The sequence below is a fragment of the Methylophilus luteus genome, assembly GCF_042676265.1.
In the GTDB taxonomy this organism is placed as follows: Bacteria; Pseudomonadota; Gammaproteobacteria; order Burkholderiales; family Methylophilaceae; genus Methylophilus; species Methylophilus luteus.
On the sequence record NZ_JBHTKB010000001.1, the window covers coordinates 1,417,132 to 1,472,841 of the forward strand.

The 55,710-nt window shown below is 54.4% G+C and carries 58 protein-coding genes (1 of these 58 only partly in view); 31 read left to right on the forward strand and 27 right to left on the reverse strand.

Translation table 11 applies throughout. The features are described from left to right. The 3 genes in view from alaS to recA are tightly spaced (at most 5 nt apart) and all read right to left on the reverse strand, a layout consistent with a single transcriptional unit that may run on beyond the window. Positions 1-645, reverse strand: partial view of an alanine--tRNA ligase gene (gene alaS, locus ACFQ1Z_RS06555; RefSeq protein ID WP_379056475.1) — the beginning only. Its footprint begins 2,007 nt before the window's first position; 645 of the gene's 2,652 nt are visible here — the first part of the coding sequence; it begins with the start codon at positions 643-645; the stop codon falls past the left edge of the window. After that, positions 620-1,093: a recombination regulator RecX gene (gene recX, locus ACFQ1Z_RS06560; protein WP_379056476.1), complete on the reverse strand. Its 474-nt coding sequence runs from the start codon at positions 1,091-1,093 to the stop codon at positions 620-622. Before recX ends, alaS begins: the two co-directional genes overlap by 26 nt. A 5-nt stretch (positions 1,094-1,098) precedes the next feature. Beyond that, positions 1,099-2,127 (reverse strand): recombinase RecA, encoded by a 1,029-nt coding sequence (recA, locus tag ACFQ1Z_RS06565; RefSeq protein ID WP_379056478.1) that lies wholly within the window; start codon positions 2,125-2,127, stop codon positions 1,099-1,101. Between the two features lie 200 nt (positions 2,128-2,327). On the opposite strand from recA, the gene ACFQ1Z_RS06570 reads away from it, so the two are divergent. Then, entirely contained in the window at positions 2,328-2,669 is a 342-nt protein-coding gene (locus ACFQ1Z_RS06570; protein WP_379056479.1) for a hypothetical protein, read from the forward strand. Between the two features lie 41 nt (positions 2,670-2,710). Here the strand turns inward: ACFQ1Z_RS06570 and ACFQ1Z_RS06575 are convergent, their stop codons facing one another. The 5 genes from ACFQ1Z_RS06575 to mog are packed head-to-tail and all read right to left on the reverse strand — an operon-like array spanning position 2,711 to position 5,646. After that, entirely contained in the window at positions 2,711-3,208 is a 498-nt protein-coding gene (locus ACFQ1Z_RS06575; RefSeq protein WP_379056480.1) for a CinA family protein, read from the reverse strand. Beyond that, positions 3,208-3,711: a phosphatidylglycerophosphatase A family protein gene (locus ACFQ1Z_RS06580; protein WP_379056481.1), complete on the reverse strand. Its 504-nt coding sequence runs from the start codon at positions 3,709-3,711 to the stop codon at positions 3,208-3,210. The genes ACFQ1Z_RS06575 and ACFQ1Z_RS06580 overlap by 1 nt, the downstream gene beginning before the upstream one ends. Then, a complete protein-coding gene (gene thiL / locus ACFQ1Z_RS06585) occupies positions 3,695-4,657 on the reverse strand; it encodes a thiamine-phosphate kinase (protein ID WP_379056483.1) in 963 nt (320 codons plus the stop codon). The genes ACFQ1Z_RS06580 and thiL overlap by 17 nt, the downstream gene beginning before the upstream one ends. Next, positions 4,650-5,006: a VanZ family protein gene (locus ACFQ1Z_RS06590; RefSeq protein ID WP_379056484.1), complete on the reverse strand. Its 357-nt coding sequence runs from the start codon at positions 5,004-5,006 to the stop codon at positions 4,650-4,652. The genes thiL and ACFQ1Z_RS06590 overlap by 8 nt, the downstream gene beginning before the upstream one ends. A 22-nt stretch (positions 5,007-5,028) precedes the next feature. Beyond that, positions 5,029-5,646, reverse strand: coding sequence for a molybdopterin adenylyltransferase (gene mog, locus ACFQ1Z_RS06595; RefSeq protein ID WP_379056486.1), 618 nt, complete (start codon positions 5,644-5,646; stop codon positions 5,029-5,031). 174 nt (positions 5,647-5,820) lie between these two features. Between mog and ACFQ1Z_RS06600 the strand changes: the two genes are divergently transcribed. Both ACFQ1Z_RS06600 and ACFQ1Z_RS06605 read left to right on the forward strand, forming a co-directional pair. After that, on the forward strand, positions 5,821-6,624 hold the full coding sequence (locus ACFQ1Z_RS06600) for a PDZ domain-containing protein (protein WP_379056487.1): 804 nt from the start codon (positions 5,821-5,823) through the stop codon (positions 6,622-6,624). Between the two features lie 53 nt (positions 6,625-6,677). Continuing rightward, a complete protein-coding gene (locus ACFQ1Z_RS06605; protein WP_379056488.1) occupies positions 6,678-8,645 on the forward strand; it encodes a site-specific recombinase in 1,968 nt (655 codons plus the stop codon). Here ACFQ1Z_RS06605 and ACFQ1Z_RS06610 read toward each other — a convergent pair. Both ACFQ1Z_RS06610 and yjgA read right to left on the reverse strand, forming a co-directional pair. After that, positions 8,642-8,929, reverse strand: coding sequence for a sulfurtransferase TusA family protein (locus tag ACFQ1Z_RS06610; RefSeq protein WP_379056489.1), 288 nt, complete (start codon positions 8,927-8,929; stop codon positions 8,642-8,644). The two genes, ACFQ1Z_RS06605 and ACFQ1Z_RS06610, sit on opposite strands and share 4 nt — an antisense overlap. A gap of 114 nt (positions 8,930-9,043) precedes the next feature. Then, positions 9,044-9,571 (reverse strand): ribosome biogenesis factor YjgA, encoded by a 528-nt coding sequence (yjgA, locus tag ACFQ1Z_RS06615; protein WP_379056490.1) that lies wholly within the window; start codon positions 9,569-9,571, stop codon positions 9,044-9,046. A gap of 74 nt (positions 9,572-9,645) precedes the next feature. On the opposite strand from yjgA, the gene pmbA reads away from it, so the two are divergent. Continuing rightward, the gene (pmbA, locus tag ACFQ1Z_RS06620; RefSeq protein WP_379056491.1) at positions 9,646-10,968 is read left to right on the forward strand and encodes a metalloprotease PmbA; all 1,323 of its coding nucleotides are present in this window, start codon (positions 9,646-9,648) and stop codon (positions 10,966-10,968) included. Positions 10,969-11,084: 116 nt separating this feature from the next. Here the strand turns inward: pmbA and ACFQ1Z_RS06625 are convergent, their stop codons facing one another. From ACFQ1Z_RS06625 to panC, 6 genes are all read right to left on the reverse strand, one after another. Further along, on the reverse strand, positions 11,085-12,137 hold the full coding sequence (locus ACFQ1Z_RS06625; RefSeq protein WP_379056493.1) for an MlaA family lipoprotein: 1,053 nt from the start codon (positions 12,135-12,137) through the stop codon (positions 11,085-11,087). Between the two features lie 219 nt (positions 12,138-12,356). Next, positions 12,357-13,793, reverse strand: coding sequence for a cryptochrome/photolyase family protein (locus ACFQ1Z_RS06630; protein ID WP_379056494.1), 1,437 nt, complete (start codon positions 13,791-13,793; stop codon positions 12,357-12,359). Between the two features lie 2 nt (positions 13,794-13,795). After that, complete coding sequence (gene rlmH / locus ACFQ1Z_RS06635) at positions 13,796-14,263, reverse strand: 23S rRNA (pseudouridine(1915)-N(3))-methyltransferase RlmH (protein ID WP_379056495.1); 468 nt, start codon at positions 14,261-14,263, stop codon at positions 13,796-13,798. Positions 14,264-14,408: 145 nt separating this feature from the next. After that, positions 14,409-14,780: a ribosome silencing factor gene (gene rsfS, locus ACFQ1Z_RS06640; RefSeq protein WP_379056498.1), complete on the reverse strand. Its 372-nt coding sequence runs from the start codon at positions 14,778-14,780 to the stop codon at positions 14,409-14,411. A gap of 17 nt (positions 14,781-14,797) precedes the next feature. Continuing rightward, positions 14,798-15,178: an aspartate 1-decarboxylase gene (gene panD, locus ACFQ1Z_RS06645; protein WP_379056499.1), complete on the reverse strand. Its 381-nt coding sequence runs from the start codon at positions 15,176-15,178 to the stop codon at positions 14,798-14,800. Between the two features lie 101 nt (positions 15,179-15,279). Then, complete coding sequence (panC, locus tag ACFQ1Z_RS06650) at positions 15,280-16,137, reverse strand: pantoate--beta-alanine ligase (protein WP_379056500.1); 858 nt, start codon at positions 16,135-16,137, stop codon at positions 15,280-15,282. A gap of 157 nt (positions 16,138-16,294) precedes the next feature. Between panC and mscL the strand changes: the two genes are divergently transcribed. Further along, on the forward strand, positions 16,295-16,708 hold the full coding sequence (mscL, locus tag ACFQ1Z_RS06655; RefSeq protein ID WP_379056502.1) for a large conductance mechanosensitive channel protein MscL: 414 nt from the start codon (positions 16,295-16,297) through the stop codon (positions 16,706-16,708). A 165-nt stretch (positions 16,709-16,873) separates the two neighbouring features. On the opposite strand, the gene ACFQ1Z_RS06660 is transcribed toward mscL, so the two are convergent. Both ACFQ1Z_RS06660 and ACFQ1Z_RS06665 read right to left on the reverse strand, forming a co-directional pair. Next, positions 16,874-17,284, reverse strand: a complete 411-nt coding sequence (locus ACFQ1Z_RS06660; RefSeq protein WP_379056504.1) for a hypothetical protein — start codon at positions 17,282-17,284, stop codon at positions 16,874-16,876. 71 nt (positions 17,285-17,355) lie between these two features. Next, on the reverse strand, positions 17,356-18,216 hold the full coding sequence (locus ACFQ1Z_RS06665) for an HlyC/CorC family transporter (protein ID WP_379056505.1): 861 nt from the start codon (positions 18,214-18,216) through the stop codon (positions 17,356-17,358). Positions 18,217-18,385: 169 nt separating this feature from the next. Here ACFQ1Z_RS06665 and ACFQ1Z_RS06670 point away from each other — a divergent pair, with 169 nt between their 5' ends. Next, positions 18,386-22,111 carry a DUF748 domain-containing protein gene (locus ACFQ1Z_RS06670; RefSeq protein WP_379056507.1) on the forward strand — a complete coding sequence of 1,242 codons (3,726 nt, stop codon included), beginning with the start codon at positions 18,386-18,388 and terminating at the stop codon, positions 22,109-22,111. A gap of 63 nt (positions 22,112-22,174) precedes the next feature. On the opposite strand, the gene ACFQ1Z_RS06675 is transcribed toward ACFQ1Z_RS06670, so the two are convergent. The 3 genes from ACFQ1Z_RS06675 to ACFQ1Z_RS06685 all read right to left on the reverse strand — a co-directional run bounded on the left by ACFQ1Z_RS06675 (position 22,175) and on the right by ACFQ1Z_RS06685 (position 24,359). Beyond that, entirely contained in the window at positions 22,175-22,813 is a 639-nt protein-coding gene (locus tag ACFQ1Z_RS06675; protein WP_379056508.1) for a site-2 protease family protein, read from the reverse strand. A gap of 73 nt (positions 22,814-22,886) precedes the next feature. Beyond that, complete coding sequence (locus ACFQ1Z_RS06680) at positions 22,887-23,501, reverse strand: L-threonylcarbamoyladenylate synthase (protein WP_379056510.1); 615 nt, start codon at positions 23,499-23,501, stop codon at positions 22,887-22,889. Positions 23,502-23,507: 6 nt separating this feature from the next. Then, on the reverse strand, positions 23,508-24,359 hold the full coding sequence (locus ACFQ1Z_RS06685) for a PHP domain-containing protein (protein WP_379056512.1): 852 nt from the start codon (positions 24,357-24,359) through the stop codon (positions 23,508-23,510). Positions 24,360-24,499: 140 nt separating this feature from the next. Between ACFQ1Z_RS06685 and ACFQ1Z_RS06690 the strand changes: the two genes are divergently transcribed. The 13 genes from ACFQ1Z_RS06690 (at position 24,500) to ACFQ1Z_RS06750 (ending at position 38,069) form a co-directional block, all read left to right on the forward strand. Then, entirely contained in the window at positions 24,500-25,042 is a 543-nt protein-coding gene (locus ACFQ1Z_RS06690) for a septation protein A (protein ID WP_379056514.1), read from the forward strand. A 54-nt stretch (positions 25,043-25,096) separates the two neighbouring features. Next, entirely contained in the window at positions 25,097-25,396 is a 300-nt protein-coding gene (locus ACFQ1Z_RS06695) for a YciI family protein (protein WP_379056515.1), read from the forward strand. Position 25,397: 1 nt separating this feature from the next. Continuing rightward, the gene (locus ACFQ1Z_RS06700; RefSeq protein WP_379056516.1) at positions 25,398-25,661 is read left to right on the forward strand and encodes a BolA family protein; all 264 of its coding nucleotides are present in this window, start codon (positions 25,398-25,400) and stop codon (positions 25,659-25,661) included. Positions 25,662-25,711: 50 nt separating this feature from the next. Further along, positions 25,712-26,545 carry a peptidylprolyl isomerase gene (locus ACFQ1Z_RS06705; RefSeq protein WP_379056518.1) on the forward strand — a complete coding sequence of 278 codons (834 nt, stop codon included), beginning with the start codon at positions 25,712-25,714 and terminating at the stop codon, positions 26,543-26,545. A 201-nt stretch (positions 26,546-26,746) separates the two neighbouring features. Then, positions 26,747-26,998, forward strand: coding sequence for a FeoA family protein (locus ACFQ1Z_RS06710; RefSeq protein ID WP_379056519.1), 252 nt, complete (start codon positions 26,747-26,749; stop codon positions 26,996-26,998). Continuing rightward, a complete protein-coding gene (gene feoB / locus ACFQ1Z_RS06715; RefSeq protein ID WP_379056520.1) occupies positions 26,995-28,785 on the forward strand; it encodes a ferrous iron transport protein B in 1,791 nt (596 codons plus the stop codon). The genes ACFQ1Z_RS06710 and feoB overlap by 4 nt, the downstream gene beginning before the upstream one ends. Before the next feature lie 191 nt (positions 28,786-28,976). Further along, positions 28,977-32,885 (forward strand): phosphoribosylformylglycinamidine synthase, encoded by a 3,909-nt coding sequence (gene purL, locus ACFQ1Z_RS06720; RefSeq protein WP_379056521.1) that lies wholly within the window; start codon positions 28,977-28,979, stop codon positions 32,883-32,885. An 85-nt stretch (positions 32,886-32,970) separates the two neighbouring features. Continuing rightward, positions 32,971-33,456: an ankyrin repeat domain-containing protein gene (locus tag ACFQ1Z_RS06725; RefSeq protein ID WP_379056523.1), complete on the forward strand. Its 486-nt coding sequence runs from the start codon at positions 32,971-32,973 to the stop codon at positions 33,454-33,456. Between the two features lie 221 nt (positions 33,457-33,677). Further along, positions 33,678-34,049: a c-type cytochrome gene (locus ACFQ1Z_RS06730; RefSeq protein ID WP_379056524.1), complete on the forward strand. Its 372-nt coding sequence runs from the start codon at positions 33,678-33,680 to the stop codon at positions 34,047-34,049. Beyond that, complete coding sequence (locus ACFQ1Z_RS06735; RefSeq protein WP_379056526.1) at positions 34,049-35,338, forward strand: FCSD flavin-binding domain-containing protein; 1,290 nt, start codon at positions 34,049-34,051, stop codon at positions 35,336-35,338. The genes ACFQ1Z_RS06730 and ACFQ1Z_RS06735 overlap by 1 nt, the downstream gene beginning before the upstream one ends. Positions 35,339-35,379: 41 nt before the next feature. Then, complete coding sequence (locus ACFQ1Z_RS06740) at positions 35,380-36,510, forward strand: PQQ-dependent sugar dehydrogenase (RefSeq protein ID WP_379056528.1); 1,131 nt, start codon at positions 35,380-35,382, stop codon at positions 36,508-36,510. A 90-nt stretch (positions 36,511-36,600) separates the two neighbouring features. Next, positions 36,601-37,185, forward strand: a complete 585-nt coding sequence (locus ACFQ1Z_RS06745; RefSeq protein ID WP_379056530.1) for a hypothetical protein — start codon at positions 36,601-36,603, stop codon at positions 37,183-37,185. Between the two features lie 8 nt (positions 37,186-37,193). Then, positions 37,194-38,069, forward strand: a complete 876-nt coding sequence (locus ACFQ1Z_RS06750) for an SMP-30/gluconolactonase/LRE family protein (protein ID WP_379056532.1) — start codon at positions 37,194-37,196, stop codon at positions 38,067-38,069. Positions 38,070-38,196: 127 nt separating this feature from the next. Here ACFQ1Z_RS06750 and ACFQ1Z_RS06755 read toward each other — a convergent pair whose 3' ends face one another. Next, a complete protein-coding gene (locus ACFQ1Z_RS06755; RefSeq protein WP_379056533.1) occupies positions 38,197-38,382 on the reverse strand; it encodes a hypothetical protein in 186 nt (61 codons plus the stop codon). A 176-nt stretch (positions 38,383-38,558) separates the two neighbouring features. On the opposite strand from ACFQ1Z_RS06755, the gene ACFQ1Z_RS06760 reads away from it, so the two are divergent. Genes ACFQ1Z_RS06760 through ACFQ1Z_RS06770 form a run of 3 tightly spaced genes read left to right on the forward strand, consistent with a single transcriptional unit; the run spans position 38,559 to position 41,435 of the window. Further along, positions 38,559-39,236 carry a response regulator gene (locus tag ACFQ1Z_RS06760; RefSeq protein WP_379056534.1) on the forward strand — a complete coding sequence of 226 codons (678 nt, stop codon included), beginning with the start codon at positions 38,559-38,561 and terminating at the stop codon, positions 39,234-39,236. Next, positions 39,233-40,678 carry a sensor histidine kinase gene (locus ACFQ1Z_RS06765; protein ID WP_379056535.1) on the forward strand — a complete coding sequence of 482 codons (1,446 nt, stop codon included), beginning with the start codon at positions 39,233-39,235 and terminating at the stop codon, positions 40,676-40,678. Before ACFQ1Z_RS06760 ends, ACFQ1Z_RS06765 begins: the two co-directional genes overlap by 4 nt. Further along, the gene (locus ACFQ1Z_RS06770; RefSeq protein WP_379056536.1) at positions 40,629-41,435 is read left to right on the forward strand and encodes a ferritin-like domain-containing protein; all 807 of its coding nucleotides are present in this window, start codon (positions 40,629-40,631) and stop codon (positions 41,433-41,435) included. Before ACFQ1Z_RS06765 ends, ACFQ1Z_RS06770 begins: the two co-directional genes overlap by 50 nt. A 24-nt stretch (positions 41,436-41,459) precedes the next feature. Here ACFQ1Z_RS06770 and infA read toward each other — a convergent pair whose 3' ends face one another. From infA to serB, 4 genes are all read right to left on the reverse strand, one after another. Next, complete coding sequence (infA, locus tag ACFQ1Z_RS06775) at positions 41,460-41,696, reverse strand: translation initiation factor IF-1 (protein WP_091469625.1); 237 nt, start codon at positions 41,694-41,696, stop codon at positions 41,460-41,462. Between the two features lie 81 nt (positions 41,697-41,777). Then, entirely contained in the window at positions 41,778-41,984 is a 207-nt protein-coding gene (locus tag ACFQ1Z_RS06780) for a cold-shock protein (protein WP_379056537.1), read from the reverse strand. 248 nt (positions 41,985-42,232) lie between these two features. Further along, positions 42,233-43,582, reverse strand: a complete 1,350-nt coding sequence (gene chrA / locus ACFQ1Z_RS06785) for a chromate efflux transporter (protein WP_379056539.1) — start codon at positions 43,580-43,582, stop codon at positions 42,233-42,235. A gap of 53 nt (positions 43,583-43,635) precedes the next feature. Next, on the reverse strand, positions 43,636-44,475 hold the full coding sequence (serB, locus tag ACFQ1Z_RS06790) for a phosphoserine phosphatase SerB (RefSeq protein WP_379056541.1): 840 nt from the start codon (positions 44,473-44,475) through the stop codon (positions 43,636-43,638). A gap of 203 nt (positions 44,476-44,678) precedes the next feature. Between serB and ACFQ1Z_RS06795 the strand changes: the two genes are divergently transcribed. From ACFQ1Z_RS06795 to ACFQ1Z_RS06830, 8 genes are all read left to right on the forward strand, one after another. Continuing rightward, the gene (locus ACFQ1Z_RS06795) at positions 44,679-45,449 is read left to right on the forward strand and encodes an elongation factor-1 alpha (RefSeq protein WP_379056542.1); all 771 of its coding nucleotides are present in this window, start codon (positions 44,679-44,681) and stop codon (positions 45,447-45,449) included. 122 nt (positions 45,450-45,571) lie between these two features. Continuing rightward, on the forward strand, positions 45,572-46,741 hold the full coding sequence (gene sucC / locus ACFQ1Z_RS06800) for an ADP-forming succinate--CoA ligase subunit beta (RefSeq protein WP_379056543.1): 1,170 nt from the start codon (positions 45,572-45,574) through the stop codon (positions 46,739-46,741). A 2-nt stretch (positions 46,742-46,743) separates the two neighbouring features. Then, positions 46,744-47,625: a succinate--CoA ligase subunit alpha gene (gene sucD / locus ACFQ1Z_RS06805; protein ID WP_379056544.1), complete on the forward strand. Its 882-nt coding sequence runs from the start codon at positions 46,744-46,746 to the stop codon at positions 47,623-47,625. A 16-nt stretch (positions 47,626-47,641) separates the two neighbouring features. Further along, on the forward strand, positions 47,642-48,676 hold the full coding sequence (locus ACFQ1Z_RS06810) for an ankyrin repeat domain-containing protein (RefSeq protein ID WP_379056545.1): 1,035 nt from the start codon (positions 47,642-47,644) through the stop codon (positions 48,674-48,676). A gap of 11 nt (positions 48,677-48,687) precedes the next feature. Continuing rightward, positions 48,688-50,289, forward strand: a complete 1,602-nt coding sequence (locus tag ACFQ1Z_RS06815; protein WP_379056546.1) for an NAD+ synthase — start codon at positions 48,688-48,690, stop codon at positions 50,287-50,289. A gap of 86 nt (positions 50,290-50,375) precedes the next feature. Beyond that, a complete protein-coding gene (locus ACFQ1Z_RS06820; protein WP_325242023.1) occupies positions 50,376-50,714 on the forward strand; it encodes a P-II family nitrogen regulator in 339 nt (112 codons plus the stop codon). Between the two features lie 74 nt (positions 50,715-50,788). Then, complete coding sequence (locus ACFQ1Z_RS06825; protein ID WP_379056548.1) at positions 50,789-51,133, forward strand: DMT family protein; 345 nt, start codon at positions 50,789-50,791, stop codon at positions 51,131-51,133. A 124-nt stretch (positions 51,134-51,257) separates the two neighbouring features. Further along, a complete protein-coding gene (locus tag ACFQ1Z_RS06830) occupies positions 51,258-51,758 on the forward strand; it encodes an FxDxF family PEP-CTERM protein (RefSeq protein WP_379056549.1) in 501 nt (166 codons plus the stop codon). Between the two features lie 1,757 nt (positions 51,759-53,515). On the opposite strand, the gene ACFQ1Z_RS06835 is transcribed toward ACFQ1Z_RS06830, so the two are convergent. Further along, positions 53,516-55,363: an autotransporter family protein gene (locus ACFQ1Z_RS06835; RefSeq protein WP_379056550.1), complete on the reverse strand. Its 1,848-nt coding sequence runs from the start codon at positions 55,361-55,363 to the stop codon at positions 53,516-53,518. Positions 55,364-55,481: 118 nt separating this feature from the next. On the opposite strand from ACFQ1Z_RS06835, the gene ACFQ1Z_RS06840 reads away from it, so the two are divergent. Continuing rightward, the gene (locus ACFQ1Z_RS06840; RefSeq protein WP_379056551.1) at positions 55,482-55,700 is read left to right on the forward strand and encodes a hypothetical protein; all 219 of its coding nucleotides are present in this window, start codon (positions 55,482-55,484) and stop codon (positions 55,698-55,700) included. Positions 55,701-55,710 lie beyond the last annotated feature (10 nt).

Here is a 55,710-nt window from a genome sequence, read left to right on the forward strand (position 1 = left end):
ATCGCCATCTTCATCCGGGCTGCCAGGCGGGCCGCCAGGAATATGTGCACCGTGGTCGTAGAAGATCTCGGTACAGGGGCCGCAAGGGCCGGTGTCGCCCATCATCCAGAAGTTATCCGAGGCGTATCGTGCGCCTTTGTTATCGCCTATGCGTACTATCTTGTCCGCAGGCACGCCTATCTCCTGGTGCCAGATGTCATACGCTTCGTCATCCTCGGCGTAAACAGTGACCATCAGGCGCTCTTTGGGCAGGGCATACACTTGGGTCAGCAGCTCCCAGGCAAACGTGATCGCGTCACGCTTGAAGTAATCGCCAAAACTGAAATTACCCAGCATCTCGAAAAAGGTATGGTGGCGCGCGGTATAACCTACATTTTCCAGGTCATTGTGCTTGCCGCCGGCGCGCACACATTTTTGCGAAGAAGCCGCACGCGTGTAGGCGCGTTTATCAAAGCCGAGAAACACGTCTTTGAACTGGTTCATGCCGGCATTGGTGAACAGCAGGGTCGGGTCGCCATGCGGCACCAGCGAGCTGGAAGCCACCACCTGATGGCCTTTAGAAGCAAAAAAATCCAGGAATGCCTGGCGGATCTGTTTGCTGCTGGGGTTGCTGCCGTAACTAACTGTAGTCTTCTGCGCTGTCATCTTCTGCGTGTCTATTCAAAATTTTTTTAATTACATCAAACGTAAAGCCCCGGCTCTGCAAAAACCTGGCCTGTTTTGCCCAGTCTTCACGTGTGGTCGGGGACGCTTTAAACTTTTTGCGCCAGACTTCACTGGCGCGCTCTACTTCATTCACCTGCAATACTGCCACTGCCTCGGCCACCAGCGCATCATCAACGCCCTTCTCGCGCAACTCATTGGCTACCCGGGCTGCGCCGAACTTGGCCTGGCGGGCATGCACTATTTGCTCGGTATAACGGGCATCGCTTAACCAGCCACGCGTTTTGAAGTCTGCGATCAGTGCTGGAATATCATCCTCTTCACTGGCATAGGCTTTGAGTTTTTGCGCCAGTTCAGTCGCGGAATATTCTCTTTTACTTAAATACTCCAGGGCGCGCTGGCGCAGTGACTTTTCAGGCTGCTGGCGCAAATGGTTTAATCATCCTCAGTTCTGGCGGCGGTCATGCCATCTGCCAGGATATTGGAGTTGGCACGGATCTGCGCTTCGATCTCGGCGGCAATGGCCGGGTTCTCACGCAGGAATTCCTTGGCGTTCTCTTTACCCTGGCCTATCTTCTCGCCTTTGTAGCTATACCAGGCACCGGCTTTTTCTACCAGTTTGGCGTTAGAACCTAACTCGATCACTTCGCCCAGACGTGAGATACCTTCGCCGTACATGATGTCGAATTCAGCCTGTTTGAACGGTGGCGCAACTTTGTTCTTGATGACTTTGACGCGTGTCTCTGAACCTGTGACTTCATCACCTTTTTTGATGGCGCCGGTACGGCGTATATCCAGGCGCACTGATGCGTAGAATTTAAGCGCATTACCACCGGTAGTAGTTTCCGGGTTGCCGAACATCACGCCTATCTTCATACGGATCTGGTTAATAAAGATCACCAGTGTATTGGTACGCTTGATGTTACCGGTCAGCTTGCGCAAGGCTTGTGACATCAGGCGCGCCTGCAGGCCCATATGGCTGTCGCCCATTTCGCCTTCGATCTCGGCACGCGGTGTCAGTGCGGCAACCGAGTCGACCACCACGATATCCACAGAACCAGAACGCACCAGCATATCGGCGATCTCCAGTGCCTGCTCGCCAGTGTCCGGCTGCGAGATCAGCAGGTCAGGTACATTTACGCCCAGTTTGGCCGCGTATTGCGGGTCCAGCGCATGTTCTGCATCGATAAATGCGGCGACACCGCCCAGTTTCTGCATTTCGGCGATCACAGACAGGGTGAGCGTGGTTTTACCTGAAGACTCAGGGCCATAGATCTCGACGATACGCCCGCGTGGCAAACCACCTACGCCCAGGGCGATATCCAGGCCTAATGAGCCGGTCGATACCACCTGTAAATCTTCGCCGATATCAGCATCGCCCATACGCATGATAGAGCCTTTGCCAAACTGCTTTTCAATCTGGGAAAGTGCGGCGGCGAGTGCTTTGCTTTTGTTGTCATCCATGGTGTTGCCTTTTGTGTGTGAGGGAAAAGCGCTTTTCGTTTAAACGCTATATAATCAGATAAATAACTGCTAATTATTTCATAAATCGACCATCAGTGATATGGCATTCGAACGATTAATGCAGCGAATTGTCAACCGTAATAAGGCATACACGTTTAAGAGCAAGAAAGCATGATTCGTTTTCCGTGAGAGGAGCCTTTATGAACATCGTTAAATACATTTTAGGGATCGCGTTAAGTGGCATGGCGGCCTTATCCGCGCAAGCCGACCCTAACTGGTCGGTCGGCGTCGTGGTCGGCAATCCTTACGCGCCACCGCCGGTGTATTATGCACCGCCACCAGTGTATTACGCGCCACCGCCAGTGGTGATCTACCGTCATCCGCAAAGTACCTATTACAGCGCACCAGGCTATGCTTATGCGCCACCAGCGCCAGGCTTTATCCAGTTTGGTTATGGTAACGGTTATCGCGGTTATGACCGCGGCCCACGCGGCGGCTGGGGTCGTGGCGGCCATCATCACGGCCACCACCATCATCATTAATACTGCCCGGCTGCGCTAATCTGCGCCAGTTCTAAGCCAGTTCAGCCAGCCAAACTCAGCAAGCCGGTCAGCACATGGCTGGCAGCTTGCTGGCGTATGGCAGCTCTATCCCCTGCAAAATAACGCGTTTCCACCACTAACCGCTCCGCTTGATCTGAATCGCCACGTATCGCCCAGGCAAAACACACAGTGCCCACCGGCTTTTGTAAAGAACCACCGGTCGGGCCGGCAATGCCGGTGACTGCAGCGCTGATATGCGCCAGGCTGTGTTGTATCGCACCAGCCGCCATTGCCTGCGCCACCGGCTCACTCACCGCACCATGCGCCTGGATCAGCGCCTGCGGCACACTGAGCATATCAACTTTCGCCTCATTGCTATACGTGACAAAACCGCGGTCGAACCAGGCAGAACTGCCGGCGATTGCAGTGACCGCCTGTGCCACCATACCGCCAGTGCACGACTCAGCCAGCGCCAGCTGCCAGCCTTTGGCCAACAAAGCCTGGCCTAGATCGGCACTCAGATTTTCCAGGGAGAGCATCACAGCCACCTTTGCATGAGTTGCAATACGATGATAGCCATCACCGCCGCCAGGCCATCATCGAGCATGACTCCGAAACCACCGCCTACATGCCGGTCTGCCCAGCGGATGGGGAAAGGTTTCAAGATATCAAACAGGCGGAATAATACAAACGCAGCGACGGCCCAGGCCCAGGTCGCGGGTACGGTGACCAGTATCGCCGCCATGGCGACGATCTCATCCCAGACGATGGCACCATGATCGCTGACGCCCAGCGCACGGCCGGTAAAGGCACAACACCAGATGCCAAACACAAACAGCAGCAGCAATGCTAGCCACTGTTGCCAGATGGGTAACTGCATGATGCTCCAGAACAGCGGAAAGCCGAGCAAAGTACCGGCCGTACCGGGCGCTTTGGGAAACAGACCACTGCCCAGGCCCAGGCTGACAAAATGCAGGGGATGCGAGAGCAGCAGCGCAACATCCGGCTCTCGATGTGAGAGCTGCCTAGTCAAAATGCACATAGCCTTTCTGCGACAGCTCTATGGCAGTTTCGCCATGGCGCACGGTGAGCCCTGGTGCCTGGGTGACGCTACCGATGCGGCTTAAAGGGAGTGCCAGCGTGTGTGCCAGCGCCAACAACTGCTCACGTTGCTCAGGCGCAGCGGTAAAACACAGCTCATAATCATCGCCGCCGGTCAGCACTGCTTGCTGTATGACTGAGTCAGCCAGCTGGGAGTGTCGCAATTGCGGCTTGGGCAGCAAGGCCCAATCAAGGCTGGCGCCTTTGGCAGAAGCTTGCAGTATATGGCTGAGATCAGCCAGCAGGCCATCTGAAATATCCAGCGCCGCATGCGCGATCTCGCGCAATGCCAGGCCGAGTGCCACGCGCGGTTGTGGCAGGTGCATGGCAGGGGCAAGCTCAGCCACATCTTCGGCATGCAGGTCCAGCTTGCCCAGCCGCTGTTGCAGCCATAAAGCAGCTTTGCCCAGTGTGCCACTGACCCAGATATCATCGCCAGCCTGCGCCCGGTCACGCCTGATGGCTTTACCCAGCGGCACTTCGCCAAAAATATTAATCGCGATATTCAACGGCCCGCGCGTGGTATCGCCACCAATGAGAGAGACAGCATAACTATCGGCACAAGCAAACAAACCCTGGCTGAATGCGCTCAGCCAGCCTGCATCTATCTCAGGCAAGGCGATAGCCAAGGTGGCCCATTTAGGGTTTGCGCCCATCGCCGCCATATCACTGACATTGACTGCCATGGCTTTCCAGCCTATGGCGTAAGGATCAGCGTCGGCAAAAAAATGTGTGCCAGACACTGACATATCGGCAGAAATGGCCAGCTGATGGCCGGCAGTCACACTGATCAATGCGGCATCATCCCCTACGCCCAGGTCTGCTGCGCTAGCACCGGCCAGCGCGGGGCGCGTGAAATATTGCGCGATAAGATCGAATTCAGCCACGGCGTTGCTTCCACCAGCGTTGTAATAGTATGACCATTACCCATGCCAATGCGATGCCGACCAGGTCGGCGTACCAGTCATAAATACTAGGTTGGCGCGTGGTAGTCATCACACCTTGCAATATCTCCATCAGGGCACCAAAGGCAGTCAGGCCGACAGCGATCGCCAGCCGGTGTGCGGGGAATGCCATCAGGCCCCAGAATGTCACCCCGCCAAAAGCAATGATATGCTCTATTTTGTCTTTGTACAGCGAGCCGTCATTGCTGGGCGGCATCTCCATCAATAACAGATAGGTGAGCAGACTGAAACACGCGATAAAGATCAGCGTAGCGATGCTTTTGTAATTCATGATTCAATGATTCTTTAAACAATTATTCTTTAATTGAGGCAGTCGGGCGCTGGGCAGATTTGGGCCTGAAGGATTTAACGATAGCGTCTGCGGTTTCCAGGTAGGGCATGGGCTGGCTGGCAGTCGCCAGCAGATCCAGGCAGTAAGGCACGGCGGCAAAAATACCCGGTACCAGCAGTTTGCCATCAGCATCCTTCAGTCCTTCCAGGGTTTCCTGTATAGACTTGGGTTGGCCTGGCAGGTTGATGATCAGGCATTGTTTGCGGATCACCGCTACCTGGCGCGACAAAATGGCGGTAGGCACAAAGCGCAGGCTGATCTGGCGCATCTGCTCGCCAAAGCCTGGCATCTCGCGGTCGGCGATAGCCAGCGTCGCCTCGGGCGTGACATCCCTGAGCGCAGGCCCGGTGCCGCCGGTGGTGAGTATCAGGTGGCAATGCGATTCATCGACCAGCTGCCTGAGTGTTTCTGAGATCGTGGCCTGCTCGTCGGCGATCAGGCGGCTGACCGTTTCATAGGGTGATAGCAGGGTTTTTTCCAGCCAGGAAGACAGCGCGGGTATACCCTGGTCTTCATATACGCCTTTAGATGCGCGATCGCTGATGGATACCAGCCCTATGCGCGTGGATTGTGCTTGCATAACTTTTGGTCTGTCAGTTTATATTGCATGGATCTGGCTCGCACAGCCCTGGATCGCATGCCCGGGATGGAATTGCTGGCAATCCAGTTGGTCTGTGTTAATGTACCAGCACATCATAACATTAGCCGGCACATCAGTCAGACTAAAAGGTGTCATTGATTATGGAGAAAACAGATGAAAGTTTTATGCAACCCAGCGCATCTCACCTCTGCGGCCCGCGCATCAGGCAGTGGCTATTACCGCTTATGGCTACTGCTGGCCGCGATGACCCTGTGCATGACTGCGCCAGCCGCATTTGCCGATGACAATCTGTATGCCAAAAACTACCAGGCCCAAAACCAGGGCAATCTGCATTCGCTGCAAGCCAGCCCGCAACCCGAGTTATTGAGTGGTACCCGCCGTGATGATGACAATATCACCATGCTGGAAGATGGCTATGACCTGATGGGTTTCAGCGCTTTTGAAGCGGGAGAAGTGCCACCGAGTCTAGCCCTGGAACATGGCCGCGCTATCCAGGCGGACAAGATCCTGGTATACGTCAAAAAAGCCGGCAATGCCTCACCTTCCGCAAAAATGGAAGTGATCAAGGAAGCCATTAAAAAAGGCCAGTCGCTGACTGAAAAAGATGTGGCTGCCCAGCCTGGCAAATATCGCTATTACGCGACTTTCTGGGCCAAGTTACCACCGCCGGTGCTGGGTGTGCATGTGATCAAACTGGTGCCCCGCTCCTCCGCGCAGGCCGGTGATGAGCAGGAGACCGCCCCCTCTGCCGATGGTGTGCGGGTGATCGCCGTGATCCATGGCTCTGCTGCAGAACAAGCCGGATTGTTACGTGGTGACCAGTTGCTGACTATCAACCAGGAGAAAGTAAATGATGCCGCGACCTTGTCCAGCCTGGTCAGGCGCTACAAGGGCAGTAGCGTGACCTTGAACATACAGCGAAAAACCGAACCGCTGGCCTTGAAAGTGACTTTGTAAGCGCAGGCTTGCGCTGCACCCAGGCACCCAATTAAAAACAGAAAGTGTTATACATGTTTCAAACCACCTTCGACCACCAGGCGGCCCGCGTCGCCTCCGGTCAACTTGACGACATTGCGTTTTTGCGCGCATTGGTTGAGGATATCCGCCCGCACCAGGTCACCGATACTGAAAGTGCCAGCAAGTCCATACAGGCACTGTGTTTTTTGCTACAGCAGCAGCCGCAATTCGCGCTGGCCTTACGTAACAGCATCTTGCGCCTGCTGGATGAAAAAAGTGTCATCTCCCTTTATTCAGAGCACGGCATACAGTCTGACCTGGGCTTTTTTACCGAGATCTACCGCCGCTTCTCGCACAAACTGTTGCCAGAAGTGCCCGACCCCAGATACCTGAAAGATGTGTTCGGGCAGATCTTTTACCGCAATAGCGATGCCTACTGGGTCACCGGCGTGCCAAATACCGTCTGGCGCGACTTTATGCACACCCTGGCGCTGGGTGAAGGCAACCATGCGCAGCAGTTAAGTTGCATCCAGGAATTAAAAGATGCATTGCAAGTGCTTTCCTACCGCCTGTCCGCCTCTGGCCTGGACCCGGAGCTGATCCTGCAGCATGAAGACCTGGAGAATAATGACTCGCCATTTATCACGCAGAATATAGAGATACAGAAATTCCTCACCCTGCCGCAGGTCAGCGCCGACGATATCCAGCATCTGTATGAAGTGCTGAAGCGCTGCGAGCAACTGACCAATGATATCCGCAAAGCCAATGCCAAGACCGGCACCAGCATCTCGCTGACTGCACTGATGCAGCGTATGCTGCAGCAGATACACCGCATGCAATTACTGGTGGATATTTTGCATGGCCTGCTGCTCAGGCACGACGTCAGCGATGCCATCACCCGCCTGTTCAAACAGCTGGTGTATGCAGAATGCAAAAAAAACAATCTTTCGGAATACTGGCGCCAGAACACCGAGTTGCTGGCCTTGCGCGTGACTGAAAATGCCAGCCACACCGGCGAACACTATATCGCCCAGCATCGGCAGGAGTATTACAAACTGATGGGCTCGGCCATGGGTGCCGGGGTGATCATTGCCTTTATGGCCATGTTCAAGATCATCATTGCCAGTTATCACTTCGCGCCACTGGCAGAAGCTATTTTCTTCAGCCTGAATTATGGGCTGGGCTTTGTATTGATACACCTGCTGCATTTTACCGTCGCCACCAAACAGCCGGCGATGACTGCCGCCACCATTGCCGCCACCATAGACGATGACGGCCAGGACAGCAAGAACATACACAGCCTGGTCAACATCGTGGCGCAAACCACCAGCAGCCAGACCATAGCCATCCTGGGCAATGTCATCGTCGTGATCCCGATGGCGATGTTGATAGACTGGCTGGTGCTGCAATACAGCGGCCACCACTTTATCGGTGAGGCCAAAGCGCATATCCTGCTGGATTCCAATAACCCGCTGATCAGCCTGAGCGCACTCTATGCTGCGGTGGCGGGCGTTTGCCTGTTCCTCTCCGGCCTGATCGCCGGCTACCATGACAACCTGGCCGCCTATAACAACATACCTGAACGCATCGCCAACCTGCCCCGCTTGCAGCGTTTGCTAGGCAAAGAGCGTCTGTCGCGTATCGCCGACTATATACGCCATAACCTGGGCGCACTGGCCGGGAATTTCTATTTTGGTTGCCTGCTGGGTTTCGCTTCCGGCCTGGGAGTCATGCTAGGCCTGCCGCTGGATATCCGCCATGTCACGTTTGTGGCGGCTTTTTCCGGCTATGCGTTTTCGGCGCTGAATTTCCAGCTGACTTATTATCTGCTGGGCACAGCCTTGCTAGGCATAGTCGTGGTGGGTACGGTCAATCTGCTCACCAGTTTCGGGCTGGCTATTTTTGTGGCCATGAAATCACGGCAGGTGCGCTACCGTCACTGGAAAGCATTTGCGCTGGAATTGATAACCTTGCTCTATCGGCAGCCGTGGAAATTCCTGCTGCCGCCGAAAAGGGACTAAGCCTGGCTGGTGGGACCAGCTGAGGATGGAGCTGGCGTTTTTTCGATCAGAAAATGAAAGATGCCGTTCTCTTTTTTAAAAGACAGCAAAGTCACCGGGTGATTGCTGATCAGGTTGCGGATATTCTGCTCACTACCCAATGCCGTCGTTTTAACCAGGATCACCTGTCCGGATGCCAGGGCATCCAGGGCAGTCTTGGTTCTTAACATAGGTTCCGGGCTTTCCAGGCCGGTTAAATCCAGTTCTTGCTCATGCTGCTGCACTATCTTCCCCTGCTCATCCACGGCTGGCTGACCTTGCTTGCAAGTGCCGCAGCCGTTTATAAATAAATGGTTTTCTATGTATGACTTAAGCGTAGTCAGCCGTCAACCTACTGACAGCTGGTCTGGCGACGGATACTACTCAGCCAGCTCATCCGGTGCGCTGTGTGCACCTTCAGCCAGCTCGCGTATCATTTTGAATAATTCACGGCTGCTTTTGGGTGGCTTGTTGGCCGCCAGTTCTTTTTGCGCATTGCGTATCAATGTACGCATCCGCTGCACATCGGTACGCGGGTATTCCAGCAGAAATAACTCAAATGCTTTCGCATCTTCTATCAGGCGGGTGCGCCAGCGCTCCATCTGGTGAAAGCGCGCATTCTCTTCTATATGCTTGCCTTCCCATTTTTGCAACTGTTCTACGATAGGTGCCAGGTCTATGTCGCGCATCAGGCGGCCTATATACTGCAACTGGCGGCGGATAGCGCCGTTGGCTGTGAGCCGTTTCGCCTCAACGATCGCGTCACTTAAGGCTTCATCCAGCTGCAATTTCTTTAATCTGTCTTTAGGCAGTTCCAGCAATTGTCTACCGATTTCCTGCGCGGCGTCAGCCTCTGCTTTCAATTTGGTTTTACTGGGAGGGGAATCATCAAGCGGTTCTGCGGTCATGGTAAAAGCAATCTCTGCCAAATCACGGTATGATACCAGCTTTAACTGCCAAGCAAGAAACAAGCGCTCATAGCATGCAACTGGAACAACTCAAACAAATCTCGCAAGACATCATTCAATTGGCCAGGCAGTCAGGCGCCAGCAGTGCAGAAGCAGAAGTGAGTTTTGGCACCGGCCAGAATGTCTCGGTGCGTCAGGGCGAGACCGAAAATATCGAATACAACCGTGATAAAGGTTGCTCGGTCACGGTTTACTTCGGCCAGCGTAAAGGCTATGCCAGCACCTCTGACCTGAGTTCGCAGGCGCTTAAAGACACCGTGGAAGCAGCCTGCAATATTGCCAAATACACCGCTGAAGACCCTTTCTGCGGCCTGGCCGATGCCGAGCGCATGGCAACCGAATTCCCTGACCTGTCACTGCATCACCCGTGGGCCATCGATGTAGAGCAGGCGCTGGCATTAGCCAGCCGTTGCGAAGCAGCCGCGCTGGCGGTTGATGCCCGTATCAGCAATAGTGAAGGTGCCAGCATTTACAGCCAGAGTGGCGCGTTCGCCTATGCCAACAGTCATGGCTTTGTCGGGGGTTACCCTAGCTCGCGCCACAGCATCAGCTGTTCGGTGATCGCCGAATCCAACAATCAGATGCAGCGCGACTACTGGTATAGCAGTGCCCGCGATGCGCAGGACCTGGAGTCGCCGGAACAAGTCGGGCAGATCGCCGGCGAGCGCACGGTCAAAAGGTTAGATGCGCGCACGATCAAAACCGGCCAGTACCCGGTGCTGTTTGAAGCACCACTGGCCAGCGGCCTGATAGGCACACTGCTCAGCGCTATTTCCGGCGGCAATCTGTACCGCAAATCTTCATTCCTGCTGGATAGCCTGGGGCAGACCATAGCCAGCCCCTTGCTGCATATAGATGAAGACCCTTTTATCCGCAAAGGCGCAGGCAGCAGCCCGTTTGATAATGAAGGGGTGGCCTGCCAGCAGCGCACCCTGGTCGAGAATGGCGTGTTACAGGGCTATTTGCTGGGCAGTTATTCGGCACGCAAGCTGGGCATGCAATCGACCGGCAATGCCGGCGGTGCGCATAACATCCTGGTGCGCTCAACCGGGCACTCGCTACAGCAGTTGTTGCAGACACTGGATACCGGCTTGCTGGTGACCGAATTACTGGGTCATGGCATGAATATGATCACGGGTGATTACTCGCGCGGTGCCGCCGGTTACTGGGTAGAAAAAGGCGTGATCGTACACCCGGTAGAAGAGATCACCATTGCCAGCAATATGCAGGAGATGCTGAAAGGCATTATTGCCATAGGCAACGACATCATCCCCAACAGCTCAAAATCGACTGGCTCTATACTGATAGAGAGAATGACGGTCGCCTCTGGCGAATAAGCGGGCCGTGTGAATAACACGGTGGCATCAATAAAAAAGGCTTTGCAATCACTGCAAAGCCATTTTTATTACGCTGCCTGTTTATTGCGCAGCAAAACCTTTTTTTGTTTTAGGTTTTATTTTTCCTGCGCTTCCAGTGTCAGCAAGGTCTCATCGACGCCGGCCACCACATTGGCGACATGTTCTTCTTCCACTGCAGGCTGCTCACTGACCTGGTCTAGCAGTGGTGGCAATGCCTCTTGAGATTCAGTCGCTGCTGGCGTTTCAGTGATATCTGCGGCCACATCAGGTGTGTTTGGCTCAGGTGTCACAGCGTTGTCTTCCACTGCCACTGGCTGGGCCTGGCTGGTCAGCGCGACTGCATTGTCTTCTATAGGCGCATCTGACTGCAACACCACCGTATCAGCAACGACGGCCTGTTCTGCTGAAGTTGCCTTCGCTGGCTCGTCATCTTCCGGCTCAAACTCATCCTGCAGCAACTCGCTTGGCACCAGGCCATCCTGAACCTGGCTAGCACGGCGTTGCAGGTAGGCATCACGCATAAATGCATATGGATCGATAGACGCATCATCCACCAGGTCTTTGGCATCCAGCAGCTGGGTACGTTTGTCCAAAAATTGTACAAAACGCACCTGGTTATGGGCACGGATCTGGCCAGTGTTGTGCAGGTAAGTGATAGGGTCAGAAGTCACAGTATCAAACGCCAGGCCACCGGCGTCACGCACGGTGCTCGGGCCCAGGATAGGCAGCACTAGGTACGGGCCTGAACCTACGCCCCAGTAGCCCAGCGTCTGGCCGAAATCTTCCTGATGTTTAGGGATATTGTCCTTGCTGGCAACATCGATAAAACCGGCGATACCGAAAGTGGTATTGATGACAAAGCGGCCGGCATCGGTAAATGCCTGCGCGAATTTCAGTTGCAGCAGGTCATTCACTACCGTGGTCAAAGTACCCAGGTTACTGAAGAAGTTGCTGATGCCTGTACGCACTGGTGAGGGCGTCACTGCTTTGTAAGCCTTGGCAACCGGCTTCATCGCATATTGATCGACCACATCATTGAATTTGTATATTCCCCGGTTGACGCCTTCGAGCGGGTCTTTATTGGTGGTTGCACACCCGGAAAGACCGACCAGTACGGCAATCAATAATACGGATTTTAGTTTTTTCATATTTTTCATTATATTTAGATGAAGCAAATTGGTATAAATGCCTTTATAAAATTAATCATGGCATATTAAGAAGCTTATCTATCCTCCAAATACCCTGCAAGCACATTAACGGCGATCGCCATCCATTTTGAAGGGCGATCACGCTTTGCGACCTACAACGAAAACCTTACTGCCACCTTACCAACCGCAGCGTAAAACGAGTTTATTCTACATCAAATGTCATTTTTGCTTCACATTATTTTTGTATAGTGCCAGCGCCTGCTCTCGCTGCAAAGCATGGTTCACCAGCGGCAGCGGATAGTCCACTTCGGGCATGCTGGGCAGCTGATGTTTCTTGCCTGGCGTGCCTGCCCAGGGCGCGTGTATCAGCTGATTATCCAGCGCTGCCAACTCAGGCACATATTTACGAATAAACTTGCCCTGTGCATCAAATTTTTCCGACTGCGACTGCGGATTAAATATCCTGAAATAGGGTTGCGCGTCACAGCCGGTTGAAGCCGCCCACTGCCAGCCACCATTGTTGGCAGCGAAATCAAAATCAATCAACTTGTCGGCAAAATACTGCTCGCCCCAGCGCCAGTCTATCAACAGGTCCTTGACCAAGAAACTGGCCACCACCATGCGCAAGCGGTTATGCATATAGCCGGTCTGGTTCAGTTGGCGCATGGCGGCATCCACGATAGGGAAACCGGTACGCCCCTCGCACCAGGCAGCAAACCAGTCTCTGTCGTTCGCAAACGGCAGTTGCTCATATTCAGGCCGGTAAGCACGCCGCTCGAGTTGCAGATCGGGCCGGTGGTAACAGACCTGAAAATAAAAATCGCGCCAGATCAACTCGCTTAACCAGGTGGCAGCACCCGCATTGCCGGCCAGCGACAATTGCCACGCTGCCTGCGCCAACTGGCGGATGGAGATAGTGCCAAAGCGCAGATGCACAGACAAGTAAGAGACACCTTTGATGGCGGGATAGTTGCGCGCCTGCTCGTAATCTTCTATGCGTTGCAAAAAGTCGTGAAACAGCTGCTGCGCGCCGGCCATGCCGGTAGGCAAACGCAGGCTTTTCAAGTTAGTGCGCGAGAAACCCAGGCTTTCCAGTGATGGCATGGCTGCTGCGGGCATGGCGGCCAGATTGGAAAGATAGCGCTGCACCGGATAGGCTTTAAGATAAAACGCATTCAATTTGGCCAGGTGGGCTCTTTTATAAGGAGTGAATACGCCATAAGGCTTGCCGGTCTGGGTCAGGATCTCGTCCTGCTCAAACAGCACCTGGTCCTTGAACAGATGCAGGGTTCGTTCTTCACCTAATAAAGCCTGCGCCACCTGTTCGTCACGCGCTATCGCCAGCGGCTCGTAATCTCTATTGGCATACACGGCAGCGACTTGCAGCTGCTGCGCCAGCCTGGGGATCTCTGTCTGCGCCCTGCCGTGACGGACCAGCAGATCACCGCCTGCTGCCTGCAGCGCCAGTTTGAGTTCAGTGACACTTTCCCAGATAAATTCCAGCCGTCTATCGTGCTTGTCTGACAAGGCATCCAGGATATCGCTGTCGAACACGAAGGCCACATAGACCTGCTGGTGCCGCTTTAAAGCGTGATACAAGGCGGCATGATCTTCCATGCGCAAGTCGCGACGCAACCAGACCAAAGCTTTAGACATGATTATTCCCGGTGATAAGGATGACCACTTAGGACCGTATGCGCGCGATAGAGTTGCTCGGCCAGCATCACCCGCACCATGCCGTGCGGCATGGTCAATTTAGAAAGGCTGAATAACCACTGCGCCTGCACCTTTAATTGCGCATGCAAACCATCCGCCCCGCCAACCACCAGCGACACGTCGCGCCCCATCTCCTGCCAGCTTTTCAACTTATCGGCCAGCTGCAGCGTGGTCACCGCCTGGCCACGCTCATCCAGCGCCACCAGGTAATCCTTACCGGCGACTTCGAGGATACGTTTTGCTTCAGCTTCTTGGACGACTTCGCTGTTTTTGCCAGCGGCCCGCTTGTCGGGCTTGATCTCTATGATGCGTGTTTCCAGCTCGGGCGGCATGCGTTTCAGATATTCGGCACAGGCGGATTCAACCCAGTCAGGCATTTTATGTCCCACCGAGATGATATTCAGCTTCATGCAGAAATGGCGACCGGGTTAGATAACAAGCAAGGCTGCGCGCGGCTACCCTTAAAACCGTTGCGACCCTGCAAGGCCACGCCAGTGATAAGGTTGAGTGCAGTTTGCACCCTGCTCTGCGCGCACATAGTGCAGATAGCTAGGATTAAGCGGCTGAAGCTGCGCGTCGCGATTGCGACTCGCTCCATAATTGCTCTAGGTTGTAGTAGGCACGGGTAGCCGGCACCATGACATGGATGACGATCTCGCCCAGGTCAACCAATACCCACTCACCATCTTTTTCACCTTCAATGCCACGCGTTTCTGCGCCTTTTTCTTTGAGCTTGTCGCGCACATTGTCAGCGATCGCCTTGCACTGGCGGGTGGAATTACCACTGGCCACTATCATGTAGCTGGTGAGCGTGGTCATCTGACGCACGTCCATCACGGTAATATCAAAGGCTTTAATATCTTCCAGCGCGTCGACTACGGCCAGTTTCATCTCCTCCAGGGAGATGCTGTTATCTATAGGTTGCATAGGCACATTCAATGGGTTCAGGCAGCTTGCGCCGGGATATGGTCTTTTAGTTGCACGATACGATTATGCGTATCGACATAGACCAGTTGTGGATGAAAGTTGGCTAGCTCAGCTTCGGTGTACTGAGAATAACAGGCGATGATGATCAGGTCATCCGGGTCTGCCTTGTGTGCAGCGGCACCATTGACAGAGATCACACCGGAGTGGCGCTCGGCGCGGATAGCGTAGGTGGTGAACCGCTCGCCATTGTTGATGTTGTAAATCTGGATCTGCTCATATTCACGAATATTGGCAGCTTCCAGCAAGGCTTCATCGATAGCGCAACTACCCTCGTAGTGCAGCTCGCTGTGCGTGACCCGCACCCGATGCAGCTTTGATTTCAACATGGTTGTTTGCATTGCATCCCTTCAGTGAATTTCCCCGCCAGCGCGGAAAAGGTCGTAATTATAAAGTTATCAATAGCTTAGCGCAAAATAATTTTCATAAAAACGCGACCATCTTACTTAAGGCTGACTTCACAATTATCAATCAAACGCGTATTACCCAGTTTGGCCGCGGCCAGCACCACTAGTTCAGTTTGATCTGCTGCCGGCACACTCAGATCCTGTTGTGCACATATCTCTACATAATCGGCCTGCCAGCCCTGCTGGTTGAGTGCTGAAACCGCCTGCTCGGACAAGGCGGCATAATCCCGCCTGCCACTGTGCAGCGCAGCCCGCAGCTGTTGCAACTGCGCATAGAGCTGGGCAGCCTGTATCTTTTGTGCTGGCGTCAGGTAGCCATTACGCGAGCTCATGGCCAGGCCTGAGGGTTCACGCCTGGTGTCTACCCCAAGTATCTCGATAGCAAAATTCAGCTGCCGCACCAGCGCGCGTATCACCATCAGCTGCTGGTAATCTTTTTTGCCAAACACGGCGAGGTCAGGCCGCACCATATGAAACAACTTGGTCACCACGGTCGCCACACCGGCAAAATGCCCGGGGCGGCTGGCACCACACAGAATATCCGCCAGCGGCGGTGGCTGCACAATGACTTGCTGTTGCAGATTCTGGCCATCAAAGTCAGGGTACATTTCTTCTACCGCAGGGGCAAACACCAGGTCTGCGCCCACGTCGCGCAACTGTTCGCAATCGGCCTGCAATGTACGCGGATAACTGCCAAAATCCTCATTGACCCCGAATTGCAAAGGGTTGACAAAAATGCTGGCGACCACGATATCAGCCCGGCTTTTAGCCTGGCTGACCAGCTCGCAATGACCTGCATGCAGATTGCCCATGGTGGGGACAAAACCGATACGCTGGCCGGCGTGGCCATCAAGAAAGGTGCGCAATTCGCGCAAAGTATGAAACAACTGCATGGCTGGCTACTTGGTCTCCGGGGCCTGATATGGCTGCATTATATAACAGCGCCCATTTTTTAACGGATGGCAGCCGCAGATTGACAAGCAGGCAAAGCTACGCCTATAGTCGTCCATGCAATCTTGCTGTAAATAACAATTAAAGGAGTGTGAAGTTATGAGTGTGGCATCCGAATTTAAACAGTTTGCGCTAAAAGGCAACGTCATGGACCTGGCGGTCGGTGTGATTATAGGCGGCGCATTTGGCAAAATCGTCAGCTCCCTGGTGGACGACATCATCATGCCTGTCGTAGGGAATCTCTTTGGCGGTTTTGATTTCAGCAATTTGTACATCCCGCTGAACGGACAGTCGGCTGATCTGGCACTGGTGGAAGCGAAAAAATTAGGTGCGGTGCTGGCTTACGGCAACTTTATCACCATAGTGCTCAACTTCATTATCCTGGCGTTTATCATTTTTCAAATGGTTAAATTCATGAACAGCCTGAAACAGGCCGAACCACCACCTCCGCCGGCTACCACGCCTGAAGACATTCTGTTGTTGCGTGAGATCCGTGACAACCTGAAAAAATAAGCGGCTGCTTGTTGCACACAAACAAAAGGGCACCTGTGGTGCCCTTTGTGATATCAGCGTCATAATGAATGCCAGCAGAACTATGTTCCCCTGCTAAACCTGGTTCTTCTGCTAAACCTGGTTCTTCTGCCAAACCTGGTTCTTCTGCTAAACCAGGCTCAGCAGTTAAAAAGGTTGTCCTTCATAAGGTTGCACCTCGTAAGTCTGGCCCTGGCTAGCATCCGAACCATCATTATTCAAAAACACGATCACACTGACCTGGTCATCAATGATATCCAGCTCGGTGGTCGGGTAAAATGCGCCCTGCTCGTCTTTATTGATATTGTGGTAATGCCAGATAGAAGCCACCACGCGGCCACTGTCTTTTAGTTTCACATCTTCTGCCCGCGCAGGCTCACCCAGCAAGGCGATGATCTCAGCAGGCTTGAGCTTGCTGACTGCATTGACAAAACCCTGCTCGTCCTGAGGGATTTTGTCGGTGGCAAGTTTTTCAGTGGTGGGCCCTGCTGACACCGCCTGGCTTGAACTCAGCAAGGCTAGTGCTAACAGCATATAAAACCAGGATTGAGTTCTCATCGTAACGCTCCTTTTCAGATAGTCAGGCAATCAAAACAACCAATGGTTCACGCCAGCACGGCACGCAACAACTATACAGACTCTATAGGGTACGGCTCTTCCGGCAATTGTTCTATCAGCAGCACATGGACGCGACGGCTATCGGCATGCACCACGGTGACACTCAGGTTAGCTATGCGGATCTGCTCGCCGCGTTTCGGCAAATGGCCGAAATGGTTGATCACCAGGCCGCCCACGGTAGAAAACTCTTCATCGCTGAACTCGGTGCCCAGTGCTTCATTGAGCTCGGCGATCTCAGTTAGGGCTTTGACTCTATAGCTGCCAGCCTCTTGCGGGATGATATTACCTTCGGTTTCGTCATCATCGTACTCATCTTCGATGTCACCGACGATCTGCTCCAGCACATCCTCTATGGTGACCATACCGGCCACGCCGCCGTATTCATCCACCACGATGGCGATATGGTTGCGGTTGCTGCGAAACTCTTTCAGCAGCACATTCAGGCGCTTGGATTCAGGGATAAACACAGCCGGACGCAGCATATCGCGCAGCTCGAAAGACTGGTCAGCGTAATAGCGCAACAGATCCTTGGCCAGCAAAATGCCTATGACATCGTTTTTATTATCTTCTATGACCGGGAAACGGGAGTGGGCTGTTTCTATGACAAACGGGAGTAAGGTTTCAGCAGGCTGTGTAATATCTATCACATCCATTTGTGAGCGCGGGATCATGACATCGCGGACTTGCATCTCACTGACCTGCAGGACACCCTCTATCATGGCGAGGGAATCGCCATCCATCAGGTGGTTTTCATAAGCCCCATGCAGCAACTCAACCAGTTGCTCTCTATCTTCTGGCTCGCGCAGAAGAAAATGACTTAATCGTTCTAATAAAGAGGGTTTATGCGACAACTTTTCCGGCTCAGAAGCCATACGTACTGCTGAAAACAGCATCCTGTGTAAAGAGATGATTTAAGCATACCTCAAAAAGCATGAATATGTCACCTTCAGCGGCCCGTCTGGCATGCTTTGTGTGCTCTCCCGCTATATAGCGGGTACTTTCTGTCACTTTCTGACACAAAATCTGCTAAATTATCCGCCTATGTTAAATCGTCTGACACCCTTGCTCGCTACATTGCGCCACTCACTGCTGCACTCACGGCCCCAGTCACTGACAATCAAGATCATTGCCGGTCTGCTGCTGTTTTATTTCCTGTTTGCCTGGCTGGCAGTCAACCCGCTGGCGAAATGGCTGCTGCCATGGGTGGCCGAAACCCAGCTGGCCAGTAAAGCCAGCGTTGAAAAAGTCAGTTTTGACCCTTTGCGCCTGACCACCACCATAGACCACTTGGCACTGACCGAGAAAAGTGGCGCGCCACTGGCCTCGTTTGACCGCCTGGTGGTGGATTTAGAGTTTAGTGGCCTGTTCAGCTGGGCCTGGAAACTGAAGCAGGTGGCCCTGGACTCCCCGCGTATCCATCTGCATATTTCCAAACAAGGGCGCCTTAACTGGGCAGACCTGATCGCCAAACTGAATGAAGAGCCGACGCCACCAGAAAAAGCGCTGCCGCGTGTCATCATAGAAAACATAGTGATACGCCACGGCGATATCGAATATCTGGATGACCATCACGCCACGCCGCTACAGGCTTCGTTAAAGCCGCTGGATTTTGAACTGGATGGTTTTTCTACCCTGGCTGAAGACCGCGGAGATTACCTGATCGCTGCCAAACTGCCCTACCAGGGCGGCACCCTGAAATGGAAAGGTGATTTCGGCGTCAACCCGCTGGCGTCGCGAGGCACACTGGCGATAGAAGGACTGCAGGTCGCCAAGCTTGCTCTATGGGTCAATACCCAAGCGCTGCCGTTTCAGCCAGATGCCGGTACTTTTGCCAGCCAGCTGAAATATGATTTCTCGCTGCCTGACCAGCACCCGCGCTTATTGCTGAGCGATGCCAGATTATCGCTGCATGCGCTGGCGGGTAAACTGGCACAGGGTGACAGGCTCGCGCTCAATCAAGTCACCCTGCTGATCAAGCAGTTATTGCTGGAGCAGGCGTCAGACACCAAGATAACCACGCAAGCACTGAACCTCAAGCTAGACCAGCTGCAACTACAAAAACCGCAAGCGACATTCTCACTGGCAGCGGCCGAGGCCAGCTTGCCTGGCTTGGAATTCAGCCATAGCGACCATGCGCAGCTCAGTTTTGACAAGCTGGACCTGCAACTCCAGCAATTGCAACTACAGCACCAGCAAAAAAACCTGTTGCTGTTGCCGGCTTTAGCTATAGAGCAAGTCAGCCTCAACCTGGCCGAACGCCAGGCGGCTATCGCCAGAATACTGCTGGCAGATGGCACACTGTCGGCCACCCACCACGCCGATGGCACACTGGACTGGCAACAGGCGTTGGCGGCGACGGCACCGGCTCAGGCAACCACGCCCGCGCCTGCCCAGCCACAGACTACGCCTGCGGAAAAACCGCAAACGCCTTTCCATGTCGCCATAAACGATATTGCGTTTGCGCACTGGCAGCTGGCTTATCTGGACCAGCAATTTGCCAGACCGCTGGCGGCGACAGTGTCTGACTTTAATCTGCAACTGGCGCTGGAGCAGCAAACCGGTCTGCAGCTGAAACAGATCAAAGCCGAAGCCAGGCAGCTCAGCGTGCAATCAGATAAAAAACCGGTCGCACAACTGGCCAGCATTGCCCTGACCGATGGCAGCCTGGCACTGGATGAGCAAAAGATCAGCCTGGGTGCATTGCAGCTCAGCGGCCTGAAGACACAGGTGATACGCCAGGCGGACCAGCAGTTGAACTGGCAGGCCTTGCTGGTTGCGGCCACCGGCAACGACTCAGTCCATGTACAAACCCAGACAGGCCAGACCCAGACACCCAAGACCCAGGCAGCCGGCGCACCTGCGCTCAAACCTGCCGCAGCAAACAAACCCGCCTGGGCAGTGGGCCTGAAACGCTTTGCCCTGCAGCACGCCGATATTCATATTGAAGACCAGGCGACCTCAGCACCAGTCATGCTCGATATCACCGACGGCAACCTGGAAGTGGCCGACCTCAGCCAGCAGATGGCCCGTGCGTTGCCGGTTAAAGCTGGCTTTAAACTGAAACAGGGCGGACAGTTCAGCGCCAGGGGCACACTGACTCCGGCACCGTTTAAAACAGAATTGCAATTAGCGCTGACCGACCTGTCACTCAAGCCTTTTGCGCCCTATATCCAGCAAGTCGCGCTGCTCACGTTGCAAGATGGCAGCGCCAGCCTGCAGGGTAAACTGCAGCAAAGCGCCAGCGGCACTACCAGCTTTAACGGTGGTTTCACCGTCAGCCACTGGTCATTGCTGGAACAAGCCAGCCAGCAAGCCTTTTTGCGCTGGGAAAAACTGCAGGGCGACGGCCTGGCGCTGTCACTGGCACCCAACCGTTTACAGATCAGCAGCCTGACTTTGGATAAGCCGCAGAGCAAATTCATCATCTACCCTGACCGCAGCCTGAATATTTCCAAGGTGATACGCAATCCAGCATCAGCCGCTGCTGAATCACCTGCTGCTAAGCAGGAGGCCGGCAAGCAGCCGCCAGCGCCGCCTACAAGCAGTGCGACTACAGATAGCAGCGCTAAAGCAGACTTTCCTGTCGCTATTGATAGCGTGCGCATCAATGGCGCCGAGCTGGAATTTGCTGACCTGTCACTGCCACAACCTTTTGGCACCAACATACACTCGCTAGGTGGCGTGATCAATGGCATTTCCAGCAACCCGGCGGCGACCGCACAAGTTGAGCTGGATGGCAAAGTCGATGAGTATGGTGCTGCGCGCATTTATGGCTCGTTACAACCTTTCCAGGCTACCGAACTGACCGATATCAAACTGGCATTCACCAATCTTGAAATGAACCGCCTGACGCCTTACTCGGGCAAATTTGCCGGCCGCAAGATCGAGTCCGGCAAGTTATCGGTCAACCTGGAGTACAAGATCAAACAGCGGCAACTGGCCGGTGAGAATAAATTCGTGATCAAAAAACTCACGCTGGGTGAAAAAGTCGATAGCAAAGATGCGCCTGACCTGCCGCTGGATCTCGCCATTGCCATCCTGGAAGACAGCGATGGCGTGATAGACCTGGACCTGCCTATCAGCGGCAGCCTGGATGACCCGAAATTCAGCTATGGCAGCATCATGTGGAAAGCCTTTACCAATGTGCTGACTAAAATAGTGACCTCGCCGTTCACGGCGCTGGGCAAGCTGTTTGGCAGCAGTGAAAAACTGGAAGCCATCGTGTTTGAAGCGGGAAAATCCGCCATTGCACCGCCAGAAATGGAAAAGCTGCACGCAGTCAGCGCCGCGCTGGCTAAACGCCAGCAATTAAAACTGGGCATCATCCCCGGCTATGACACTGCCAGCGACACACGAGCCATACAGGAAGCGACCCTGCGCAAGCAAGTCGCAGAAGAAATGGGCGTACACCTGCAAGCGAATCAAGCGGCAGGGCCTATAGACCTCAACAACCCCAAGGTGCAAGCTGCGATCCAGGCCCTGCATGACAGACTGACCAATAAAGGTCTGCTCAAGCGTCTGGCGGCCAAGCTGGAAAAAGCACCGGAAGGTTTTTATGCGCAGGCGCAACAGGCATTGACCGCCAGCATACAGGTGACCGAAGCCGACCTGCAGGCATTGGCGCAAGCGCGCGCGGAATCTATACAGAAAGTATTGGCTGAGGCGGGAGTGATTGCGGAAAGGACAGCTGCTGCGGCCCCGGTCGCGGTGAAAGCTGACCGTGACCAGGTACCCAGCAAGCTGACGCTGGATGTGATGAAACGCTAGGCGGGTTCAGGTTTTGAGCTATGAGGTTTAAATGGCTATGCTGACAGCTGTAGCCATTTCAACTCACATGAGCAGCACCGCCAGCCAGTGCTGGAAAAACCTTAAAGCCGGCGTCAGTATCATGCCTAATATGCCGGTGAATAACAGCGCGATCAGAATCAGCATGCCGTAACGCTCAACACTCGAAAAGGCGATCGCCGCTTTCATAGGCAATAAGCTGACGGCGATACGGCCACCATCCAGCGGCGGCAGTGGCAGCAGATTCAGCACCATCAGCACCAGGTTGATCTGGATACCGGCCAGACTCATCTGCGCCATAAACTCCTGAGCGTTGGCGGGAAACAATGCGATGCGCGCCAGGATCAGGCCCCAGCCTATCGCCATCACAAAGTTGGAAGCTGGCCCGGCCAGGGCCACCCACAACATATCTTTTTTTGGTCTGCGCAAGTTAGCAAAGTTGACCGGCACCGGCTTGGCCCAGCCGAACAGCACGCCACCCAGCAATACACTGAGGGCAGGCAGCAGTATGGTGCCTAAAGGGTCAATATGTTTAAACGGATTCAGCGTGATGCGGCCCATGCGCTCCGCAGTCAGGTCGCCGAAATATTTGGCCACATAGCCATGCGCGGCTTCGTGCACCGTGATCGCAAACAGGATAGGCAAGGCATAGGCGGCGATTTTCTGTATAGCGGTTAATTCCATTTGATCTCGGTTTCCAATTTCGATTGCTGGCGCTTGCTAGCGATTTGTGGCCATCATTGCGCAAATGACAGATTTACTTGGGCCAGGGAGCGACTCCGGCCCGCACCAGCTCGGGCGGGTCCTGCGTCAGGTCCAGTATGGTGGTGGCACCCACATGCACGATATCACTGTCTATCACGGCATCGACCTGGTGCTCCAGGGTTTCGCGTATCTCCCAGCCTACCGACATCGGCAGTTCGTCCTGCGGCAATTGCAGCGTCATGCTCAGCAAAGGCATATCCAGCGCCTCGAGCAAGGCTTGCACAACGATATGGCCGGGCACGCGCAGACCTATGGTGCTACGTTTGGGGTGCTGCAGCCGCCTGGGCACTTCACGGCTGGCTTCCAGTAAAAAGGTATAGGCACCAGGCGTGAGCGCTTTTAATAAACGGAACTGGCTATTGTTGACTTTGGCATAGGTGCCGATCTCGGCCAGGTCACGGCAGATCAGTGTGAACGGATGTTCATCATCCACACCGCGCAAGCGCCGTATGCGCGTTTGTGCGTCTTTGTATTGCATGGAACACACCAGCGCATAACTGGAATCCGTAGGACAAGCGACCACACCGCCCTGCTGTATGAGCTGGGCAGCCTGTTGTATCAATCTGGCCTGCGGGTTTTCCGCATGAATAATAAAGTATTGAGCCATGGCGGATTATTGCAACTGGCTGGCTTCCGGCCAGTCCTGCCATACCGGGACGCAGCCGGGCGGCAGCTCAGGCAGGCGGCCCATTTCCATATGTGATAAACCCGGCCCATGATAGTCAGACCCTTGTGAAGCCTTGAGGTCAAAACGGTGTGCCAGGGTGGCGAACTGGGCATATTGCGGTGGCTGATGGCTGCCGGTCACCACTTCCAGGGCGACACCGCCGCTATCCCTGAACTCATTCAATAATAAATGCATATTGACGAAGCCGAGGTCATAGCGGCCGGGATGCGCCAGCACGGCGACGCCACCGCTGTCTTTGATCAGGGCCAGCGCCTCTTGCAGGCTCATCCATTCATAGTTGACATAGCCGGGTTTGCCCTTGACCATAAATTTCTTGAACACCGCTTTGATATTTTTGGCATAGCCCTGCTGCACCAGGAACTGGGCAAAATGGCTGCGCGTCATCACGCCATTGCCGGAGATCGCCCTCGCACCTTCATAAGCATGGTCTATGCCCGCCCTGGCCAGCCCTTCCGCGATCTGCCGCGCGCGGGCATCCCGGCCTGCGCGCACTTTGGCAAAAGCCTCCAGCAGCGGCGGATGCTCGGGATTCACGCGCAAGCCGACGATATGCAGGGTGCGTTTCTTCCAGGTCGCCGATATTTCCACGCCATCAATAAAATGTATGCCATGCTGTTCAGCCGCCGCGCGTGCGCGTGCCAGGCCACTGACTTCATCGTGATCCGTCAATGCCAGCACACGCACGCCTTTGCTGGCAGCGTGCGCCACCAGCTCCTCCGGCGTGAGCAGGCCATCTGACATGGTAGAGTGGCAATGCAGGTCTATAGGGACAGTCATGGTGGGTGGATATCGCTGATTCTGTGAGTGGATAAGTAGTCGCCAAGCTGAGCGATCAGGAAACGAACTTTACATTTCGACAGAAATCATAGCAAAATAGTGCCCTCACAGATAGCAGGAATTCAGTCACTGAACCCGTCATGCAAGTCATCATCGATTTATTGCCCGTCATACTCTTTTTTATCGCCTACAAAAAAGCCGGTATTTTTGTAGCGACTTCAGTCGCCATCATCAGCACCCTGGTGCTGATGCTCATCGTCTGGATCAAGCGCGGCAAAATCGACAAGATGCTGATGATCAACGGCGCCGTGATCACGGTGCTGGGTGGCATCACCCTGTTATTGCACGACAAGACCTATATCATGTGGAAGCCGACCGTGATCTACTGGATAGGTGCACTGGCCCTGCTATTCAGCCGCTATGTGTTTCAGAATAACCTGATCGCGCGCATGCTGGGCAAGATCATAGAACCGCCAGCCAATGTATGGGACAAACTCAACCTGTGCTGGGTGCTGTTCCTGATCGGTCTCGGCAGTCTGAATCTGTATGTGGCTTTTCACTATACTGAAGAAAACTGGGTCAACTTCAAACTGTTTGGCACCACCAGCCTGATGTTCGTATTTATCATCAGCCAGGTGTTCGTGTTGAAAGACTACTGGATAGAACACACGCCACCGGCGTGATTTAACTATACTTAAATATAGATAGCACACTGAAAGCAGCCACGGAAACACTTTATGTTATATATGATTTACGCACAGGACACCGCCGATAGCCTGCCGCTGCGTTTGCAGCACCGGCCCGCGCACCTTGAGCGCCTGCAGCAACTACAGGCCCAAGGCCGCCTGATACTGGCAGGCCCGCTACCGGCGATAGACAATGTAGACCCCGGCGAAGCCGGTTATAGCGGCAGCCTGATCGTGGCAGAATTCGATTCGTTACAGGCGGCGACCGAGTGGGCCAACAACGACCCGTTCGTGCATGCCGGCGTTTATGGCAAAGTTTCTGTGAACCCTTTCCGCAAGACGTTGCCATAAAATGCTGCAAACCGAAATCGAGCAGCGCCTGCAAGCCCTCAACCCTGAACAACTGGTCATCAAAGACGACAGTGCTTTACATGCCGGACATGCAGGAAACACGGGCGGCGGGCATTTCACCCTCACGGTAAAAAGCTCGCTATTTTCAGGAAAATCACAGATAATGCGCCATCGCATGGTGTACCAATGCTTGCAGGACTTGATGCCTCATCGCATACACGCGCTCAGTATCAACGCATTATCTTCTGATGAGTCATCTGATTGAAACAATTGTATTTTTTAATATTGCACCATTTCGTTTTTTAAGGATATTGCATGAAATTTTTGAAAATGATGTTGGCGATCGCATGCTTCAGTGCGTTGCCACATGCTTATGCAGCTGATGCTGATGCGATTGCGACCGTTAACGGCAAGCCAATCAAAAAAACCTGGGTAGAGTTCATCTTAAGGGATGCGGAAGCGCGTACCGGCCAGAAAGCCAACGATGGCATGAAAGCCGCCGTAGTGAATGAACTGGTGGGTTCTGAACTGGCTTACCAGGAAGCGCAAAAAGCTGGCATAGACAAGCAGCCTGACTTTCTTGCCAGCGAAGAACTGGCACGCCGCAAATTGCTGGTCAATGCTTTCCTGGCTGATTTCATCAGAAAAAACCCGGTGACTGAAGCCGAGAAAAAAGAAGGCTACGAGCAGTACAAAAAAGAACTGGGCGACAAAGAATACAATGCGCGTCACATCCTGGTGAAAACCGATGCTGAAGCGAAAGCCATCATTGCCGACCTGAAAAAAGGCACTGATTTTGCAAAAGTAGCCAAAGAAAAATCCCTGGACCCTAATTCCAAGGAAAAAGGCGGCGATCTGGGCTGGTTTGCGCCTGCAGCAGCTGGTCTGCCTAAACCATTCGCAGATGCGATCACCAGCCTGAAAAAAGGTGAGACCACTACCGAGCCTGTGCAATCACAATTCGGCTGGCATGTGATCAAGCTGATTGATGTACGTGCACTGCAAGTGCCACCGTATGAAAAAATCAAAGAAGGCATAGAGCGTACTATTCAGCAACGCAAGCTGGAAAAATACATGTTGAGCCTGAAAGACAAAGCCAAGATCGAAGTGATAGGCGCTGGCGCTGCTGCTGATAAGAAAACACCTTAATCCTCAGCACTGATAGATGAATACCTGATTTAACTGTATTCGATAAAAAAGCCAGCCTATGCTGGCTTTTTAACTTTTTAGCGCGGCGATCAGCGTGTCTATGGCCCGATTTACAATGCAAGTTTGCCATTTAAGTTTTCCCCGCCTGCAGTTTCTGCGATAAAATCAAGAATTGTTCTCATTTGCAGTCTTTTAGTAGCCATGCAACTCAATGCACTTAAACCCGGCGAATCAGCGACCATCGCAGCCATACAGGCAGAACAGGCCCTGGTACAACGCCTCAACGCGCTGGGCTTCCGTGCCGGCAAACAGGTACAAGTCGTACGCCAGGCCGCATTCAACGGCCCCCTGCATATACGCATAGGCTCTACCGATGTGGTGATCCGCCTGCAAGATGCACGCGCTATCCATTTACACACTCCCCTCCCTGACCCGGAATCCATATCCGCATGAAACGTGTTGCTTTACTTGGCATGCCCAACACGGGCAAATCTACCCTGTTTAATCGTTTGAGTGGTGCCGCTGCCCGCGTAGGCAACTGGCCTGGCATGACAGTAGACCTGCTGAGTGCAAAAATACTCTTGGGCGGCCATATTGCAGAACTGGTAGACCTGCCCGGCCTGTATGACCTGCACGGTTTCTCTGATGACGAGGAAGTGGTGCGCCATTTTCTGAGTCATCATGCGCTGGACCTGGCGCTGATCATACTCAATAGCGCACAGATAGACAGGCAACTATCGCTGGCCTTGCAACTGCGCGCCCTGGGCCTGCCTACCGTGTTGCTGCTGAATATGGAAGATGAAGCCAAACGCGCAGGTATCACTATAGATACCCAGGCCATGAGCGAGCAACTGGGCATGCCGGTGCTCACCATCAGTGCCAAATATGGCAGCGGCTGCCCACAAGCGCTGCAACTGGCCGCCAGCGTGATAGATAAACACGCCGCACCGGTCAGCCCGCAGCTGATCGCCTCCAAACTGCAGGCCCATACTGAAGTAGAGCAGGAGATGCAAAGCATTATAGACCGCTGTGTGCAGATGCCTTTGCAGCTGAACAGCTCGACCACAGACCGCATAGACCGCGTCTTGCTGCACCCGTGGTTAGGTTTGCCGCTTTTTTTTCTGGCCATATTCCTGCTATTCCAGTTTATCTTCACCATAGGTGCGCCGCTGCAGGAAGCCACCGCCTGGATCTTTGACAGCCTGCGCAGTGAACTGCTGGACCCGGCACTGGCCAGCCTGCCGACCTGGCTGAACGGCTTATTGCTCGATGGCCTGTACACCGGCCTGAGTACAGTCGCCGCGTTTGTGCCTATCATCGTGCTGTTCTTCCTGGTCATGAGCATGGTGGAAGATAGCGGTTACTTGTCGCGTGCCGCTTTTCTCATGGATACGCTGATGGCAAAAATGGGCCTGGACGGGCGTGGCTTTGTCATGGTGCTGATGGGCTTTGGCTGTAACGTACCGGCGCTGATGGGCACGCGCGTGATGCGCAGCCGCCCCATGCGCCTGCTGACCATGCTGACTATTCCGCTGTCATTGTGTTCTGCACGCCTGCAGGTGTTCCTGTTTATGATCGCCATCCTGTTCCCGCCTTCGCAGGCGGCGCTGGCGCTGTTTTCACTGTATATGGTGAGCTTTTTCACTATCTTTCTGACTGCGGTATTGTTCAAGCAGAAGTTCGTCAGCAGCGAACCGTTCGTACTGGAGTTACCGCCTTACCGCTTCCCTACCCCCAATCAGATCTGGCTGCGTGGCTGGCAAGAGGTCAAGCATTTCCTGTTGCGCGCCACCAAATTCATCGTCATTGGCGTGTTGATGGTGTGGTTGCTGACACACCTGCCCGTCACTGCGGTACCGGCCAGCTCCGAGACCTGGGCTGGCAGCATAGGCCGCTTTTTTGCACCGGTGCTGGACCCGATAGGTATAGATAACCACCTGGCGATCGCACTGATATTCGGCTTTGTCGCCAAAGAGATCGTGGTCGGCTCGCTGGCCGTGATCTATGGCCTGCAAGGCGATGCCCTCAGCCACCAGATCGCCGCCAATATAGACTGGGTGCAAGGCATGAGTTTTATGCTGTTCACGCTGATCTACACGCCCTGCCTGTCCACCATCGCCACCCTGCGTTCCGAAAGTAAAAGCCGGGGCTTCATGTGGCTATCGCTGGCGTGGTCGCTGGGCCTTGCCTGGCTGATCAGCTTTGCCTTCTATCAGGCCGCACGCGCACTTGGGTATTAGCTGGGTTACTAGCTGAGCTGCCAGCCACATAAATCAGCAAATCAGTTATCGCATCAACTAACCACCAAACAGCAAGCTGCGGCTTGCTGTTTTTATGCATACGCATACTTTGTCGCTGTTTATCACTGCGGGACTGGCCGCTTTCTGCTAAAATACCGGCTTGTATTTTCACTGAAAAATCCAATCGCCTCATGTCCAGTCAAGCGCAATTTTTAAGCCTGCGCGGCAGTGCCGCCCTCTCCCAGTTCCGTCTCGATAAACTCTACAGCAGCCTGAAAGTCAGCGCCCCTAACATTGCGCATATCTATACCGAATTCGTGCATTTTGCATTCAGCGATTCTGTATTAAGCGCTGCTGAGCAAAACACCCTGCAACAGATACTGACTTATGGCCCGAAAACCGAGCTGGAGTCGGCCAACGGCGAGTTGTTACTGGTGATTCCGCGCATAGGCACGATTTCGCCATGGGCGTCACGGGCCACCGATATCGCGCACAACTGTGGCGTGCAACTATTGCGCCTGGAGCGCGGCATCGCCTATTACGTCACCACTCATGAAGGCCAGCCGCTCAACGTAGCCGAAAAGCAGGCTTTACGCGCCGCGATACAAGACCGCATGACTGAGACTGTGGTCTACAGCCTGGCAGATGCCGAAAAACTGTATCACCATGCCGACCCTAAACCACTGGCCACCATAGATATCCTGGCCGGTGGCAAAGCCGCGCTTGAAGCTGCCAACAATGAGATGGGCCTGGCACTGTCGCCGGACGAAGTCGATTACCTGCTGGAAAACTACCGCAAAATGGGCCGCAACCCGACCGATGTCGAGTTGATGATGTTTGCCCAGGCCAACTCCGAGCACTGTAGACACAAGATATTCAATGCCGACTGGGTGATAGATGGCGTGCAGCAGGAGTTATCGCTGTTCAACATGATACGCAATACGCACAAGCTGAATCCAGGCACCACCGTGGTCGCTTACTCGGACAACAGTTCTATCGTGCAAGGCCAGAAGACCAAACGCTTTTACCCGTCGGCCGACCAGAGCTACCAGTTTGTCGAAGACGACATGCACTACCTGATGAAGGTAGAAACGCATAACCACCCGACCGCGATCTCACCGTTTGCCGGTGCAGCCACGGGTGCCGGCGGCGAGATCCGTGACGAAGGCGCTACCGGCATAGGTTCAAAACCAAAAGCCGGCCTGGCAGGTTTTTCAGTGTCTAACCTCAACCTGCCTGGCTTTGAGCAACCATGGGAAAGCAACTACGGCAAACCTGGCCGTATCGCCAGCCCGTTGCAGATCATGATAGATGGCCCGCTAGGCGGCGCCGCTTACAACAACGAATTTGGCCGTCCCAACATTGCCGGTTATTTCCGCACCTTTGAGCTGGAAACCAAAGACGCTAACGGCCAGGCCGAGGTGCGTGGTTATCACAAACCCATCATGCTGGCCGGTGGTGTCGGTAATATTTCCGGCAGCCATAGCCATAAAAACGCGATTCCTGCCGGTGCAGCGCTGATACAGCTGGGCGGCCCTGCCATGCTGATAGGCCTGGGTGGCGGTGCCGCCTCCAGTATGGATACCGGTGCCAATACCGAGAACCTCGATTTCGACTCGGTACAACGTGGCAACCCCGAATTGCAGCGCCGCGCGCAAGAGGTGATAGACCGCTGCTGGCAGATGGCGGATAAAAACCCTATCCTGAGCATACACGACGTAGGCGCGGGTGGTATCTCCAATGCCTTCCCGGAACTGGTCAACGACGCCAAAGTCGGCGCCATCTTCCAGTTGCGCGACGTGCACAACGAAGAGCCTGGCATGGCACCGCGTGAACTGTGGAGCAACGAAGCACAGGAACGCTATGTGCTGGCCGTGACCCAGGACCAGTTACCGCTGTTTGAAGAGATCTGCGCCCGTGAGCGTTGCCCGTTTGCAGTGGTTGGTATCGCTACCGAGGAACGTCACCTGGCAGTAGAAGACAGCCACTTTGCCAACAAGCCGGTAGATATGGATCTATCGGTACTGCTGGGCAAACCGCCCAAAATGTTGCGCGATGTGAAATCAGTGAAAAAATCACTGACTGCTTTTGATACCAGCAACATAGACTTGCAGGACGCAGTCAGCCGCGTATTACGTTTGCCTGGCGTGGCCGACAAAACCTTTCTCATCACCATTGGTGACCGCACCGTGACTGGCCTGATCGCCCGTGACCAGATGGTAGGCCCATGGCAAGTGCCGGTCAGCAATGTCGCCGTAACGTGTGCCGGCTATGAAACCAACACCGGCGAAGCGTTTGCCATAGGCGAAAAAGCGCCACTGGCCCTGCTCGATGCACCGGCTTCCGGCCGTATGGCGATAGGTGAAGCGATCACCAATATCGCCGCCGCTGCCATCAGCGAGATCGGCAACCTGAAACTGTCCGCCAACTGGATGGCCCCTGCAGGCCACCCTGGTGAAGATGCCGCCTTGTATGAAACGGTGAAGACCGTGGGTATGGAAATATGCCCGGCGCTGGGTATCAGCATCCCGGTCGGCAAAGACTCCATGAGCATGAAGACGGTGTGGAACGATGACGGCCAGAACAAGGCCGTGACCTCACCTATCTCGCTGGTGATCTCTGCGTTTGCCAACACCACTGATGTGCGTAAGACGCTGACACCGCAGTTGCGCACTGACCTGGGCGACAGCGAGCTGATCCTGATCGATCTCGGCAACGGCAACAACCGCATGGGTGGTTCGTCACTGGCGCAAGTGTATAGCCAGTTGGGCGACAGCGTGCCGGATGTAGACCAGCCGTCACAACTGAAAGCGTTTTTCACCGCTATCCAGCAACTGAACAGCGATAGCAAATTGCTGGCCTACCATGACCGCTCCGATGGCGGCCTGTTCACCACGCTGGCCGAAATGGCTTTTGCCGGCCACTGCGGCTTAACGCTGGACCTGAGCAGCCTGGCAGGCGACAGCGCCAGCGTCTTGTTCAATGAAGAGCTGGGCGCAGTGGTGCAAGTGCGTGCCGCCGAGGCAGCCGCCATCGCCAGCAGCCTGCAACAGGCACTGGGTGCTTGCGTGCATCGCATAGGCCAGGTGAACAACGGTCACGACATTGTGATCGTCCATGGCGAGACCCGCTACCAGGCTTCACGCATAGACTTGCACCGCCTGTGGTCAGAAACCACTTTCCGTATGCAGAGCCTGCGTGATAACCCGCTGTGCGCACAACAGGAATATGACCGTATCCTCAATGCCGACGATAGCGGCCTGCATGCGCATCTGACGTTTGACCTCAACGACAATATCGCCGCGCCTTACATCAACAGCGGCATACGGCCGAATATGGCGATCTTGCGTGAGCAAGGCGTCAATGGCCAGACCGAAATGGCCGCAGCGTTCGACCGCGCCGGATTCAACAGTGTAGACGTGCATATGAGTGACATCATCAGTGGCCGCGTGTCGCTGCAAGACTACGCCGGCCTGGTGGCCTGTGGTGGCTTCTCTTATGGCGACGTACTGGGTGCCGGTGAAGGCTGGGCCAAATCCATACTGTTCAACAGCCGTGCGCGTGATGAGTTCAGTAGTTTCTTTAACCGCACAGACACCTTTGCACTGGGCGTGTGTAACGGTTGCCAGATGATGAGCAACCTGCACAGCATCATCCCTGGTGCCGAGCAGTGGCCGCATTTTGTACGCAACAAGTCAGAACAGTTTGAGGCACGCGTATCGCTGGTCGAGGTATTAAGCTCGCCATCTATCTTCTTTAATGGCATGGCAGGCAGCCGTATGCCTATCGCAGTCGCCCATGGTGAAGGATTTACGGAATTTCCTGATGACTCTGCTGTCTCAAATGTGCTAAAACAACAACTGGCCACCGTACGCTTTGTTGACCATGCGTCAACGCCAACGGAAGTCTATCCGTTCAACCCCAATGGTTCAGCTCAGGGATTGACCGGATTCACCACACCGGACGGTCGTTTTAGCATTATGATGCCGCATCCGGAGCGCGTATTCAGAACCGTGCAGTACTCCTGGCATCCGGATGACTGGCAGGAAGATGGTCCGTGGATGCGTATGTTCCGTAATGCACGCAAGTTTGTTGCTTAAGTAAGCTTAGGCTTACTTGATAAAACAAAGTAACAATGAAAAGTAGTTAATTTTAAAAAATGAAAATCAGGTGTTTGGAGAAATTATGAAATCAATTAAATGTTTACTGGCCTTGGTCGCGTTGTCATTTTCATTACAGGCTTTCGCACTCACAGACGAAGACTATATGGAATTCACCGAGGCTTTAACCGGTGGTAATCTCAAAGTAGTGAAAAAATTCATTGAAGCTGACCCGGCTTTGGTCAACCAGAAGTTCTTTGCCTGGGAGCCACTGCAAATGGCGGCGTCCAAAGGACGTATCGATGTGGTGAAATACCTGATCTCCAAAGGTGCGGATAAAGACTATGTGCACCCGGCCAGCAATAACACTGCGTTTCATATGGCCGCTTTTATCAATGATGCGCCATTGATGAAATACCTGGCCTCGGCCGGTGTGGACGTCAACAAAAAGCTTAAAGGCGACGTTTCCCTGATCCGCTTTTTCCGGGAAGAGCACAACCAGCCCATGGTAGACCTGCTGACACAGCTGGGCACCAAGGACGACGGTTGCAAGGAAGAAAAATGTTTTTAATCGTTTGCAGCTAGCAACGGTTACTAGAAAAACGGTCATGTCTCGCATGGCCGTTTTTTTTGCCGGCCAGCGCCACTGAAAGCTTGTCCTGCAGCTGCGCACATGCAATCATGGCTCTGTATATCACTGCGATCAATGTAACTTGTGTCACGCTAGGCAGTCTTTGCTTGAACAATAATGTCAGTTTGAACACGACATAAAAGTCGCCACCCGGGGGAATGATGAAACGTTTGCATTTCAGTCTTGCATTGGCTGTTTGTTTACAGTGGGCAGCATGCGTACATGCCGAGGAAAACGACTCCCGGGAAACTATAACCCGGACAACCACTACCCTGGCAGCCTCATGCGCTGCCTGTCATGGACATCAGGGCAACAGCCTGGGCGGCACGCCTACACTGGCGGCCTTAAATAAAGAGTACTTTATGCAGCGCATGCAGGGTTTCAAGAACGGCAGCCTTTCCAGCACTGTCATGCACCACCATGCCAAAGGACTGACGGACGACGAGATCAACAACCTGGCTGCCTACTTTGCGACGCTGCCCAGGCACACAGCTGCGCAAGCGCCGCAACAACCTTTTCTGGGAGCGCAATGATGACTACAGCCCTCCCCGCCGCTCACGCGCAACAGTCGCGCAGGCAATTTGTACGCTCAGTCATTTACGGTGGTCTGGCTTTTTATGGCATGCCTGCATACGCCCGTGCCAGCCGGCCGCCGCTGGGCCATGTCGTAGTGGTGGGCGCAGGCTTTGCCGGGCTGGCCGCCGCCAGGTATTTACGTGAGTGGAGCGCAGGCAATATCAAGGTCACTGTGATAGAGCCGAATCTGCAATTCATCTCCTGCCCGCAAAGCAACCTGGTCCTGGGCGGTAGCCGCACACTAGATGAACTGAGTTTTTCTTATGATGTGTCGCGCAAGCAGCATCAGTTGCAATGGCTGCAGGATAGTGTGACGTCTATAGACCTGGCCGCCAAACAGGTCAGGCTGACGCGCGGCAGCCTAGCCTATGACAGATTGATACTGGCCCCCGGTGTGGATTTTGATTACAGCCACATACCGGGCATGAGCAGCCCGGTGGCAGCGATTCCGCATGCCTGGAAAGCAGGCAGTCAAACGCTGCGACTGCGCCGGCAACTGGAAAGCATGGCCGATGGCGGCGTCTTTGTGATGACAGTCCCCAAAGCGCCCTACCGCTGCCCGCCTGGCCCTTACGAGCGGGCCTGCCAGGTGGCGCATTATTTCAAGCAACATAAACCACGCAGCAAAGTGATCATCCTCGATGCCAACGCTGATATCACTTCCAAAAAAGGCTTGTTCCTGCAGAGTTTCGAGGGCGATTACAAGGGCATCATAGACTACCATAACAACAGTGACATCCTGCAACTGGACAGCGCCAGCAACACCATCAAAACAGATTTTGAAACGGTGCAGGCCACGGTGCTGAATGTGATCCCGCCACAACTGGCGGGTAAGGTCGCACAGGAAGCAGGGCTGGCCAATGTGGATAAGCACTGGTGCGAAGTGGACTTTGTCACCTATGCTTCCAGCCTGAATGACTGTGTGCATATCATAGGCGACAGCATTTCGGCCGGCTTGCCTAAATCTGCGCATATGGCGACCTCGCAGGCCAAAATTTGCGCGGCAGCCATCATAGACCTGCAGACTGGCCGCCCACCCAACCCGCTGCCGGTGTTTGCCAATACCTGCTATAGCTTTGTCGATGACAAACAGGCCATGCATGTGGCCAATGTCTACCGTTATGATCCTGCCAAAAAGACTATGGTCTCAGCCGAAGGCGGTGGTGTCTCCAGCAAGGCCAGCGTACAGGAAGGTGACTATGCGCAAGCCTGGGCACAGAATATCTGGGCTGACACCCTGACCTGATGACCAGTTTGCCCAGATACCTGCTCATGCTAGGCGCATACATGGCCTGCATCACGCTGGCCATGGCAGCAGAGCCCAAGGTTGAGCAAGCGCTGGCCAGACTAAAGCTGCCTGCCGGGCTCAGCATAGAGCTGTTCAGCGATGTGAGCAAATGGGGCTCGCCACGCATGTTGGCGCTGGATAAACAAGGCCGGCTGCTGGTGAGCCTGCCTGATCAGGGGCGTATCATACGGCTGAACCAGCAGGCCGAGGTCGAGCTGATCGCACAAGGGCTGAATGCCCCGCATGGCATGGCACTACTGGGTGACGACCTGCTGGTGGCCGAGCAGACCGGCGTGGTCAGGTTACCCAGGCAAGGCGATCGCTGGGGCGCGCCTCTAGCGTTTATCCGCAACTTGCCCGATGGCGGCCACAGTTTAAAAACGGTGAAAGTCTCCCCGGACGGTTTTATCTATGTCAATGTAGGCTCCAGCTGCAATGTATGCGTGGAAAGCGACCCCCTGCGCGCCAGCTTGCTACGCTTTAGCGCCGATGGCCGCCCTGCTGGCGCTTTATTGACGCTGGGCCGCCATGCGCAAGGCGCCATCTGGGCCAGCGGCTTGCGCAACAGCCAGGGCTTTGCCTGGCACCCGCAAAGCGGCGAGCTGTTTGCCACCAATAACGGCGCCGATAACCGCAGCGCCAGCAAGAATGGTGCTGCCAATGATGATTTACCGCCTGAACACTTCAACCGGATAGTCCCGGCTAAAAATTATGGCTGGCCGTATTGCTGGGCAGATGGCAAGCAGCCGGCGCAGATGGTGCAGGACCCTAACTTTAACGGTGAAGACTCTATCTGCCAGCAGGCGCAAGCACCTGCCCTGACCCTGCCAGCCCATAGCACGCCGATAGGATTGACGTTTTTACACGGCAGCCGCTTACCTGAAAGCATGCGCCAGGATGCCATTGTTGCCCTGCATGGTTCATGGAACAGACAACAACCGAGCGGATATGCCTTGCAGCGTGTAGAATTCAGGAACCATCAGCCTGTCAGCAGCGTCCCATTCATACAAGGCTGGTTGCAAGGCAAGCAGGCCTGGGGCAGGCCGGTCGATGTGATCGTAGGTGCTGATGGCTGGCTCTATATCAGTGACGATCTCAACGGCTGGATCTACCGTGTGCGCAGTGAGTGATACAGCGTTAGCCTCATGCAGTCGCAACCGCTGACAGCAAAAAAATTTGAACAGGCCGGCCATTTAAGGCCGGTATGACAGGAGCAATTCATGAAACACTTTTTAACCTCGGCAGCCAGCCTGCTATGTCTGGCCTGGATCACCAGCGCTGACGCAGCCAGCCAGCCCTCGCTGGTGATACAGGTGCCAGAGACTTTTTACCAGCATCCGGTGCGTTTGCTACACCCATATGCCAACTACTGGCATAACCGTGGCGTCGCCGCTGAAAAAGCCGGCTTGTCCAGTTTTGAGAAACAGCATTACAACACCTCGGGCTGCGAAGCCGAAGCCAAAGGCCAGGCGCTGGTGGTGATAGAGCCGAATCTGTTTTATAACCCGCAAATGGGCGTGTTCCACACCGAGATCACCGCCAGGGTATTCACCAAGGCCGGCGCAGACAGCGCGCTGGGCAAACCGTTGATGACAGTCAAGGGTGAGGGTCAGTCACACGGCTGGATCACCTATAACGTGGAGAATTTTGCCAGCAAGTCTTACCAGCAGGCATTCGACCAGGTGATAGATCAATTGCAGAAAAATCCGCTGTTCCAGCAATCTGTTGCGCAGGCACCGGTGCAAACGTTTGAAGCTTTATGCACCAGCATCAACACCATCACACAACCAAAACTATTCTTCTAGGAGCAAGCATGTCGTCTGCTTATCGTAAACCGCTTATTTGCAGTGTATTCATCGCCGCGCTGTTCAGTATGAGCAGCCACGGCCAGGCGCATGGCGTGGAGCCATTCAAAGGTCTGCTGACGCCGGAATCGGTGATTCAGGCCGCGGACGGCAAAGTGTATGTATCCGAGATCAATGAGTTCGGTAAAGACGGTGACGGCCAGATCCGCGTCATAGACCACGGCAAGGCCAGCGTATTGGTGCAAGGGCTGGATGACCCCAAAGGGCTGGCTATCATAGGCACTGACCTGTTCGTGGCAGATAAGAACCGTATCTGGAAGCTGCCACTCAACCAGGCCCAGCCTAAAGCCGAGGTGTATATCGCGGCCAGCGATTTCCCTCAGGTGCCGCAGTTTCTCAACGACCTGGCGGCAGATGCCAACGGCAATCTCTATGTGAGTGACAGTGGCGATATCATGGGCAGCGGCAAAGGCGGCGCAGTCTACAAGATCACGCCGCAACGCAAACTCAGCCTGCTGATAGACGGCAAGGCCGACCCGCGCGTACTGGCCCCCAACGGTCTGCTGGCCGATGCCAAAGGCGAGCAGCTGCTGATCGTGGATTTCACCTCCGGCGTGCTGTACAACTATGAGGTGGCAAGCAAACGCCTGCAAGAAGTTGCCAGCGGCTTTGGTGGCGCTGATGGCATCGTCAAACAGGCCAACGGCACCATTTACGTCAGCGACTGGAAGAACGGCAAGATCTACCGCGTGGAGAATAACAAAGCCGTGTTGCTGAAAGACGGCTACCAGTCTGCGGCCGATATCGCGCTCAGCCAGGATGACCACCATCTGTTAGTGCCGGATATGAAAGCCGGTGTGCTGGATGTGATACGCCTGAAATAGTGTTTGCATAAGCAACAGGCAAAAAAGAACCACGCTTGCGCGTGGTTGAAGTGAGAGGATACACACGAAACCGCTGATTGTCGCAGCTACATCGCAGGGAATACAATGCGCTTTGCCAACGTCACAGTTACTTGCTTTGCGCAGATTTTTTGTCAACCTCCTTGCGGGGGTTGACCACTGGCTGCGCACCAGCGTGTTTGGCAGACCTGAGATGCTTGTTCATCTCGACTTGTTCCTGAGGAGAAGGATTGGTTCTCGCCGTGCAAGCAATAGACACCAGCAAGCCCAGCAATACGATTGAACGCTTCCTCATCATCGCTCCTTCATATGTTCCAATAGTGCTTTATTCAACTACACCGGCACGCTGATCTTTCTTTCCGTGCCGTCACCATTGCACAATACGCGCCCCGCCTTACATTCAACTTACAAACAAAAAAACACAGAAAATTTGGAGTACACTGCTCTCGTTTATATGCATAGGCAAAGACGATGCGCTTATTGATAGTTGAAGATGACCTGGTGATCGCAAACGGACTGGTGCGTGTCTTGACCCAGGCTGAATATGCAGTGGACCATGTGGCCGATGGCAAGCAGGCCATACGTGCGATACAGGATGGCGTCTATGACCTGGTGATCCTTGACCTGGGGCTGCCGACCATGGATGGCACGCAGGTGTTGTCTCACCTGCGCCAGCAATCCAACCCGGTAGCGGTGCTGGTGCTGACCGCACGCGAAGACGTGGCCACCCGCGTGCAGTCTCTGGACCTGGGCGCGGATGATTTCCTGACCAAGCCTTTTCACCTGGAAGAACTGGAAGCACGCGTACGCGCGCTGATACGCCGCAGCAAACTCGGCAACAACCTGCCCTTGCAATGCGGCAACCTCAAACTGGATGTGCCGAACAAACTGGCCAGTATCAATGACCTGGCCATCACGCTTTCAGCGCGCGAACTGCACTTGCTGGAAACGCTGATGATGCGCATGGGCAAGATCATTGCCAAAGAGCAGATCATGGAATCACTGTGCAACTGGGATGAGTCACTGGGTGATAATGCCATAGAGGTTTATATACACCGCCTGCGCAAGAAAATAGAACCCAGTGGCGCACGTATACGCACCATACGCGGCCTGGGTTATATGCTGGATACTGAACATACGCCCTTATGATGGCAACGCCACGCTCGCTTAAAAACCAGTTACGGCTGTGGCTGCTGCTGACCATGCTGGTGGTACTGGGTATTTCTGCCGCCATCTCTTACTCGCGCGCCTTGCATTACGCCACCCAGGCTTACGACCAGGCACTGTTGCGTACCGTGCTCGCGTTGTCTGATGAAGTGGTGGTCGATGAGCATAACGAAGTCAGGATAGAACTGCCGGAAGTCGCCAGCCATCTGCTCAGCTACAACGAGGGCGACCATATCTACATACGCATCACCGGGCCGGATGGCAAACTGGTATTCGGTGAAGCCGACCTGCCCCTGCCTTCATCGCCCACCGGTGGCAACCAGGAGTTTTATTACAACAGCATCTATAAAGGTGAGCCTATACGGGTGGTCACGTTTGCGCTGCCGGTCAGCCCGGAACCGAACGCGCACAATATCCTGATCAGCATGGCAGAAACCACCGCCAAACGCGATGCCATGGTGGCCGAAATGGTAGAGGAGATGCTGTTGCCGCAAGTGCTGATGATGATACTGGCCGCCATCGTTATCGAGCTGGGCATCTATTTCGCCCTCAAACCCATGCATGACCTCAAAGAAGCGCTGCACGAACGCTCTTACCGCGACCTGAGCCCGCTGGATACCAACTCGCCGCCGCTGGAACTGCAACCGCTGATCCAGGCCATGAATGCCTTGTTGGGGCGCGTCAAGGCAGGCTTGCAGCAACAGCAGCAATTTATTGCCGATGCCTCGCACCAGCTACGCACGCCTATCGCCGGATTGCAGACCCAGGCAGAACTGGCATTGCGCAGCAACCCGCCAGACTCGGTGAAAGAACCGCTTAACTTTATGCTACGCAGCACCACGCGCCTGTCGCACCTGATCCAGCGCCTGCTGAGCATGGCGCGGACAGACGCGGCAACCACCCAACTGAAATTCCAGCCGGTGTCGCTGACCAGCATCATTTATGAAGAATGCGCACGCTGGATAGGCCCGGCGACCGATAAAGGCCTGGAGCTGGAAGTACTGATAGAAACGCAGCACGACCATGTATGGGGCGATGCCCTGATGCTGTCTGAAATGCTCAACAATCTGCTGGAAAACGCTATTCTTTATACCTCCGCCCAGGGCCTGTTGCAGATACGCTTGTGGCAGTCCGGCACTCAGCTGTTACTGCAGGTGGCAGATAGCGGCATAGGCATCCCGCCGGAACAGAATGCGCGTATCTTCGAGCGTTTTTACCGGCTCAACCCCAATCAGGGCAATGGTTGTGGCCTGGGTCTGGCGATCGTGGCCGAAGTCGCCGAGCACCACAATGCCAGCATCAATATCAGCGCCGGGCTCGAACATCCGCTGACACACGACACCGGCAGCCAATTCACGGTAAAATTCGACTGCTATGACGCTTTGCCTGAGAACTCTCGCCCTGCAAGCACTGACCCTCAGTGACCCGCAACTGAAATGCACGCAAGTGCACTCCCTGTGGCAAAGTCACTGCGCTGGCCAGTTGCAGCTAGATCCATCACTGCCACTAGTGGCCGAGACCAGCATACCCGGCAGGCCTGCCCGCCCGGCATTGGTGCCACCACGGCTACTGCAGCGCCGCGCCATGAATACCGTAGACGGTCGCGCTGCGCTGATCCATGCCCTCGCCCATATCGAATTCAATGCCATCAACCTGGCGCTGGATGCGATGTGGCGTTTTACTGACATGCCGGCAGACTACTACCATGACTGGCTGCTGGTCGCCAAAGAAGAGGCCTATCACTTTGGCCTACTACGTGAGCACCTGCAAAGCCTGGGATACGATTACGGTGATTTTGATGGCCATAACAGCCTGTGGGAGATGGTAGAAAAAACCCAGGCCGATGTGCTGGCGCGCATGGCATTGGTGCCGAGGACGCTGGAAGCGCGTGGGCTGGATGCCGCACCACCGCTGAAACACAAGCTGGCGCAGGCCGGTGACCATGCGGCGGCGGCTATATTAGATATTATCCTGCGCGATGAGATAGGTCACGTATCTATAGGCAATCGCTGGTTTCAGTACTTGTGTGATCAACGCGGCCTGGAGCTACTGCAGACATTTGAATCCTTGCGACTGCAATATCAGGCGCCAAAACTGCGGCCACCTTTTAATATGCAAGCACGTAAACAGGCTGGTTTTACTGAAGCAGAACTCGCCTACCTGAACGCAGACGTATCCTGAGGCCAGACATATGCTGAAACCAGGTTAAACTGGTCTTTTGGGAGGCAGATGACGGAAAGTGATACGACCTTTTTCCATATCGTAGGGTGACATTTCTATGGTGATCTTATCGCCAGCCAGAATGCGGATCTTGTGTTTGCGCATTTTACCGCCGGTGTATGCGATCAGCCGGTGACCATTATCCAGTGTCACGCGATAACGTGCATCCGGTAATATTTCGGTCACTGCGCCCTGCATTTCGATCAATTCTTCTTTAGCCATGCGGTTTCCTTAAAATAAAAACAAAAAAGCCCGTACAAACGGGCTTTATGTGGGTGCTACTTACGTAAACACACGTGGTAATTAGGCAATGACTTGTATGTCAGAAGCTTGTTTACCTTTAGGACCAGTGGTCTCTTCATAAGAAACGCGCTGATTCTCTGTCAGGCTTTTGAAACCGCCAGATTGAATCGCAGAGAAATGCGCGAACAAATCGTCGCCACCTGCATCTGGAGTAATGAAACCGAAACCTTTTGCATCGTTAAACCACTTAACTACACCTGTTGCCATTTGAAATTTCCTTAAATAATGAAAGGGTTACCCCTAATTTAGGGCGAGGGTCAAGGTAGTGGGATTAACGATAGAACCGAAAGATACACCAGAGAAAACAACAATGCTTGAACTTCGCGTGCGCACACTATGCACCCTAAACACAACAATAGCAAACGTTATTTATCAACAAAGTAAAAATAAATCAATGCTTTACTAGACTGCTACATGCTCCCAGCCCGGACTTATCGCCAAAAAGCAGGCCCCGCCTAGGTGAAAATCCAGGGCGCCAATGCGCCGGCTAAGCCGCTGGCAACGATCACCAGCGCTACATTGACCTGATATTTAAGCACGGCCAGCAGCGCCAGCAGACTCAGCACTACCGAGAACCAATCCACGGCGTAGGCCAGGCCCTGCGGCCAGTAGATATGCCAGGCAAAAAACAATGCCAGACTAAAGATCACGCCGACCACGGCAGCTGCGATCGCACTCAATGGCGCGGTCAGCCTGAGATTGCCGTGCGTGGTTTCTATGAACGGCCCACCCAGAAAAATAAACACCAGGCTGGGCAAAAAAGTAAAAAAAGTGACCAGGGTGGCTGCCACCAGGCCTGACCATGCGGCATGTGCGCTGCCTAACACTTCGGCATGCCAGCCGCCTACATAAGCCACAAATGTCACCACCATGATCAGCGGCCCAGGCGTCGTTTCACCCAGTGCCAGCGCATCTATCATCTGGCCAGGCGACAGCCAGTGATATTGCTCGACTGCGCCCTGATAGACATAGGGCAATACCGCATAGGCACCGCCAAAAGTCAGCAGTGCCGCCTTGGTAAAAAACCAGCTCATCTGGGTGTAAGCGCCGTGCCAGCCATAAGCGGCTATTAAAGCCAGCATCACCAGCAGCCACAGGGCGATTCCGCAGAACAACACCCGCCTGAGGCGTTGCCAGCTGAATCTTGCATGCGCAGGCGTGGGCGTGCTGTCATCTATCAATGCCTTGCCATGGCCAGGCTGTTGCACGCCGTGTATGCCAGCGGTCTGAAAATAAGCCGGCGCATACTGTCCGCCTGCCAGGCCGGTCAAGCCTGCCGCCAGCACCAGCCATGGGAAAGGCAGTTTGAAAATAAACACAGCGATGAATGCCAGGATGGCGATAGCCCATAGCAAGGGATTTTTCAGGGTTTTGCTTGCCATGCGGTAGGCGGCAAACAGCACGATGGCAACTACGGCAGGCTTGATGCCATGAAACACGGCGGCTACCGCCGGCAGCGAACCATAAGCCATATAAACCCAGGCCAGGCCGCACAGCATAAAAAAGGAAGGCAGGAAAAACAGGATGCCGGCGACCAGGCCGCCAACGGTGCGGTGCATCAGCCAGCCGATATAAGTGGCCAGCTGCTGCGCTTCGGGGCCAGGCAGCATCATGCAGTAATTCAATGCATGCAAAAAGCGGCTTTCAGATATCCAGCGTTTTTGCTCTACCAGATCATGATGCATGATGGCGATCTGGCCGGCTGGCCCGCCGAAGCTGATACAGCCAAGCTTGAGCCAGTACAGGCTGGCCTGTTTCAGCGTCACGCTGTCAGGGGCAGCGCCTGCTTCAGTCATCCCGCTCATGCGTCGCTCCCTAAGAAATATTTTTTACGTTTTAAGTCACAAGCGCCTGATCGCTACATGGTTAACAGGTTGGCCACACCATCGAGGCCGACGATATTCAATGCATATCTGGCCTGTTGCTGCACTACCGGTTTGGCATGATAAGCCACCCCTACTTCGGCAACCGACATCATTTTCAGGTCGTTGGCGCCATCGCCTATGGCGATGGTCTGGCTGGCGTTCAAGCCTAGCTGGTCGCGCAGGCTGATCAACTCATCCGCCTTGCGCTGCGCATCGACGATCTCGCCCAGCACTTGCCCGGTCAGCTTGCCGTCGATGATCTCCAGCGTGTTGGAAACAGCATAATCCAGCCCCAGCGTTTGTTGCACATGGTTGGCAAACACGGTAAAACCGCCGGAAACCACCATGGTTTTAATGCCGTGCTGTTTGCAGGTCGCTATCCAGTGCTCTACCCCTGGATTAAAACGCAGGCGCTCAGTGATCACTTGTTGCAAGGCTTGCTCGGGCAGGCCTTTGAGCAGGGCCACGCGTTTACGCAGGCTGGCAGAGAAATCCAGCTCGCCACGCATGGCGGCTTCGGTGATCTCGGCCACCTGTGGCTTGATATTCATCATGTCGGCGATCTCATCTATGCATTCGATAGAGATCAGGGTGGAATCCATATCCATCACACACAGCCCGAATTTTTGCAGCCGGTGAGCGTCGGCCACCAGTGCGCAATCTATCTGCTCGCTGGCGCAAAATGCTTTTACCTCCAGGTACTCACCCTCAGCCACCGGCAGGTAATAAGCATGTTCAGCCACCTGGGCGAATTGAGTGTAGCCGCCGACCAGGCCGTGAATATGCGTGAGATGAGCCATGCTGATGGCAGGGCCTTGAACCACTAAGCGCATGATAAAACCTACTGGAATTGAAAGGCTGGATTATACCAGCGTAAGCCGCAATGCTTGATTTGTCCGCGTGAAGGAATATTTCTGTTTTAGGATTTTCCAGCGCGGTGGTATGCTTGCCAAAAATAAAATTAATCGCGTTTAAAACTTTTTATTCCGATCATTTAAATCAGACTACTTATCTATCAGACTACATAGGGAACGTAATGAAACAAGAGTCTCAAACATTACCATGGCTCAACCTGCCTAATCTTCCATTACCGCTGAAAGCGCTGTTTGTCGGTTATCTGCTGGTGATAGGGGTAGGCTTGTGTATGGCCGGTTTGCAGATCATGCTCACCCACGGCATGGCCGACGGTAAATTCGGCTTATCGGTCAACGACATCGTCTACAGTTACTATGGTGACCGTAGCGGCACCAAACTGGCGAGCAAGCTGAATGGCTCCATGTCTGACAAGGCACCGCTGGAAGTGCGCCAGGACATTATCAAATGGGCACAGCTGGGCGCGCCGCAAGACCAGTGGGAATCGCATTACAAAGGTATTTTTGCCCAGCACTGTGTCATGTGCCACAGCAATATTCCCGGCATTCCCGACTTTACCAAATATGAAGAGGTGAAAGCGCGTGCCGAAGTCAACGAAGGCGCCACCATCAGCGGCCTGACCCGGGTATCGCATATCCACTTGTTCGGCATCAGTTTCATCTTCTTTTTTATCGGCCTGATCTTCAGCTTTGCCGTCAATGTGCCAAAAACCGCCAAAGTGATCGCCATCGCTTTCCCGTTCGCGTTTTTGATCGCTGACGTGATGTCATGGTGGCTGACCAAATGGTCACCACATTTTGCCTGGCTGACCATTATAGGCGGCATGGGGTATAGCCTGGCTTCTACCTATATGTGGGTGATCAGCATGTACCAGATGCTGGTGCTGTCGCGCAATGGCAAAGTCTATGGCAATGCCTGGGCGCAAGACCTATAAGCGGCCACACGGCTCAAGCACTAAAAAAACCGCAGTTAGCTGCGGTTTTTTTGTTTGCAGCCTAGCTTTGAATGGGCATTTGCGCCAAAATGGCAGCTTAATCACAAAAACAGTTTATTTTCATGAATCTGCACGAATATCAGGCTAAACAATTACTGCAAAAGTACGGTTTAGTCACTCCAGCCGGTCTGGTTGTCCAATCCGAAGAAGCCGCTGCAGCCGCCACCAAAGAACTGGGCGGCGAAGCCTGGGTGGTCAAAGCGCAAGTGCATGCCGGTGGCCGTGGCAAAGCCGGTGGCGTCAAGGTGGTGAAATCGGCACTCGAAGCACAGACCGTGGCGGGTGGCCTGCTGGGTAAACATCTGGTGACTTACCAGAACGCACCTGACGGCCAGCCTGTGCACCAGGTGCTGGTAGAGCAGACCTTGCCCATCGCGCGTGAACTGTATCTTTCCATGCTGGTAGACCGCAGCCTGGAACGTGTGGTCATGGTCGCCTCCAGCGCAGGCGGCATGGATATCGAAGAGATCGCGGCAACGCAGCCGGACCAGATCCTGCAGGAAGTGTGTGACCCGCTGAATGGCCTGGTGGATTACCAGGCCCGCAACCTGGCTTTTGGCCTGGGCTTGAGTGGCGAGCAGATCGCTGCGTTCAGCAAGCTGGCTAAAGGCTTGTACAAACTGTTCAAGGATAATGATTTATCCTTGCTCGAGATCAACCCGCTGGTGGTCACCGCTGAAGGTAAACTGGTGGCACTGGACTGCAAGATGACGGTGGATGACAACGCGCTCTACCGGCAAAAACCGTTTGCGGAGATCCGTGACTGGTCGCAGGACGACGAAAAGGAAGCCGAAGCCCACCACAGTGGCCTGAATTACATCGCCCTCAACGGCAATATCGGCTGTATGGTCAATGGTGCCGGCCTGGCCATGGCGACCATGGACCTGATCAAACTGCATGGCGGCATGCCGGCCAACTTCCTAGATGTTGGCGGTGGTGCGACCGCAGAGACGGTGACCAAGGCATTCAAGATCATACTGGCAGACCAGAATGTGAAAGCCATACTGGTCAATATCTTTGGCGGCATCATGCGTTGCGACATCATAGCCACCGGCATCATCACCGCAGTGAAAGAAGTCGGCATGACTATCCCGGTGATCGTGCGCCTGGAAGGCACCAATGTAGAACTGGGCAAACAGATGCTGCGTGAAAGCGGCTTGAATATCATTTCGGCAGATGGACTGACCGACGGGGCCAAACAGGCCGTTAAAGCAGTGAGTGAAGGTGTGTAGTCATGTCTATCCTAGTCAATAAAAATACCAGAGTATTGTGCCAGGGTTTTACCGGCAAACAGGGTACTTTCCATTCCGAACAGGCGCTGGCTTACGGCACGCACATGGTCGGTGGCGTGACGCCGGGCAAAGGCGGCCAGCAGCATTTGCAGCTGCCGGTGTTCAACACCATGCGTGTCGCCGTGCAAGAGACGCAGGCCAATGCCAGCGTGATCTACGTGCCGCCGCCATTTGCCGCCGACTCTATCCTGGAAGCAGCCGATGCCGGCATAGAACTGATCGTCTGTATCACTGAAGGTATCCCGGTGCTGGATATGCTCAACGTGAAAGCCGCCTTGCGTGCCAATGGCACCAAACTGATAGGCCCCAACTGCCCTGGTGTGATCACGCCGGACGAATGCAAGATAGGCATCATGCCGGGCAGCATACACAAGCGTGGCAAGGTCGGTGTGGTTTCCCGTTCCGGCACGCTGACCTATGAAGCCGTGCACCAAACCTCTGCGCTGGGTTTGGGTCAAACCACCTGTGTCGGCATAGGTGGCGACCCGATCAAAGGCCTGAACTTCATTGATTGCCTGGAGCTGTTCCAGAACGACCCTGAAACTGAAGCCATCATCATGGTCGGCGAGATCGGCGGCAGCGATGAAGAAGCGGCAGCAGACTTTATCAAACACCACGTCACCAAACCGGTGGCTGCCTATATTGCGGGCCTGACCGCGCCTAAAGGCAAGCGCATGGGCCATGCCGGTGCCATCATCTCCGGCGGTTCAGGCCGTGCCGAAGACAAGATCGCCGCCCTGGAATCTGCAGGCTGTGTCGTTGCCGACTCACCAGCCGGCCTGGGTGAGGCAGTACTGGCAGCCATACAGCGTGCTGCCAAATAAATCGTTAGGAGACAGCATGAAGCGTATCCCCAGTTCAACATCCTGGTCTGGCCTGTGGCTATGTGCTGCTTTGTTGCTGGGGCTAAGCCTGAATGTGCAAGCGGCCAGCAAGCACAAAAACAAAGCAGCGCCTGAAGCCGCGGCCAGCGAGCAAGCCAGTGCCGACAGCGGCGCGGATATATCTTACCTGCTGATCGCCTCCTCCAAAGGCGATATCACCACGGTAAAAGCCCTGCTCAAAAGCGGTGCCAACCCTAATGTCACCGATGGCGAGAAGATCACGCCGCTGATGTATGCCGCACGCAAAAACCAGGCAGAGGTGATACGCGCGCTGCTTGACGGCGGTGCCAACATCAATGCCAAAGACCAGGGTGGCTGGACAGCGCTGATGTTCGCCGCCAAAAAGAACAACATAGACGCGGTGAAAGTGCTGCTGGATAAAGGCAGCGATGTCAAAGTACGCGACCCGGATGGCTGGAGTGCGCTGGGCCTGGCTGCCACATCGGGCTATAGCGAGATAGTCGGCCTGATCATCGCCAAAGGTTTTGACGCCAATGTACGCGCCAGCGATGGCAAAACCGTGCTCATGTATGCCGCCAAAAGTGGCAATGTGCCTACCATCACCGCCATCCTTAAAAACGGCGCCGACCCTAACCTGAAAGACAAACTGGGCACCACCGCGCTCATGATTGCAGCCAGGGAAGGCTTTACCCCGGCGGTGATCACCTTGCTGGAACATGGTGCCAAGCTAGAAGAAGAAGACGAGCATGAATGGACGGCGCTGACCTGGGCCGTGAAAAAAGACCAGAAAGAAGTAGCCTCTGCCCTGCTGGAGCGCAAAGCGGACATAGACCACGAGGATAGCGAAGGCACGCCGCTGTTGCATCTGGCCGTCAGCAACAACTCTCCGGACATGGCCGCCCTGCTGATCAAACACGGCGCGGATGTTAAAACCCGTGACCAATATGGCCTGACGGCTTATGTCTATGCACTCAAGGCGCAAAACCCGGCCATGGTTGAGCTGATCAAAGCCGCCGGTGGTAAATACTGAATGACTGCTGCATGAAAATCGCCATTGCCCAAATGAACAGCATGGTCGGTGCCATGCAGAAAAATGCCGAACGCATACTCGAACTAGCCAACCAGGCCCATCAGGCAGGCGCCCGCCTGTTGCTGACACCTGAGCTGTCGCTGTGCGGCTACCCACCTGAAGATCTGTTGTTCAGGCAGGACTTTTACGCCGCCAACCAGCGCGCACTACACTGGCTGGAACAGCAGTTGCCCGCTGAGCTGGCAGTGTTGATAGGCCACCCGCACGAAATCGCCGGCAAACGCTATAACGCCGCTACGCTGATACACTCTGGCCGTATCCAGGCCACTTATCATAAACATCACCTGCCCAACTATAACGTGTTTGATGAAGAGCGTTATTTTGTCGCCGGCGATCTGCCACTGGTGTTTGAATGGCAAGGCACACGCTACGGCGTGCTGATCTGTGCCGATATCTGGGAACCCGCGCCTGCGCTGCAGGCCTTGCAGGCCAACGCACAAGTGCTGCTGGTGATCAATGCCTCGCCCTACCACCTGCACAAGCAGCAGACGCGTTACCAGGTGCTGCGTGAGCGCATACTCGAGACCGGCCTGCCTGTGATTTATGCCAATATGGTGGGCGGGCAAGACGAACTGGTGTTTGATGGCGGCTCATTCGCCATGAACAGCCAGGGCGAACTCACGCAGGAATTCCCCATGTTTGAGGACTGCCTGGGCTATCTGACGCTGGCACAGGCACAACCGGTGCCGGCAGCCATCAGCCAGCACCCTACTTTGGAGGCGACTGTCTACCAGGCCTTGCAGCTGGGCCTGAAAGACTACGTGGAAAAGAACCGCTTCCCCAGCGTGGTACTCGGTTTATCCGGCGGTATAGATTCGGCCCTGACCCTGGCTATCGCCGTCGATGCCCTGGGCAAAGAGCGCGTCAAAGCGGTGATGATGCCGTCAGAATTCACAGCAGATATCAGCATACAAGACGCCGCCGACATGGCTAGGCTGCTGGATGTCGAATACAGTGTGTTACCGATCAAACCCTTGTTTAACGGCTTTTGCGAAACGCTGGCTGAAGAGTTCACCGGCAAGGCATTTGATACCACCGAAGAAAACCTGCAGGCGCGTATCCGCGGCATGCTGCTGATGGCGATCAGCAATAAATTCGGCCACCTGGTCATCACCACCGGCAACAAGTCAGAGACCGCCGTCGGTTACAGCACGCTATACGGCGATATGGCCGGCGGCTTTGCCCTAATCAAAGACGTACCTAAAACACTGGTGTATAAACTGGCCAACTACCGCAACAGCCTGGGCCAGGTGATCCCGCCGCGTATCATCACCCGCCCGCCCAGCGCCGAATTGCGCGCAGACCAGACCGACCAGGACAGCCTGCCCGCCTATGAGATACTCGACGCCATCATGGAAGCCTATGTGGAAAAAGACCAGGGCATAGAAAGCATCATCCAAAAAGGCTTTAGCCGCGCCGACGTTGAGCGCGTCACCCGGCTGATAGACCGTAACGAATACAAACGCAGGCAGGCAGCAGTGGGTGTGCGCATCACCGAACGTGGCTTTGGTAAAGACCGCCGCTACCCTATCACTTGCCAGCTGACATTTTGAACACCTTTGCCTATTTGGCCGCTGCGGCATTTGAATTAACAGCAGTGGTTGCGTAGAATGTTTTAAAAGTTAACCACGGAGCACATATGAAAAAACTTGAAGCCGTCATTAAACCATTCAAACTCGATGAAGTACGCGAGGCCTTGTCAGCGATTGGTGTCAACGGACTCACCGTGACAGAAGTCAAAGGCTTTGGCCGCCAGAAAGGCCATACCGAACTTTACCGTGGTGCCGAATACGTGGTGGACTTTTTGCCCAAGATCAAAGTAGAAGTAGTGCTGGCAGAAAACATGCTCGATAACGCGATTGAAGCCATCATCAAGGCAGCGCACACCGGCAAGATTGGTGATGGCAAGATCTTTGTCACCTCGGTCGAACAAGTGATCCGTATCAGAACCGGTGAAACCGGCGAAGCGGCCATCTAAAGTACACGATAGCTCTGTATCTCCCCTATGGCAACTCAACCCGGGTTGCCATACTCACCCCACCAGGAAAACCAATGAGTTTTACGCTACTTAAAACCATAGGATTACTCAGCATCTCCAACCTGTTCATGCTGTTTGCCTGGTATGGTCACCTCAAAAACCTCAGCAGCAAACCGTGGATCATCGCGGCACTGGTCAGCTGGGGTATCGCACTGGTCGAATACCTGTTCCAGGTACCCGCCAACCGCATAGGTTACACCCAGTTCAACCTGGGGCAACTCAAGATCCTGCAAGAAGTGATCACCCTGGTCATCTTTGTCCCGTTTGCCATCTTCTACATGCAACAGCCACTGAAATGGGATTACCTGTGGGCCGGCTTGTGCATACTGGGCGCGGTGTACTTTATTTTCCGCAGCTGACCTTGCTGCTCCCCTCCCCTGGCCGTAAGGGCAGGGCCTGAACGGGCTATTTCCTTCCATAGTCCGCATCATTATGATTGCCACATTAACAAATCCAATCAAACCTCGTTAATCAGGGAATCATATGATGAAAAAATTACTTGCCGCCGCTTTACTGTTAGCCAGCACCTCTGTTTTTGCGACTACCTCTACCTTTAGTGGCTACGACAAACCAGGTACCGGCAACGCCAACACCACCAAGATCAGCATCTCCTACCATGACACTAGTTTTTTCAACCTGTCAGGTGAAGTAGACCCGTCCTCATGGGTGACATGGATACAAGATAAAAACTCCGGCCTGTATCTGGAAGGCAGCCTGTTCAGCGATAAAGGCGATACCTACACCTGGTCACCGGTCGCTTCACTGAGTGACGTGGACCCTACAGTGTGGAAATTCAATTTCTCAAATCTGGCTGCAGGTAATTACACTTTGCAGTTCAACCTCGCGGGTGGCGGCAACTATACTGGTAGCTATACCGTTTCAGCAGTGACCTCAGCTGTGCCAGAGCCAGAAACTTACGGCATGATGTTGTTTGGTCTGGGTTTGATGGGTACTATCGCTTTGCGTCGCCAGAAGAACCGTTAATTTAACGGCAGCGTGGTTGTAAAAAAAGCCTCATGGTTCATGAGGCTTTTTTGTTTTCGGCGGTGGTATAGACAAGAGAGTTGGTTGATAGCGAGTGATGCAGTTGCTGGAAGTTGCAATTGGTATTTCTCTAGATGATTCAATGCACCGTTTGTGCTCTGATTCAGCGTTCTTTTTCGCCTCTAGGCGAGTTACTTTTCTTTGCTTGCCCAAAGAAAACGTAACCAAAAGAAATGCACCCTAGCATCCGCTTGTTTCCTCCGTTGCTCATCAACGTGGGCGTCCAACGAAACTCGCCCTAGCGGCTTGCACACCCCGCAAGCCACCGCGGAACTCGAACAGACGCTGGCCGAAAACTCCCACGCTGACTGCGCTACTCGGCGCGTCAGATAGGGGCCCGTTTAAAACCACCACGATGGACCACTTGTGAACCGCCAAGTGCAGTGGGCCTTTAGAAACTGTGTAATCTAAGACCAAACCCGCCAATTATACTTTTTTGTTTTAGATTTGTTTTGTTACGCTGGTTGCGACCGCTTATGCCTAAGTCGGGCAAAACAATGGACGAGAGCAAAGTAGACAACAAGCTGTAATTTAGCTATTTCTTTGGATGGTTCAGTGCACCGTTTGTGCTCTGATTCAGCGTTCTTTTTCGCCTCTAGGCGAGTTACTTTTCTTTGCTTGCACAAAGAAAAAGTAACCAAAAGAAATGCACCCTAGCATCCGCTTTTTCCCTCCGTTGCTCGTCAACGTGGGCGTCCAACGAAACTCGCCCTAGCGGCTTGCACACCCCGCAAGCCACCGCGGAACTCGAACAGACGCTGGTCGACCCCTCCCACGCTGACTGCGCTACTCGGCGCGTCAGATAGGGGCCCGTTTAAAACCACCACGTTGAAAATTCAGTTAACTGCAATAGACAGTGGGTGCTTAGCAACTGGGTGATCTAAGACCAACCCGCCAACGCTCTTTCTGCTTTGCTTTTGATTTGTTTTATTACGCTGGTCGAACGGGATGCAATGTAAGGAAACTCACCTAACTAACTGCGTAGTGGTGTTGACTTCGGGCCCCTATTTGACGCGCCGAGTAGCGCAGGCAAAATAAGGAGGAAGGGAGCGACTGTTTGAGTTCCGCGGTGGCCTGCGTTCTGTGCAGGCCGCTAGGGCGAGTTTCGCGACCGCTTATTTTGACGAGCAACGCAGGAAACAAGCGGATGCTAGGGTGCCCTTTCTTTTGGTGTCTTTTCTTTGGGCACGCAAAGAAAAGGCACTCGCCTAGAGGCGAAATAAAATGCTGAATCAGCGCACCGAACCATTCAAAGAACTACCAATTACGGTCAGCCGAGCAACGGTGTATTTGCTTGTGATTTGTTTCTTAAGCTGGTCGAGCGGGATACGAAGTGAGAACGACTCACCTCAATAACCGCGTAGTGTCTTTCCAGGGTCCCCTATCTGACGCGCCGAGTAGCGCAGGCAGCGTGGGAGTATTCGGCCAGCGTCTGTTCGAGTTCCGCGGTGGCTTGCGTAGTGTGCAAGCCACTAGGGCGAGTTTCGTTGGACGCCCACGTTGACGAGCAACGCAGGAAACAAGCGGATGCTAGGGTGCCCTTTCCTTTGGTTACTTATCCTTTGGGCAAGCAAAGGAAAGTAACTCGCCGAGGGGCGAAAAACAACCTGCCAATCATCCAAAGAACTACCGATTAGAACCTAAAAGCCAGTACTTCATTCCAACCAAGCCACTCCCTACTCCCTAGCTCCTGCCCCTCACATATCCCACCTCAAATGCACCTGCGCCGTCACACTCTCCAAATCACTCTGCTCTATCGCCTTCTGATAACTCATGCTGCCCGCCAGGCTCAGGCCATACTTAAACGTCATCCGGCTAGCCAACCCCACTTGCAGGCTGGTATTGGCAAAATCTGCCTCTACCCGGCTCTGCGCTGCCGGGGTGCTGAAACGCACGCGCTGCTCGCCGCCACTGCGGTGCCAGATGTTGAATAAGGCTTCTGTCACCCATGGCCGGGTGGCTTGTTTGTCTTCCCACGCCAGTCTGGCGCCTAGCCGGCTGAGTACGCTGTTGTCGCTATCCAGCCGTGCTTTAGTATTGCCCGCCAGGTGCAGGTCGTTGAATTCTTGTACCTGGTAGATGAGTTGTGCCTGTGGCTCTAAGGTCAGGTGCTGGTTGAGGGGGAGTGGCAGGCCGGCTTGCAGGCTGGCGGCGGCGCCATTGCTTTTGAGGGTGGCGCTATCGCCGCTGCTGATGCTGCCTTTGCCCTGGTGCAGTTGCACGGCAGTTTTGAGGTTGACGCCGTTGGGGAGTTGGCTGAGCAGGTATAGACCACCCAAATAGGTGGTCTGGCTGAGGTTACCGGCGTCGCTGTGTGAAGGGCTGCGCAGCAGGCCACTGGCATCACCCTGGCTATAGAGTACTGAGCCATACGCGCCTAAGCGGGTGGTGCTGGTTTCGTTGCGCCAGAGGTCGCCGCCCAGGTGCAGGCCGCTGATCCAGCTGCTGTAGCTGGGGTTGACGCTGCCATCACCGCCGGCATGCAGGCGCTCCTGGCTGGCGAATAGCCACAGCGGGTGTTTGGCGTTGGGGTCGGTGCTGGTATCCATGCTGCTGCCTACGCTTTGCGGGCCATGCAGCAGCGCATGCAGGGCCATACGGCCGGAGAGATCCATGAGTGCGGGCAAGGCGGCGCTGGCGGGACGGTAGGCCGTCTGTCCATTCAATTGACCACTTGACGGACTCCCTAACTGGCTGCTCAGATACCAGTTCTGCCCATTGCCGTTTGCATCGCCAGGGCGCAACCGGTATTCGTAGGCACCTGCATACACCGGCTGCTTGAGCTTGAAACCATCTTTGCTGCTTTGTGCGGTGGTGACGGCACTGCCTTGCGCCTCGACCACCAGCAGGCCGTTGCCCGTGGTCTTGGCACCGAGGCCGCCATGGTTGCGGATGGCAAGATTGGTGGTGCCGGTGACAGTACCGCCATCGCGGATGACGATCTTGTCACCCGCCACACTACCGTTGTCCAGCACCTGGTTGAGCGTGATCAGGCCACCTTTGCCGACGAGATTCTCTATGCTCAGGGTTTTGGCGGCAAACGCGCCGCCGGGGGCTTCAAAGTCGATATGGCCGGTGCCCAGAAGATTGAGGGTATTGAGGGCAGAACCGGCGGTCATTTTCCAGGTAGTTGTAAGTGGGGATCCGCTATCTTTGCTGCCTGGCTCGAACCTGATATAGCCTTTCCATATCGAGCCAGCATAAATAAAAGCATTGCCACCGGATTTGACAGTGAGGTTTTCTATAGTCCCATTTGCGAAAACAGACACTTTCCCATCTGCTTTTACAGTGGTTTCCTTCGCAGTACCGCCTGGCTCTACATACTGAACACCGCGGTCTTCCACTGAGGTGACGTCTGCTATGCCATAAACAAACTGCTCGCTGGACGTAGACCCATTCGCACCGCGCACCGTCGTGTTTTTCGCCTTGCCATTAACCAATTGTGTATCACCGTCCTTAATCACGATATCCTCAACAGTCTGGTTAGATTCCACTGTAAAAACGGCCGCCTGGGCCTGCTCAGCACTCAGGTATAACAAGGCCAACAGCAGGCTGGCTGGAGTTAATAAACGGCTCTGCGAACCAGGTAAAGAACTGGGCTGAGCTTGGGGGTTAACGTGAGAGTGCAGAGATAGAAAGCCTGTTGTTTGCAGGGGCTTAGTTGTGTTTTTTGGCATGCCGCTGGCCTTTCCAGATGAAAGCTTGAGAATAAAAATGCAGGTAGTGCGGCATTCTCAAACATCTGGCAGCCATAAAGCTGACAAAAACTATCACTTGTTAACGGCAGACACATCGTTGCCTGACGCGGAAACTGACGGCATGCTGCTGTTAGGCCTGGGCCTGATGGATACTATCGCTATGCGTCGCCAGAAAAACTGCTAATCAAGCAGTA

What these genes read in the sequence shown, in the direction of transcription:
- chrA (WP_379056539.1), bottom strand. Translation starts at nt 43,582, where the DNA reads ATGAGCGGGATGACTGAAGCAGGCGCTGCCCCTGACAGCGTGACGCTG.
- ACFQ1Z_RS06810 (WP_379056545.1), top strand. Translation starts at nt 47,642, where the DNA reads ATGAAGCGTATCCCCAGTTCAACATCCTGGTCTGGCCTGTGGCTATGT.
- ACFQ1Z_RS06825 (WP_379056548.1), top strand. Translation starts at nt 50,789, where the DNA reads ATGAGTTTTACGCTACTTAAAACCATAGGATTACTCAGCATCTCCAAC.
- ACFQ1Z_RS06665 (WP_379056505.1), bottom strand. Translation starts at nt 18,216, where the DNA reads ATGGCTTCTGAGCCGGAAAAGTTGTCGCATAAACCCTCTTTATTAGAA.
- ACFQ1Z_RS06630 (WP_379056494.1), bottom strand. Translation starts at nt 13,793, where the DNA reads ATGTCTAAAGCTTTGGTCTGGTTGCGTCGCGACTTGCGCATGGAAGAT.
- purL (WP_379056521.1), top strand. Translation starts at nt 28,977, where the DNA reads ATGTCCAGTCAAGCGCAATTTTTAAGCCTGCGCGGCAGTGCCGCCCTC.
- ACFQ1Z_RS06780 (WP_379056537.1), bottom strand. Translation starts at nt 41,984, where the DNA reads ATGGCAACAGGTGTAGTTAAGTGGTTTAACGATGCAAAAGGTTTCGGT.
- yjgA (WP_379056490.1), bottom strand. Translation starts at nt 9,571, where the DNA reads ATGACCGCAGAACCGCTTGATGATTCCCCTCCCAGTAAAACCAAATTG.
- ACFQ1Z_RS06680 (WP_379056510.1), bottom strand. Translation starts at nt 23,501, where the DNA reads ATGGCTCAATACTTTATTATTCATGCGGAAAACCCGCAGGCCAGATTG.
- ACFQ1Z_RS06605 (WP_379056488.1), top strand. Translation starts at nt 6,678, where the DNA reads ATGTTTCAAACCACCTTCGACCACCAGGCGGCCCGCGTCGCCTCCGGT.
- ACFQ1Z_RS06730 (WP_379056524.1), top strand. Translation starts at nt 33,678, where the DNA reads ATGAAACGTTTGCATTTCAGTCTTGCATTGGCTGTTTGTTTACAGTGG.
- ACFQ1Z_RS06570 (WP_379056479.1), top strand. Translation starts at nt 2,328, where the DNA reads ATGAACATCGTTAAATACATTTTAGGGATCGCGTTAAGTGGCATGGCG.
- ACFQ1Z_RS06580 (WP_379056481.1), bottom strand. Translation starts at nt 3,711, where the DNA reads ATGTGCATTTTGACTAGGCAGCTCTCACATCGAGAGCCGGATGTTGCG.
- rlmH (WP_379056495.1), bottom strand. Translation starts at nt 14,263, where the DNA reads ATGAAGCTGAATATCATCTCGGTGGGACATAAAATGCCTGACTGGGTT.
- ACFQ1Z_RS06795 (WP_379056542.1), top strand. Translation starts at nt 44,679, where the DNA reads ATGAAACAAGAGTCTCAAACATTACCATGGCTCAACCTGCCTAATCTT.
- ACFQ1Z_RS06695 (WP_379056515.1), top strand. Translation starts at nt 25,097, where the DNA reads ATGTTATATATGATTTACGCACAGGACACCGCCGATAGCCTGCCGCTG.
- mscL (WP_379056502.1), top strand. Translation starts at nt 16,295, where the DNA reads ATGAGTGTGGCATCCGAATTTAAACAGTTTGCGCTAAAAGGCAACGTC.
- ACFQ1Z_RS06685 (WP_379056512.1), bottom strand. Translation starts at nt 24,359, where the DNA reads ATGACTGTCCCTATAGACCTGCATTGCCACTCTACCATGTCAGATGGC.
- feoB (WP_379056520.1), top strand. Translation starts at nt 26,995, where the DNA reads ATGAAACGTGTTGCTTTACTTGGCATGCCCAACACGGGCAAATCTACC.
- ACFQ1Z_RS06600 (WP_379056487.1), top strand. Translation starts at nt 5,821, where the DNA reads ATGAAAGTTTTATGCAACCCAGCGCATCTCACCTCTGCGGCCCGCGCA.
- serB (WP_379056541.1), bottom strand. Translation starts at nt 44,475, where the DNA reads ATGCGCTTAGTGGTTCAAGGCCCTGCCATCAGCATGGCTCATCTCACG.
- ACFQ1Z_RS06755 (WP_379056533.1), bottom strand. Translation starts at nt 38,382, where the DNA reads ATGAGGAAGCGTTCAATCGTATTGCTGGGCTTGCTGGTGTCTATTGCT.
- pmbA (WP_379056491.1), top strand. Translation starts at nt 9,646, where the DNA reads ATGCAACTGGAACAACTCAAACAAATCTCGCAAGACATCATTCAATTG.
- ACFQ1Z_RS06735 (WP_379056526.1), top strand. Translation starts at nt 34,049, where the DNA reads ATGACTACAGCCCTCCCCGCCGCTCACGCGCAACAGTCGCGCAGGCAA.
- rsfS (WP_379056498.1), bottom strand. Translation starts at nt 14,780, where the DNA reads ATGCAACCTATAGATAACAGCATCTCCCTGGAGGAGATGAAACTGGCC.
- sucD (WP_379056544.1), top strand. Translation starts at nt 46,744, where the DNA reads ATGTCTATCCTAGTCAATAAAAATACCAGAGTATTGTGCCAGGGTTTT.
- ACFQ1Z_RS06770 (WP_379056536.1), top strand. Translation starts at nt 40,629, where the DNA reads ATGACGCTTTGCCTGAGAACTCTCGCCCTGCAAGCACTGACCCTCAGT.
- ACFQ1Z_RS06820 (WP_325242023.1), top strand. Translation starts at nt 50,376, where the DNA reads ATGAAAAAACTTGAAGCCGTCATTAAACCATTCAAACTCGATGAAGTA.
- ACFQ1Z_RS06725 (WP_379056523.1), top strand. Translation starts at nt 32,971, where the DNA reads ATGAAATCAATTAAATGTTTACTGGCCTTGGTCGCGTTGTCATTTTCA.
- ACFQ1Z_RS06625 (WP_379056493.1), bottom strand. Translation starts at nt 12,137, where the DNA reads ATGAAAAAACTAAAATCCGTATTATTGATTGCCGTACTGGTCGGTCTT.
- ACFQ1Z_RS06765 (WP_379056535.1), top strand. Translation starts at nt 39,233, where the DNA reads ATGATGGCAACGCCACGCTCGCTTAAAAACCAGTTACGGCTGTGGCTG.
- panC (WP_379056500.1), bottom strand. Translation starts at nt 16,137, where the DNA reads ATGCAGTTGTTTCATACTTTGCGCGAATTGCGCACCTTTCTTGATGGC.
- infA (WP_091469625.1), bottom strand. Translation starts at nt 41,696, where the DNA reads ATGGCTAAAGAAGAATTGATCGAAATGCAGGGCGCAGTGACCGAAATA.
- ACFQ1Z_RS06590 (WP_379056484.1), bottom strand. Translation starts at nt 5,006, where the DNA reads ATGAATTACAAAAGCATCGCTACGCTGATCTTTATCGCGTGTTTCAGT.
- ACFQ1Z_RS06815 (WP_379056546.1), top strand. Translation starts at nt 48,688, where the DNA reads ATGAAAATCGCCATTGCCCAAATGAACAGCATGGTCGGTGCCATGCAG.
- ACFQ1Z_RS06760 (WP_379056534.1), top strand. Translation starts at nt 38,559, where the DNA reads ATGCGCTTATTGATAGTTGAAGATGACCTGGTGATCGCAAACGGACTG.
- mog (WP_379056486.1), bottom strand. Translation starts at nt 5,646, where the DNA reads ATGCAAGCACAATCCACGCGCATAGGGCTGGTATCCATCAGCGATCGC.
- ACFQ1Z_RS06710 (WP_379056519.1), top strand. Translation starts at nt 26,747, where the DNA reads ATGCAACTCAATGCACTTAAACCCGGCGAATCAGCGACCATCGCAGCC.
- ACFQ1Z_RS06705 (WP_379056518.1), top strand. Translation starts at nt 25,712, where the DNA reads ATGAAATTTTTGAAAATGATGTTGGCGATCGCATGCTTCAGTGCGTTG.
- ACFQ1Z_RS06740 (WP_379056528.1), top strand. Translation starts at nt 35,380, where the DNA reads ATGGCCTGCATCACGCTGGCCATGGCAGCAGAGCCCAAGGTTGAGCAA.
- ACFQ1Z_RS06675 (WP_379056508.1), bottom strand. Translation starts at nt 22,813, where the DNA reads ATGGAATTAACCGCTATACAGAAAATCGCCGCCTATGCCTTGCCTATC.
- ACFQ1Z_RS06700 (WP_379056516.1), top strand. Translation starts at nt 25,398, where the DNA reads ATGCTGCAAACCGAAATCGAGCAGCGCCTGCAAGCCCTCAACCCTGAA.
- ACFQ1Z_RS06750 (WP_379056532.1), top strand. Translation starts at nt 37,194, where the DNA reads ATGTCGTCTGCTTATCGTAAACCGCTTATTTGCAGTGTATTCATCGCC.
- ACFQ1Z_RS06745 (WP_379056530.1), top strand. Translation starts at nt 36,601, where the DNA reads ATGAAACACTTTTTAACCTCGGCAGCCAGCCTGCTATGTCTGGCCTGG.
- panD (WP_379056499.1), bottom strand. Translation starts at nt 15,178, where the DNA reads ATGCAAACAACCATGTTGAAATCAAAGCTGCATCGGGTGCGGGTCACG.
- ACFQ1Z_RS06830 (WP_379056549.1), top strand. Translation starts at nt 51,258, where the DNA reads ATGATGAAAAAATTACTTGCCGCCGCTTTACTGTTAGCCAGCACCTCT.
- ACFQ1Z_RS06670 (WP_379056507.1), top strand. Translation starts at nt 18,386, where the DNA reads ATGTTAAATCGTCTGACACCCTTGCTCGCTACATTGCGCCACTCACTG.
- ACFQ1Z_RS06660 (WP_379056504.1), bottom strand. Translation starts at nt 17,284, where the DNA reads ATGAGAACTCAATCCTGGTTTTATATGCTGTTAGCACTAGCCTTGCTG.
- ACFQ1Z_RS06690 (WP_379056514.1), top strand. Translation starts at nt 24,500, where the DNA reads ATGCAAGTCATCATCGATTTATTGCCCGTCATACTCTTTTTTATCGCC.
- recA (WP_379056478.1), bottom strand. Translation starts at nt 2,127, where the DNA reads ATGGATGACAACAAAAGCAAAGCACTCGCCGCCGCACTTTCCCAGATT.
- sucC (WP_379056543.1), top strand. Translation starts at nt 45,572, where the DNA reads ATGAATCTGCACGAATATCAGGCTAAACAATTACTGCAAAAGTACGGT.
- ACFQ1Z_RS06575 (WP_379056480.1), bottom strand. Translation starts at nt 3,208, where the DNA reads ATGCTCTCCCTGGAAAATCTGAGTGCCGATCTAGGCCAGGCTTTGTTG.